This window comes from Shuttleworthella satelles DSM 14600 (assembly GCF_000160115.1).
In the GTDB taxonomy this organism is placed as follows: domain Bacteria; phylum Bacillota; class Clostridia; order Lachnospirales; family Lachnospiraceae; genus Shuttleworthia; species Shuttleworthia satelles.
In genome coordinates, this window is record NZ_GG665866.1 from 461,374 (window position 1) to 519,044 (window position 57,671).

The following is a 57,671-nucleotide window of genomic DNA, read 5'->3' on the forward strand; positions in this document are numbered from 1 at the left end:
GTCGATCGCCTGCGGACCCTTATCGGAGTCCTCAACCTCAAAGTCAACCGTAGCTCCTTCTTTCAGGGTCTTAAATCCCTCCATGTTCAGCTTGGAGAAGTGTACAAATACATCCTTTCCAGCCTCATCAGAGATGAAACCGTACCCCTTACGGTCATCAAACCACTTAACTGTCCCTTTTGCCATTCCTTTATACCTCCATACGAAACTATGTCAGAACAGAACATCTCAACGGGTCAAGGATAACATAAAGCGGAAAAAATAACAAATTTTTTCACACAAGTTCTGACCAATCCAGATGATTTTTTGACAGAAATTCACATACCCAATGATCCCAGACCTGATCGAGACTCTTGTCCATGGAAAATATCCGACAGGAAGTTCCCGTCGTGAGCCGCAGCGATCCATCCCGATAGGTGAGATTCATAGCCAGCGCGTCTACATCCTCTGACCGCATGCCATTTCCCGCTTGATCAAGCAGCTGACTGACCAGGGCCGGCGGAGCCAGAAAGACGAATTTGAAATAGCCCGGCGCCCTCTTTCCGGAAATGGTCTCCAGACAAATTTTGCGCAGGCGGCCATAGGGCAGGCAGCGGTAACCGGCCGCCTCCAGTTTCTCCCATTCTTCCGCGGTGTAGAAGTCGCAAATCAGATGCCCGTCAAGGGTCAGGGAAAAGGACGAGCGTATCTCTGCCTTTGCCAGTGGAAAGGCGTCCCAGGTCTCCTCCAAAAGCAGACTGTGCATAATCCCGGCCTGACTGGAAAAACGCAGAGCCCTCATGCCTGCCTCTCCTCCTGCATTTTGCACGCTCCTATCTCATGAGGATTCTTAACTCCGGACATAGTCACTCCCCTCTGCGTCTTTAACTCCTGCCGCACGGTTCAAGCGGTCATTCTCCCCTTCCCGGACAAGAAACTCGGTCATCTTGTATGGGACCTCCTCCTTATCTTCGCGGGAGGCAATCGCTTTCCTGCTGCCGGCAGGCGGCAGAGCCTTGCTCTCCTGAGGCGCGGCAATGCCCTCGTGGTCAATCCGTTTCCAGCTCCTGACCGGGTGTACCAGGGCAATCACAGAACAGATGCTGTAGAAGAAGAAGAAGACCGGCATAAAGAGCAGGGCAGGCATAAAGGGCCGAAGCTCCTGGTGATAGAAGAAACGGATCATACAGAAGAGGACAACCTCCGTCCCTGCCAGAATCAAGGCGAGACCCAAAAGCGCCAGTCCCGGGAAGTACCAGAGAGTCAGAGGAATCATGACCAGATTGGCGAAGAATGCGACAAAATTGACAGGGCCCAGAAGCAGAAGCATCAGGTTGTCCGTCGTGCGTCTGCGATAGGGATCTTCACTGGAGATCTTAAGGGCGTGCATCCATGCCCCGATATAGCGGCGAAGGATCTGATAGGAGCCCGTACACCAGCGGATCAGCTGGCGAAAGAGCACCCTGACCTCAGAGGGCTGCTCATCAAAGCACACGGCGTCCAGACAGAAGGCAACTCTCCTGCCAGCCAGACACTGCTGGACGGAGAACTCAACATCCTCCGTAATGGACGAGGTCCTCCAGCCCGCGGACAGGACTTCTTTTTTGACGGCAAAACCGGTGCCGGTCAGAAAGGCTGAGAGCCCCATCTTCTGCCTGGGATAGGAAAAGAGGAAGCTGTAGAGCATCCAGTAGATGGCAAACCACTTGGTGACAAAGGTCTTGTAGGGGCCGCCTCCCAGGCGATTCCCCTGCACGATCTCCTCCCCTGACTGCAGCATGTCATTGATATGGATCAGGTAGTCCTCTCGGACAATATTGTCGGCATCGAAAAAGGCAAAGGAATCGATGTCGTCGCCATACTCTTTCATGATGCGGCGGATTCCCCAGGCCAGGACATCTCCCTTGCCCCTGGTGGGCCCTTCATTGCGCTCCATGACAATGACGCGATCAAAGCCTGAGGCTGTCTGAGCCGTGCGATCTGTACAGTGATCCGCGAGAACAAAAATCCTGAGCTTATCCTGAGGATATTTCTGCTGAGAGAGACTGGTCAGAAGCTTGTCTATCACCGCCTCCTCATTGCGGGCGCAGATGACAACGGCAAAGCGATCCTGCCTGTCGGCGTGCGGATATGTCTTCTTCCTGCGGCTCAATCCCCAAATAACCACAAAGGCAAGCCAGATGCTCGGAATGACCGTCAGGATCTGTATCAACAGTGCGATAATTCCTTCTATACGGGGCATACATCTTCCTCACTGAGCAATGATGGAGCTCCCCCCATGCGATTGCGAGAATTTCGAAAATTACTTTCAGACATTATTATAGCGAATCCCTTCTGCCTGCTCTATTAAACTTATCTTAAACTTTTGTAAGACAGCCTCCGGCGGCAGCGATCATCCGCTGTCTGACGGCATTCTATGAACCTTTTACAGGGCAGCCCTGGCGGCGGCGGTCATCCGCTGTCTGACGACATTTTATGAACCTTTTACAGGGCAGTCCTGGCGGCGGCGATTATCCGCTGTCTGACGGCATTTTATGAACCTTTTACAGGGCAGTCCTGGCGCCGGCGGTCATTTGTTGTCTGCGGCATTCCATGAACCTTTTACAGGGCAGATGGGAAAAAGAGAAAAGACCGTCCTTACAGAGAGGGACGGTCCTATGAAACGCGAAATAGAAAGCAGGGCGATAAGCCGGGTTATGTCTTGTGTGATCATCTATCTAGGACGGCTGTTGCCAGCCGCCTCGAGCAACCAACCCGGAGCTGGCGGGCCGCGTCATCGCTCCTGCTCGGTCTTGCTTCGGATGGGGTTTACATGGCTGCGCCTGTTACCAGCCGCACGGTAGTCTCTTACACTGCCTTTCCACCCTTACCGGGTTCCCCCGGCGGTATATTTCTGTTGCACTTTCCTGGGAGTCGCCTCCACCGGCTGTTAGCCGGCATCCTGCCCTGTGAAGCCCGGACTTTCCTCTCCCGTATTCTGAGGTTCGGCAAAGCCTTCCTCTTGGCAAGGTTCTGCGCCGCAAAGCGGCTCCCTTGCATACGGCAGCGATCACATACCCTGCTTTCAAGGCCTTATTATAGCGATTTCAAAGGGGTAAGCGCAAGACCGATGAAGGTCCCGGCCAACAAAGGTCTGCAGAGCAAATCCAACGAAAGCCGGTAGAGCAGAACGCGCAAACTCCTTCTCAAACCTGAAAACAGCTGCCCCCGATAAATTCCCGGATCAGGGAATTGTTGGCAATATCTTCCGTGGGGATGGCCAGAAAGTAATCCAACAGCTTGAGCAGGCGGTGCGCCTCCGCGTATGCCGGATCTTCCTTGTCAATCGCAAAGAGCAGGGGCTCCGCATAGAGCTTGAGCACGCCGATCTCATAGACCAGAGCCGAATTAAACATCTCATCGGCCATCTCCTGAAAGGGGAAAATCCCGCTCTCTTCTCCTCTGCGCACAGAGTCCCACATGCGAATGGTCTCGGCAGCGGAAGTCCCGCGCGTCCGCGCGTCCCGGACAATACGGCGCAGAAGCCTGCCGTCTGTTGTCGACAGGGGATTGTGCTCATCTATCCCCAGCTGAGTCAGGGCGGAGATATAAATCTTGTACTTCATGGAGGCGGGAATGGAATAAGAGAGCTTGTCGTTGAGACCGTGAATCCCCTCGATCACAAGAATATCTCTCTCCCCCAGCTGCATATATCGGTCATGGTACTCCCGCTTGCCTGTCGTAAAATTATACTCGGGAAGAAGAACCCGTTTCCCGGCAAAGAGGTCCGTGACATTCTGGTTGAAGAGCTCTACATCCAGCGCCTCAAGGGCCTCGAAATCCTTGTTTCCCTTCTCATCCAGGGGAACCTGGCTCCTCCCCCTGTAATAGCTGTCCAGGGGAAAGGGATGGGGCGTGAAGCCCCGGGCCATCAGCTGGGTTCCCAGTCGATGGGAAAAAGTCGTCTTTCCGGAAGAAGAGGGCCCGGCAATCATCACGACGCGTCGGCCTCTGTCAATGATCCGGGAGGCCATGCTGCCGATCTGCTCCTCCATCAGAGCCTCCTGGGCCAAAATGATATCCCGGATTCTGCCGGAAGCAATCGCATCGTCCAGCGCTCCCACCGAGGGAATGCTCAGACGGGCAGACCAGTTGCCTGACCTCTCCTGCACCTCAAAAAGCTTCATGGCCGGGTCAAAATCAGCAACCTTCTTCCCCTCCCGATAGGGAAAGAGAAGCATGAATCCATCGGTAAATGTCTGCAGATCAAAATATTTCAGCAGGCCGGTCGACGGAACCATATAGCCGTAGAAGTAGTCGCTGACGCCCTCGAGATCATAGAGGTTGGTGTGAGAATCCATCCGATAGCGCAGAAGGCTCACCTTGTCGACAAGTCCCTCCCTGCGGAAGTAATCCCTGACCTTCTCCGTAGAGACAGATCTCTTGACGATAGGAATATCTTCATCCGCCATTGCCAGCATCTGATCCCTGAGCTGGGCAATCAGCGAGGCCTGCGGATGAGAGAGCAGATGAAAGCCGTCCTTCTCCCTGCTGTATATATGGCAGAAGTAACCCTGACCGAGCGAATGCTCCACCCGGATATCCATCTGTCTGTCCGGATCAAGCCTGGCTGCAGCAGCCTGCATGAGCAGAATCAGACTTCTGCGATAGGCTCTCCGCCCGTTTTTGTCAACACTGGTCAAAAAGCGGATCTTCTCCCCCTCTTCAGCCACATGACCAAGCTCCCGCAGGTGGTGATCAACCTCCGCAAGGACAATATCCTCCGGATAGGCCTGCGGATCCCGCTCTGTGATCTCCTTCGCGATCTCCAAGAGGCTTGTTCCCTCCGCGTATTTATGTGTCTTTCCTTCGATTTCGACTCTGATTGCCACTCTCCGGCTCCCCTCTTCTTGCAGGCTAAACAGTTTCTCTCTTCTTTTATCTTCCCCTCCGCCCCTTCTCCCCGGCAAGAGAGCATGGGACCAAGGCAGACCGTCAGACGATCCAGACCGGTTCTTTCATGGGCTCTGTCAGGACATCGATCTCCGCCAGCTGCGCTCTGAGTGTCATGGCCATATGCTCAATGAAAATATGCTCCACCCCATAGTGGCCCGCGTCAATTACCGCCAGTCCTTGGGCCATGGCATCCAGTCCCGTATGATGATCGATGTCCCCGGAGACATAGGTGTCCGCCCCGGCTGCCAGGGCACAGTCTACCTCTGACTTGCCGGATCCAGGACAAATCGCCACCCGGTGCACCTCGCGCTCGGGATCGCCGAAGACTCTGACATGGGAGAGCCCGAACGCCTCCCTGACCTGCTTCGCGTAGTCCCGCAGGCTGGGCGCAATGGCCTCCCCCATCTCCCCGACCTTGCCGATTCCCATCGAAGAACTGACCCGAATGGGAGGGATGGCGTCTGTCCCGTCTCCCGCCGCATCGACCGGATCAATGTCCCTTCCGTCGTAACTGACATCCAGGGTGATCAGTTCCGTCATTCCCAGGGTATCGGCGGCCAGATCTCCCATCTCACAGACATCGTAATTGGTGTGCATAGCATAATAGGAAATCTCATGGCTGATAAGCCTGATGATGCGCCGACCCACAAAATCATCCGCCCGCACGGACCGGATCGGCGAGAAAATCATGGGATGGTGGGTAATGAGCATATCGGCCTTGGCGCCAATCGCATGGTCGATGACCTGATCGGTGGCATCCAAAGCGACATAGATGCGATGAACCTCCTGGTCGGGATCGCCAACCAAAAGTCCCACATTGTCCCATTCCAGCGCCGCCTGACGGGGAATGCGCTTCTCTATCCTGTCTGTAATTTCTCTGACTCTCATCTTCGCCTCCCGGGGCTGTAAAAAACTGCGTGGTCCATCTGATCCCGCATGCCGGTGCAAATATCCAAGCTGGTCTGACACTGATCTTTTCTGTATTTTACAGGATCCTTACTTCTCCTCAGATATTCTCAAACGGGCTCTTCGATTCTGCTTCAGCCTCTCTAAAATCTCTTCTCTTCGCCTGACCTTCCCCTGAGGAAGCGCTGCAAGAATGCTCTTCAGCATGGCCTCCTCTCTCCGCAGATAAACCTCCAGAAGAGGGTGGCGATTCTCAATCAGAAGCTTTCCGTAGGCCAGCTCCTCCGGAGTCCAGGAACAGTCCCCCCGGCTTCCTTCCTGGTAACGGACCCTGGCGAGGAAGTACCACTTCCCCCCATCCTCCACAAGATCCTGAGCCTGCGTGACAAATCCCCTGTCAAGCAGCCAGGCCCGCAGCATGGGTAAGTCAGACTGTGCCCCCAGAATGATCTGTCCGGCCTCCCTGGCCGAAGGCAGGTCCGCCTCCAGGATATCCCGGATCAGACCGCCTCCCATTCCGCTGATCAGAATGGCTTTTGTCTCCCCCGGACGATAAGACGCAAGACCATTGGAACAGCGGACTTCAATCCGGTCCGCCATTCCCTCCGCCGCAATATGCTCTCTTGCCCTTTTTAAGGGACCCGGCCTGATATCCATGGCCAGAGCCCGCTTCACTCTCCCGGATTCAAGAAGCGCCAGACTCAGATAGGCGTGATCACAGCCAACATCCGCCAGACTCTGACAGGGCTCTACCAGAGCCGCCAGAGCCTGCATCCGCCTCGATAACCTGACAGCCATAATTACTCCAGATAATCCTTGAGCTTACGGCTCCTGGACGGATGGCGCAGCTTGCGCAGGGCCTTGGCCTCGATCTGTCGGATCCGCTCACGGGTCACGTTGAACTCCTTGCCAACCTCCTCTAAGGTCCGCCCTCTGCCATCCTCCAGACCAAAGCGCAGAATCAAAACCTTGCGCTCTCGCTCAGTCAGGGTGTCCAGGACTTCATTCAGCTGTTCCTTGAGCAAAGTGAATGTCGCTGCCTCTGCCGGAACGGGAGCATTTTCATCCTGGATAAAGTCGCCAAGATGAGAGTCCTCCTCCTCCCCGATCGGGGTCTCTAAAGAGACCGGTTCCTGCGAAATCTTTAAAATCTCCCGAACACGGTCGGGCGTCGTCTCCATCTCCCTGGCAATCTCCTCTGGAGAAGGCTCTCTTCCCAGTTCCTGCAGGAGCTGACGGCTGACGCGAATCAGCTTATTGATGGTTTCAACCATGTGCACCGGAATCCGGATGGTTCTGGCCTGATCCGCGATAGCGCGGGTGATCGCCTGACGAATCCACCAGGTAGCGTAGGTTGAGAACTTATAGCCCTTGGTGTAGTCGAACTTCTCAACCGCCTTGATCAGTCCTAGATTTCCCTCCTGGATCAGGTCTAAGAAGAGCATCCCCCGGCCCACATAGCGCTTGGCAATTGATACCACCAGGCGCAGATTCGCCTCGGCGAGCTTCTGCTTGGCCCGCTCGCCGACAGCTGAATCGTTCTTTAAGATCTTGATCTGGGCCTCCAGATTCATCATGTCTTCCTCAGATAAATCGCCGGAACGGATCTCCTCCCGCAGGATCTCAATCTGCTCATCCGCCTTGAGCCCTTTTTCCATCTTCTGAGCCAGATCGACCTCTTCTTCCGCAGTCAGCAGGTGTACCTTGCCGATCTCTTTGAGATACATGCGGACAGGATCATCAATGTTGACCGCGTCGGTACTTGCGGTCAGAGCCGCGATATCAACCTCCGGCTCTTTGTCCTCGTCCTCATCCTCGTCTTCATCCATGAGCAGGTCATCATCTATGTCCAGGTCATCATCATCCATCTTCAGAACATCCACGCCGGACTGTTCCAGGTAATCCTGGATGATATCCATCTTATCTTCGTTCTCCCGAAACTCCGGGAAGGCCTCCTCTAACTCCGCATAGTCCAGGATATTCTTCTTGCTCTTTCCAAGATCGACCAGGTCTCCCAAACGGCTGTACATCTCCGCGGCAGTCACTTCACCTGACTCCTGCTCCCCGGTCTTATCCTCTTCTGCTTTTGGGCTCTCCACTTTTGGAGCCTCTGTTTTTGCGCTCTCTACTTTAGAATTTTTCTTTTTCGGATTGTCCGCCTTGGAATTCTTTGTTTTTGCGTTTTCTGTTTTAGAATCCTTCTTTTTTGAATTTCCCGTCTTGGAATTCTCTATTTTGGCATTTTTCGTTTTCGGATTGTCCGCCTTGGAATTCTTCGTTTCGGGGCTTTCCTTTTGGGGCTTCTCTGTCTTTGGACTCTTCGTTTCCTTTTGAGCAGTCTTCTTCACTGCTTTTGCCTTCTTTTCAGAAGCTGATCCGCCATCCTTCTTGGCATTCGCCTTCTTGACCGGAGACTCCTTCTTTTCAGAAGCTGATCCGCCGGCCTTCTTGGCGCTTGTCTCCGATGATTTCCCAGCTTTTCCAACAGCCTTTTCAGCGGCCTTCTTTCCGCCTGCAGCTGGTCCGCCAGTCTTAGAAGACTTCTGCTCTTTTCCCGCCTTTGCTGTCTTTTTCTCAGCGCCCGGCTTTTCTCTTCCGGTCCCGGATGTCTTTACGATTTCCTCTGTCACTTTTTTGCCTGCCATTTTCTCTCCTCATTCTTATTTTAGGTCAATGCTGATATGTTCCAGTTCCTGCAGTTTCTTCTTATCGCGGATCATCTCAGTCAGAAAATCCGGGTCGACCGCATTGCCCTTCCTGCGCTTTCGCTCCATAGCCGCCCGCTTGATCCGCAAGAGGGTCTCCCGAAGAGCCTTAATCCGATCTGTTCGCTCAGTCAACCTCCCGACTGTGGTATTGAAGATCCTGGCCACTTCACGCTGTACTCCCTCATCTCCCTCCTGGAAATGATCCATAATTCGGGCCGGATTGACTCCACCTTGTTCCGACTGGCTCCAGACCTCCTCTGCCACATCCCGATATACGCCCTCCTCGAAGTCCATCGGCTCAAGATAGGGCTTCACGACCCGGTAGATCTCCGGGTCCTCCGTAATCCATGTCAGCAGTAAGCGCTGGGACTGGCGCATGCCGGTCTCTCTGGGCTGGCTCCTCTGACCCGGCCCCTTGCGCGCGGTTCTCGCTGGTGAGAGGTCCATTCCCGGATCGCTCCCCCGATAGGCGGCCTCCGTCTCGTCCTGGGCGCGGGCATAAGCGTCTGCCATGGCAAACGCGTCCTCGTCCGGATCCCTTTGACTTCGATTCAAAGAAAAGGCTCCTTTGTCCGCCTTGTCCGCAGACTTCCTCCGGGCCAGAATTCCCTCCTGGGAAGCCATGTGCACAACCAGCTGGCGGATCGACTCCGCGCTTCTGTGGTAGCGATCAGCGACAGCCTGGATGTAATTGCCCCGTTCTATCTCCTCCGGAAAACGGCTGATCCGCAGGGCCACCTGGCGAAAGAACTCTGTATTGGACTCCGGGTCATCCATCTGGTAATCCCTCTCCAGCATGCGGATCGTAAACATAAAGGAATTCTCCGCCTCCTTGATCCTCTCTTCATAGGCGTCCGGTCCCAGCTTCTTCATGAACTCATCCGGATCCTTGCAGGGCTGCATATTGATAATCTTACAGCTGATACCCGCGTCCTTGAGAAGAGGGATCGCCCGCAGGGCTGCCCTGATTCCCGCCGGATCCGAGTCATACGAGAGATAGACCTGCCTCGTATAGCGCTTTAACATCTGCGCGTGCCCCTCCGTCAAAGCTGTTCCCAAAGAGGCCACGGTATTGTCAAAGCCATTCTGGTGCATAGAGATCACATCCATATATCCCTCGCAGAGAATCATCTGGGGACGGCGCGTTCTCTTTGCCAGGAAGAGGCCGAAGAGGGTGCGGCTCTTGTTGAAAATCATGGTCTCGGGGGAGTTGAGATACTTGGGTTCCCCCTCTCCCATCACACGACCCCCGAAGGCGATCACCTTACCTCCCGCATCCATAATGGGAAACATGGCCCGGTTCCAGAACTTATCGTGCGCTCCCCTTCTCTCGCTGATCGCAATCAGGCCGGAGTCGACCAGATCGCGGTCCTCGTATCCCTTGCCCTTTAAATAGCGGTAGAGGGCATTGGAGTGACTTCCGGTATAGCCCAGGCCCCATTTCTGCATGGTCTCCTCTGTCAATTGCCGGTCCCTGAAATAGTTCATGGCCGTAGCCCCGTCCTTACCGCGAAGGACGGCAAAATAGAACTTGGCCGCCTCTCTGTTGATCTCTAAAAGCCGGCTCCTCTTATCGGCCCTGGCCCGGTCCTCTTTGCTCATCCTGCGCTCGGGGAGGGCGATTCCGGCCCGGTCGGCCAAGGTCTTGACCGCCTCCGGAAAGGTCATGTTCTCGTAATTCATCAAAAAGGTAAATACATTGCCGCCCGCGCCGCAGCCGAAGCAATGATAGAATTGCTTGCCCCGGTTGACGTGGAAAGAACCCGTCTTCTCGTTGTGAAAGGGGCAAAGCCCCACATAAGCTGATCCGGTCTTCTTTAATCCGACATACTGGCCGATAACATCTACAATATCATTGGCCTCGCGAACCTGATCGATCAGTTCGTCTGAATAATATGGCACGCTGACTCCTCAATATCCGTCTACTTCCCAGGCCTTGGGCAGGAAGAACTCGCTGAATTTGGTCACTGCATACTGATCCGTCATCCCAGAAATATAGTCGCAGATGATCCGCCCCTCATCGTCCCCGGTCTCCTCCGCGATCCTCCGGTACTTCTCGGGGATCTCCTCAAAATGATCCGCATAGTACTCGTAGAGCATTTTCAGCATCCGCTTGGCCTTGACCTCTTCCGACTTGGCCACAGGATTGGTGTAAAGACTTTGAAACATAAACTTGCGCAGGTCCAGTAGAGCCTGCCAGATTTCATCGGACATACAGATCGCGTCCGTGTCACGGCTTGAAATAATCACATTGTGGATCATGGTGTCCAGGCGATCCTTAGCCGTTTGCCCCAGTGTATTGCGCAGCTCCTTTGGAATGTCCTCCTCGCACAGAATCTCCGCCCGAATCGCGTCGTCAATATCGTGGTAGACATAGGCGATCTTATCGCAGAGTCGAACAATCTTCCCCTCCGGCGTATGAGGGGTAAGAGCAGTCTGATGATTGCGGATTCCATCCCTGACCTCCCAGGTCAGATTGAGCCCCTGCCCCTCCTTCTCCAGAAGCTCTACCACCCGCACACTCTGTTCATTGTGGCGGAAGCCCCCGGGATAAATCTCCGTGAGCGCCCTTTCTCCGGCATGACCGAAGGGAGTATGGCCCAGATCATGACCCAAAGCGATAGCCTCTGTCAGATCCTCATTCATGCGCAGAGCCTTGGCGACGGTTCTGGCATTCTGGGACACCTCCAATGTGTGAGACATACGAGTCCTGTAGTGGTCACCCAGAGGGGTTAAAAAGACCTGGGTCTTATTTTTCAGACGTCGAAAAGCCTTGGAATGCAAAATGCGATCACGGTCTCTCTGAAAAAGAGGACGTATGTCACATTGGTCTTCCTCCTTCTTTCGCCCCCTGGAGTCCACATCATGCGTGGCATAGGGACTGAGGAATTCCTCTTCCAAGAGCTCCATCTCCTGGCGAATATTCATCTGAAACTTCCTCCAAAAAACATCCTATTTATTTATTGCGGCCTGGAAACAAATTTCCTTTTTTAAACATCATAAGCAACAGAAAAAGGTCTGACCGATAACATATCGATCAGACCGATTCCCTGCTTATTTCGCAACATCACTGACACGGGACTCTCGAACCAGGTTTACCTTGATCTGTCCGGGGTAGTCCAACTCGCTCTCAATACGCTTGGCGATATTGCGGGCCAGAAGGACCATGTCTGCATCACTGATTTGCTCGGGAACAACACTCACGCGAATCTCGCGGCCTGCCTGAATGGCATAGGCATTGTCAACCCCTTTGAACTCCTTGGTAATATCTTCTAACTGCTGTAAGCGCTCTGTATACGCTTCCAGAGACTCGCGTCTGGCGCCGGGACGGGCTGCGCTGATGGCATCCGCTGCGGCGACAATCCAGGCGACCAGTGATTCCGGTTCCACGTCGCCATGATGCGCTGCGATCGCGTTGACGACAACCGGACTCTCCTTGTACTTCTTGGCAAGTTCCACACCGATCTGCACATGCGTGCCGGTGATTCCCTCCTGATGGTCGATTGCCTTGCCCAAATCGTGCAGAAGACCTGCCCGCTTGGCGACACGGACATCGACACCGACTTCCTGAGCCAGAAGACCGGACAGCTGCGCAACCTCTATGGAATGCTGCAGGGCATTCTGACCGTACGAGGTACGATACTTCATACGGCCTAAGAGCTTGATCAGATCCGGGTGCAGACCATGCGTTCCCACCTCAATGGCGGCGGCCTCGCCAGCCTCCTTCATCGCGTTGTCTACTTCCCGGCTGGCCTTCTCGACCATCTCCTCAATCCTGGCAGGATGAATCCGTCCGTCCACAATCAAGCGCTCGAGCGCAATTCTTGCGATTTCACGGCGTACCGGATCAAATGCGGACAAGACAACCGCCTCCGGCGTATCATCAATAATCAGTTCCACCCCGGTCAATGTCTCAAGGGTACGGATATTGCGGCCCTCACGGCCGATGATCCGCCCTTTCATATCATCATTGGGGAGCTGAACAACAGAAATCGTCGCTTCCGCGACATGGTCTACCGCACACTTCTGAATGGCGGTCACCACGATCTCTCTGACCCGCTTGTTGGCTTCGTCCTTGGCCTGAGCAACGGATTCCTTCACGATCTTCGCAGCATCGATCTTGACATCTTCTTCAACAGTCTTCAGTAGATATTCCTTGGCTTGTTCAGAGGTTAATCCTGAGATTCGCTCGAGTTCCTGCAACCTCCTTGCGTTGAGCTGGGCCACTTCTTCTCTGGCCTTCTCAATGTTCTGCTCACGGTCATGCAGGCTCCGTTCTCTTCTGGCGAGGGCATCGCTTTTCTTGTCGATGTTCTCCTCCCTCTGCAGAATACGATTCTCAGAGCGCTGTACTTCTGCCCTGCGTTCACGAATCTCCTTCTCCAAGTCATTCTTAGTCTTCAGGGAGTCTTCTTTGGCCTCCAGGAGAGCCTCGCGCTTCTTCGCCTGAGCCTCTGTAACAGCCTCATCGATGATTCTGCGCGCCTGTTCCTGGGCGCCGCTGATGGTCTCAGCATCCTGTTTCTTATGAATGGAGTTCGCAATCGCCAGGGTGACCGGAGCTACAACTACTAGGGTAATCACTACCGCAATGATAATTGCAACCACGGGAGCACCTCCTTATGAAATTGTGATTGTATGCTTCAAAATGGACTATCCATAATGTTGTCTACAACACTTAAATATTATAATTTTCGGAAAAATTAGTCAAGATTCATCGGACTTTTGCAGAGCCTTCATAATGGCGGAGGCAGAGAAGCCCCGATAGGCCAGAAAGCGGTAGAGCTTCCCCCTCTCTCTGGGATCGGATACTGTCGGATCATAGCCCTTCTTATGGAGCAGGCTCCGAATCTGATCCTCCTCCGATGCCGTGTATTCTGCATCCAGGGTCTGCTCAATCAAGTCCCTGTCAATCCCCCGTCTCGTCAGGTCGAGGGCAATCCGCCTGCGGCTTTTATTCTCCTGATGAGCGTGCACATAGGCAGCTGCCATGCGACGGTCATCCAGATAATGAAAGCGACTGACGTATTCAATCGCGTAATCGACGGCCTCCTGGGGATAGCCGCTTGTCTCAAGCTTCTGACGAAGTCTCTTCTCCGCGTAATCTCTGACCTCAAGAAGCCGCATCGCCCTCTTGGCGGCCCTGGGAAAGAAAATCTCGCTGAGAAGGATGTGATACTGGTCCTCCGACAGTTCCTCTCCGGCCTTTAGCGCATATTGACTGACTTCCGCCTGATAGAGAAGAAAGTCTGTCCCGTCATCGAGACAGACTCTCTGCCGCTTCCCTTCCGGCTCTATGGATTCAATCAAACGACTCACTCTTCTTTTGCCTCAGGCTCTTCGGCCACTTCTTCTGGCGCATAGTGGTCGCGAATCAGCTGTTCAATCCGCTCCATGAGCTCCGGGTGCTCTTCCAGATACTTCTTGGCATTCTCACGGCCCTGGCCGATCTTCTCCCCCTCATAGGCATACCAGGCTCCGGACTTGTTAATAATATCAATATCAACTGCCAGATCCAGAATATCTCCGGATCTTGAAATCCCCTGTCCGAACATAATATCAAATTCAGCCTGTTTAAAGGGAGGCGCCACCTTATTCTTGACAATCTTGACGCGGGTATGGTTGCCGACCACGTCGCCCCCCTGCTTGATCGCCTCCGTGCGGCGGACATCCAGGCGGACAGAGGCATAGAACTTGAGGGCCCGGCCGCCGGTCGTAGTCTCAGGATTCCCGAACATGACGCCGATCTTCTCTCGCAGCTGATTAATGAAAATGACAATGCAGTTGGTTCGGCTGACAACAGAGGTGAGCTTGCGCAGGGCCTGAGACATCAGTCTGGCCTGCAGACCCACATGGCTGTCTCCCATATCCCCCTCAATCTCCGCCTTCGGCACCAGCGCGGCGACGGAATCGACCACAATAATATCAACCGCTCCGGAGCGAACCATTGTCTCGGCAATCTCCAATGCCTGCTCCCCGTTATCCGGCTGTGAGATATAGAGATTATCAATATCAACGCCAATATTCCTGGCATAGACGGGATCCAGCGCGTGCTCCGCGTCAATAAACCCTGCGATCCCTCCCCTCTTCTGTACCTCAGAGACACAGTGAAGGGCCACCGTCGTCTTACCGGAGGACTCCGGTCCGAAGATCTCAATGATTCTCCCCTTGGGGAGACCTCCAACGCCCAGGGCCAGGTCCAGGCTGATAGAGCCTGTGGAGACCGCCTCAACCTTCATGCGCTGGCTTCCCTCTCCCAGCTTCATGACAGAGCCCCTGCCATACTGCTTCTCAATATGCGTAATCGCGGCTTCCAGAGCCTTCTGCTTCTCCTCTGCCGTCTTCGCTTCTACTGTCTTCGCTTCTACTGTCTTCGCTTCTGCTGCCATCATGCTCTCCTTGTTCGAACGTTTATTCGCGAACAGCTGTTCGCCTTTGTTGATCATCTTAATCCTATTCTACATAGCTGTCAACGACATGATCGGGTTTCTGACCGCAGACATCCGTCTGATCGAATTCACTTCCCCTTGCGCATCCTCATTCTCCCATGCCGGAGGGACTTTGGCAATCACTCCCCGCCCGATTCTCTCTCTTGCACGATTTTTTCCGCCAAACTTCGGCGGATCTGTCATTTGCAGGATTTTCTTCATACGGAAAACAGAAAAGGACAAGGTCTCGCAGAGCCGAAACCTTCAAAGACAAATTTCCAGAGAGTTAGAGCCTTCAAAAACAAATCTCCGGAGAATTGGAGCCTTCAAAAACAAATCTCCGGAGAATTGGAGCCTTCAAAAACAAATCTCCGGAGAGTTAGAGCCTTCAAAAACAAATCTCCGGAGAATTGGAGCCTTCAAAAAATCCCGCCGGGCTCAAGCCCTGCGGGAGCAAAACAATCAATCCTGTGAAAATTCGGCCAGCTCCAGTCCCTCATTGCGCTCCTGCGTCATTCGGATGGACCACTCATTGACCCAGAGCAAAAGGGGCCTGCCCTTTAAATCGGTCACCTTCTTCATATCGGATGTCCCCACAATCGCGTCTACATCCACTCCCTCATTGCTGATCCAGCGAATATACTCATAGGGAAGATTCTCCATCTTGATCTCGACCTTGTACTCATTGTTGAGGCGAAATTTCAAAACGTCAAACTGGAGGACGCCGACCACTCCCACAATGATCTCCTCCATTCCCGTATTGTATTCGCGAAAGATCTGGATGGCGCCCTCCTGGGCAATCTGATTGATCCCCTTCATGAACTGCTTGCGCTTCATGGTGTCCACCTGACAGACACGGGCGAAATGCTCCGGGGCAAAGGTGGGAATACCGTGAAAGCTGAAGTGCTCTTTTCCCGTCAGAATCGTATCCCCAATAGAGAAAATACCCGGATCAAAGACTCCAATGATATCACCCGCATAGGCCTCATCGACAATATGGCGGTCATCCGCCATCATCTGCTGGGGCTGGGAGAGACGGATATTCTTTCCCTCCTGGACATGAAAGACCTCCATGCCGGCTGTGAACTTGCCGGAAGTAATACGCATAAATGCAATGCGGTCTCTGTGACGGGCATTCATATTGGCCTGAATCTTGAAGCAAAAAGCGGAGAAATCCTCTGAGAAGGGATCAATCAGCCCCGCATCGGACTCTCTTGGCAAAGGTGAAGATGTCATATCCAGAAAATGTTTCAGAAAGGTCTCTACGCCGAAGTTGGTCAGGGCGGATCCGAAAAAGACAGGAGAGAGCTGTCCCGCATCCACCTTGCCCTGATCAAAGGCAGCGGCAGCGCCGTCCAAAAGTTCAATCTCCTCCTCCAGAATTCCAAGCGCTTCCTCGCCGATGGCCGCACGAAGTTTGGCGTCTCCGATGTCAAACTCCTCCTCACTTCCCTCCTTGGTCCCCTTCATCGTATCCGCGAAGGTCATAACCCTCTTCGTATCGCGGTCGAAGACTCCCTTGAAATCTTTACCGGAGCCAATGGGCCAGTTGATGGGACAGGTGGCGATCCCCAGCTCATTTTCAATATCATCCAGGAGTTCAAAGGTGTCCATGGCATCCCGATCCATCTTGTTGATAAAGGTGAAAATGGGAATATGACGCATGACGCAGACCTTAAAGAGCTTTCTGGTCTGGGCCTCAACTCCCTTTGATCCGTCGATGACCATGACCGCGGAATCAGCTGCCATCAGAGTCCGGTAGGTATCCTCCGAGAAATCCTGGTGGCCTGGCGTATCCAGAATATTGATGCAGCGTCCGGCATAATTAAACTGGAGAACAGAAGATGTGACAGAGATTCCTCTCTGCTTCTCAATCTCCATCCAGTCAGAGACCGCATGCCGGGCGGTCGCCTTCCCCTTAACAGAACCGGCCGTATTGATTGCGCCCCCGTAGAGCAGGAATTTCTCTGTTAGGGTTGTCTTACCGGCATCCGGGTGAGAAATAATGGCAAATGTTCTCCTCTTCTCGATTTCTTCTCTCAACTTAGACAAGATGCACCTCATATATTCTGCCGGGATCGCCCGGCATTTTTCTGTTTCTATAGGGCAGACACCAGCCTCTCTCGGCCGCGGTTCCGCCAAACTTCTATAGTTTACGGGTGGAAAAATCACTTGTCAATTCCCCGGGGCGCAAACAAAAGCCCCATGTAAGCCACAAAAATGCTTGATCATGAGGTTTATAAATGGTCACAGCGCAGAATAGCATATTCTGTCACATCGCAGATTCCCTGATTATTTATGTCAGCACTTCTTTTGGTTCCTTCTACCCTCATACCGCACTTTTTCATAACGTCTCCTGAATGGGGATTGTTGGTGTCATGTCTGGACTCAATTCTATTGCATCCAACCTCGTTAAAAAAGAAATCAATAATTGCACTAAGTGCCTCTGTCATTATTCCTTGATGCCACCATGCACGTCCGATGCAATAACCTATATGCACCATGTCTATCTCGTCCTTTTTCCCAACTACAGAAATAGTACCTATTACCTCCCCTATGGATTTCAATTCGATGCCCCATTGATAACAGTCTTCTTTCCTATAGTCCTTTGACCACAAGGAAAGAAGTTTCTTCGTAGTTTCAATACTCTCATGAGGAGGCCAAGTCAAATATTTAGTAACCTCCGAATCTGATGCCCAATTTTTATACATGGCTTCAGCATCATTAACACTTAGCTTTCGAAGGCACAGTCTGTCTGTTTCTATAGTTTTTGTACCAAGGTGTGTCATTTTTATTCTCAATTCTGAAAAATATATTTTAAATTCTATCCAAAATATCGTGGTGTCCAACATCAAGAAGAAGGATAAGTTGATCATCCTCATAGTACCAGATAATCCTTATATCCATATTGACGCTACACTCAAAAAGATCATCCGTCCCCTGAATCCTTTTTGTCCTAAGAGACGGATGAAGTGGATTTTTCGAAAGCGTCTCTACTTTCGATTTAATCTGCTTCTTTTCGGTCGCAGCCATTTTCTTGTAGTGCTTCTGAAATCGCTTTGTGTATGTAATCTTATATGCCATACTACTTCTCCAGCGATTCGAAGAGAGCATCTACAGTATCAAATACTGGCTGCTCACCACAAGCAATCTTCGCTTTGATATCGCTTACCTCTTTTTTCAGATCGTCTATGTACTTCGTCGGATAAACAGCCATAGGAAAGAGCATGATTGTTCCATCCTTTTCCATGACATCGAGCTGGTCGCCTTCGGAAAGACCCAGCTTAGTAACAATCTCACTTGGCAAAGTTATCTGCGATCTTTTTCTTATGGTTGCAATCATGTCGTCACCTCCATATTTTCTGAAATTCTGATTTTCTGATTAAAATGTAACACATGTTGCAATAAGAGAAAAGTGCTTTTTGATCTCACTTATCAATTCCCCGGAGCGCAGACAAAAGCCCCCGAGGATAACCTCGGGGGCTGATCGTTCACTCATCAGTTGAACTTGCGCTTACGTGCGGCCTCAGATTTCTTCTTGCGGCGAACGCTGGGCTTCTCGTAGTGCTCGCGCTTGCGGATCTCCTGCTGGATACCAGCCTTAGCTACGCTGCGCTTAAAGCGACGCAGTGCGCTGTCAAGAGACTCATTCTCTTTTATGATAATGCTTGACATACTCTTCTCGACCTCCCTCCAGTCGTGGATTTGTGTTTTGAATCCGCGAAACTGCATATTCACGGGAAGTCGCAACACCAATGTGTATTATACTTGCCCGACCTCTTTCTTGTCAAACACAAGCAGAAGCTCTTCTAAACCATCGCAAGTCCTTCAGGCTGTGATTGAATTTCATCAAATTCTATCATCAAGATTTTTTTCATGTCCTATGTGCGTAAAAAGTCCCCCCTTTCCAATCTACCAATATCTGCTTCAAACTTCTTCTGTACCTATTTTGGGAATGATATGTAAAATATGGCATGTCGTTAGAAACATACGAATAATTCTTCGCCAATCTCCTCGAAAATATCACTTGAGGGATCAACATACTCTTCGGCTTTATATAAGGGCATTAATCCGGTGGGATCCAGCTGCTTGTCTTCAATCATGTTCCACTCACCATTGATGCCCTTTTCAAAGACAAATTCATGTCTTGCATCATATCCGGTTTCTACACCTGTTTCTGCTATTGTTAAATATGTCTCCTCCTTTACACTGACTGATACCCTTGAATCAGAATCCTTTTTTACTTCATTGATATCTATTATGGTTCTTGCTTTGGAATATGTCTCACCCACAGATTCTAATTTTTTTCTAAATTCAGCTATTTCAACTCTTTGTCTTTGCTCTATCATAAAATTTCTCTGTGATCGAAAGACATTTTTACATGAGATATTCTCATCAGACAGCATGACAGAAGCTCTTTCTCTTAAGAGATTGTCTATTTTTTCACGAATTTCCATCTCATCTGGCTTCCCAGGTCCCATATTGGAGCTGGCATAGATTGTATTAGAGAAACTCGAGAAAAACATGATAGCAACAAGTGCAAATGACAAAATCTTTTTTATATTTTTCATATATACACCCTTTCTGTGCTATTCCATTCTTAATAGTTACGTAAGAATATCCGTATTCCACAATAAGATCCTGCCTATCGCCACTTAACGGAAGCAGACTTTATTTCAATGCTTTTTCTCGTTTCCCTCCTCTCTCCATTTATATAGATAGATTCTATTAGTCTATGATTCCCTTATGTGAAGTCTACTTTTCTTCCTATAATGAGTTATAACATGCGTAACTTTATAATGCTATTAGCAAAACCCAACGAATACGAAATCCTCTTTTTGTGAAGCTCTTATACTTTTCACTTGTTTGCGGAACTATTTTTACCTCACTATAGAGAGAACGACAGAAAGAATCTCTTAAAGAAAATCGGACCCAGGAAGATCCCATCTGATGAAATCATCCTGAGTCCTAAACTCTTTAAGTATACGCATGTCTGTCAGAGCATCCGGCACAAGAAGCAATCCGGCAAATACTTCCTAGGACAACTGTTCCTCAAGAACTCGCTCAGCCTCAGCCAGAGCCGCAGGAATCCCCGCCGGATTCTTGCCGCCGGCCTGCGCCATGTTGGGGCGGCCTCCGCCGCCTCCGCCTACGAGTCCCGCAATGCCCTTGATCAGGTTGCCGGCATGAGCACCCGCCTTCTGAGCGCCTTCTGTTGCGGTCGCCATGAGAACAACCTTACCGTCATTTGCGGAGGCGAGGAGGACAATGCCCTCTCCCAGTTTGGCCTTGAGCTGATCGCCCAGGTCGCGCAGGCCATTCATATCAACGCCCTCCAGGGCTTTTGCCAGGAACTTGACCCCCTTGATCTCCTTGACAGCATCCTCGACATTGCCAAGGGCCTCTTTTGCGGCGGCCGCCTTCATAGACTCCAGCTCCGCCTCCAGACCCTTGATCTCCTCCTGCATGTGCCCGATCTTCTCTACCAGGTCAGAAGGCTTGGTCTTCGCCGCTGTGGCCGCTTCATTGAGTTCTCTCTCGATATCCTCATAATAGGCAAAGACAGCTGGTCCGGTCAGAGCCTCAATCCGGCGGACGCCTGCGGAAGAACCCACCTCAGATATGACTTTAAAGGCCTGTATCTTACCGGTACGCCCGACATGGGTTCCACCGCAGAGCTCAGTAGAGTAATCACCCATCTCAACCACGCGGACTTCATCGCCGTACTTCTCCCCAAAGAGAGCCATCGCTCCGGTCTTCTTGGCATCCTCCTGGCTCATGATCTCTGTCACGACAGGAATATCAGCCGCGATGCGCTCATTGACCAGATCTTCAACCTTCCTGATCTCCTCCGTGGACATGGCGGAGAAATGGACGAAATCAAAGCGGAGCTTCTTGTCGTCAACATAGGAGCCCTTCTGCTGAACATGATCTCCCAGTACCTCGCGCAGGGCCCTGTGAAGAAGATGGGTCGCCGAGTGATTCCTTGCGATATTGGCCCGGCGGTCGGCATCCACCTGAAGCGTCACCCGGTCGCCCACCTTGAGCATGCCGGAAATCATCTGTCCCACATGGCCGATGCGGCCGCCCAGCAAATGGATGGTCTCATCCACGCGAAAGGTCCCCTCTGCCGTCTCAATCAGACCGGAATCGCCCAGCTGACCGCCCATGGTGCCATAAAAGGGAGTCTCGTCCACAATCACGGTTCCCCTGCTGCCGTCGGTCAGAGCGTCAACCAATTCGCCGTACTTGTCCTCTGCCGGATTGACCTCCGTGGTCAGGACGCTGATTTTAGAGCTTGCCTCCAGCTTGTCATAGCCGACGAAAGAAGAGCTGATGGAATTATCGATATCGTCGTAGACCGTTGCTTCCTTCCCCATATAATTGGAGGCCTTGCGGGCGCCGCGGGCCTTGGCTCTCTGCTCCTCCATGGCCGCCGCAAAGCCCTCCCTGTCATAGGTCATCCCCTTCTCTTCCAGGATCTCCGCCGTCAGGTCAACCGGGAATCCATAGGTGTCATAGAGGCGGAAGGCGTCTGCGCCGGAGAGAACTCTCTCTCCCCTAGCTGAAAGCTGATCCTCCAGCTGAGCCAGCATGGCCAGTCCCTGGTCGATGGTGGCGTTGAATTTTCTCTCTTCTTCCGTCAGGACACGGCGGATAAACTCCTGTTTCTCGGCGAGTTCTGGATAACCGTCCCTGGACTCACGAATTACAACATCCGCAAGTCTGGCCATAAACTCGCCGGAAATCCCCAGCATGCGTCCATGTCTGGACGCGCGGCGGATCAGACGGCGAAGGACATAGCCGCGTCCCTCGTTGGAGGGCATGATGCCATCGGAGATCATAAATGTGGTGGATCGGATGTGGTCCGTGATCAGGCGAATCGAAATATCGTCCGAAGCATTTGCCTCATAGGTCTTGCCCGACAGGGCGCAGACCTCATCCCGGATGGCCTTCATGGTGTCGATCTCGAAGACAGTCTCTACATCCTGCATGACAACCGCAAGACGCTCCAGTCCCATGCCGGTGTCAATATTCTTCTGGGCAAGCTCTGTATAATTGCCGTGGCCGTCATTATTGAACTGGGTAAAGACATTGTTCCAGATCTCCATGAAGCGGTCGCCCTCGCCGCCCATAACATCATCAGGGCCATTGCCGTACTTTTCTCCCCGGTCATAATAGATTTCAGAACAGGGTCCGCAGGGACCGGAGCCGTGCTCCCAGAAATTGTCCGAGGCGCCGGTCTCGGGATCCTTGCCAAAGCGATAGACGTGATCAGGGGCGACCCCGACCTCCCGGGTCCAGATCTCATAGGCCTCGTCATCATCGATGAAAATGGTGGGATAGAGCCGGTCCGGCTCAAGCTTCAGCACCCTGGTTAAAAACTCCCAGGACCAGTGAATCGCCTCCCTCTTGAAGTAATCGCCGAAGGAAAAATTGCCCAGCATCTCAAAAAAGGTCAGATGACGGGCTGTCTTGCCGACATTCTCTATATCGCCGGTGCGGACGCACTTCTGGCAGGTGGTGACGCGGCGGCGGGGAGGAATCTCCTGACCCGTGAAGTAGGGCTTTAAGGGCGCCATGCCCGCATTGATCAGCAGGAGGCTGTCGTCGTTGTGGGGTACCAGCGAGAAGCTCTTCATCACCAGATGTCCCTTGCTCTCAAAGAAGTCCAGATACATTCTTCGCAGCTGGTTTACACCGAATTTTTCCATGAAATACATCTCCTTATGCACCGTTCCTGGAAAACACTCCGCAGACCGGCTTATCTCTAATCCAATTGAGCGGGCAAATGCACGCATAACAATACAGCGGCTATCGTATGCGCGCGCCGCAGACATTCCATCGTCATGAATTATAGTGAATCGAATCCTTCAATTCAACTCCACGTCATCGCACAAATTCTCTCCGTCCGCGGCACTTGTGGCCAGAAAATCACAGCGCTCATTATAGGTCTGTCCGGCGTGTCCCTTGACCCAGTGGAAGGTCACCTGATGCGGGGACATAAGCTCTAGAAGCTTCTTCCAGAGATCTATATTTTTCACTGCTTTCTTCCCTGCGGTCTTCCAGCCGTTCTTCTGCCACTTGTCAATCCAGTGCTCCTCAAAGGCTTTGACCACGTACTGAGAATCCGACCACAGGTCCACCTGACAGGGGCATTTTAAAGCCTCCAGAGCCCGAATCACTCCCATGAGCTCCATGCGGTTATTCGTGGTCTTCTTATAGCCGCAGGAGAGCTCCTTGATGTGCTCCTGTCCCCTGGCATCCACATAGGATATGACCGCTCCGTAGCCGCCCGGCCCGTCCGGATTGCCCCGGGCCGCCCCGTCAGTGTAAATTGTCACTCGCATGAATCACTCCTCGATCTCAAAGATCATATTCTCCTGGGTCAGGTCTACAATCTTGTCTTTGAAATTTGCAGCCTGCGGCAGGCGCTTATACCTGTCAATCAGGTCGTAGTCTCTCCACAGATGACAGGGGAAGACCAGATCGCAGTCTATGTGCTCCAGAAAATAGTCCATGCCATAGGAGAAGCCCTCCTTCATGCGGGGATCCAGCACGACAAACGCGAGGTCGATATGCTTGCCCGCCAGCCGGTTGACCTCGTGCTTATAGGCCCGGCCGATGGTCTCACAGTAGAGTTCCCCCCGCTCGCCCCAGTTCCACCAGTGCAGATCACCGGCGTGGTAGATATGAAGGCCTTCCGCTTCAATATAAAAGGCCACTCCCTCGTCTGTAGAGCGCAGGGTCTGAATCACAAGATCGTCGATGCGGTAAACAGAGACCGGAGAGACCCTGTGAATGCGTTTCTTAAACTCCCTGTCCCCTCTGTGTCCAAGCCGGGTTAAGAGATCCCTCGGGATATGGATATCATCGCTTAAAATATAGCTGATATCCGGGTGACGGGTTTTCTGCCAGGCCAGAACCTCCGGCGTCCAGTGATCCCTGTGCCGGTGACTGGCGAATACATAGAGCTTCTTGTCCTGGGGGAAGGCAGGAATCTTCCCTCCGAAAACCATGCGGTCAGACAGGGCATCCGGGGGGAAATAGTCAAAGAGAAGGAGGGTATGATCCAGCTCCACAAGATAGGAGCTGTGCTGAATATAAGTCACCTTGATCATTGGCCAAACCCCGCCTCACGATTGATTCTCTGGATGATCTCGTTGGCTCTGGCATAGATATCCCCCGGATCAAAACCGATATGGAAGCTCCCGTTTTCGTAGAGAATCCTTCCGTCGACCATGGTCATCTTCACATTCTGTTTGCTCCCGGAATAGACCAGGTTCTTTAAGATGTCATTCTCCGGCTGCATATTGGGCTGTTTGAGATCAATCATAATCAAGTCGGCCTTCTTGCCCTCAGCCAGTCGATCGCAGTCCGTCAGTCCCATCGCTTTCGCCCCGCCGGCTGTCGCCATGTAGAGAACGTCCTCGGCCGGAACAGCGGAGGCATCCCCCTCCCGCACCTTGGCAAGGGCCGTTGTCAGATACATCTCCCGAAACATATCCAGGGCATTGTTGGATGAGGCTCCGTCGGTGCCGATCGCCAGAGAAATGCCCTCGTCAAGGAAGCGGCTGATCGGGGCGATCCCGGAGGCCAGCTTGAGGTTGGAGGCCGGATTGGTGACGGCAGTCAGCCCTCTCCTCTTATAGATCTCAAAATCCTCATCAGAGAACCAGATGCAGTGGTAACCGCCGCCGCCGTACTCATACATTCCCAGAGAATCTGTCAGCTGGGTCGGGGTCTTGCCCCAGCGATCGATACACTCCTTTACCTCCCTCTCTGTCTCAGAATTATGGAGAAAGACGGGACTTTTGTATTTCGACGCCAATTTGGCCACATCTTCCATCCGCTCCATGGATGTCGTATATTCCGCATGGAATCCCACCACCATGGAGACGAGCTCCCCCATCTCATTCACCCGGCACATATTCTCCTCGACAGTCTCAATCGGCGCGCCGAAGTTATTAAAGCCGGGCACCAAAACCGTGCGAAATCCCGTGTCAACAGAGGCGCTTGCATTCATGGGCGGATAGAAGTACATATCGAAGTTGGACGTGATCCCGGACGTCAGATACTCCATGATACCGAGAATATCCAGCCAGTAGATATCCTCCTCCCTAAGACAGCCCTCTCTGGGAAAAATCTGTTTGGTCAGCCAATCCTGCAGAGGCAGATCATCCGCAACTGTGCGGACAAAAGTCATGGCCGTGTGGGTGTGCGCATTCTTAAATCCCGGCATCAGCAGATTGCCCTGGCAGTTCTCCTGCCGCTCCCAGACCAGGGGACTTTTCTCTGAGGCGACCTCCTGGGCCCGGCGGTCACGACCGTCCCCGATATAGACAATCTGATTTCCCTGTACCCAGAGCTCCCCCTCGGTCAGGGCAGGCCTTTCCCTCTCATCCAGGGTCATGAGCCTGGCATTATAAAATCGGATATTCATCTCGCCTCTCTCTTTCCCTTTGACATTTTCCCAATGGAGCCCTTCACAAGTCTGGTGAATTTCTCCGCCACGATCCTGCCGGCCTCGATAACCTCCTCCTCCGACAGAGGCTTAGGGCTGATCCCGGCCGCCAGGTTGGAAATGCAGGAGACGCCGACCACACGCATTCCCATGTGTCTGGCCGCAACCGCCTCACAGGCAGTGGACATGCCGACGGCATCCGCCCCCATAGCACTGGCCGCGCGGATCTCCGCCGGCGACTCATACTGAGGCCCTCTTGTCTGCAGATAGACCCCTTCCTTAAGGTGGATTCCCTCCTCCCCCGCCGTATCCCTGATCAGATCGGACAGGTCGGGATCATAGATATGGCTCATGTCCGGGAATCGGATTCCCAGCTGAGAAATATTTGCTCCGCGCAGGGGAGAAGGCAGGAGGAAGGAAATCTGGTCGCGAATCAGCATGAGGTCTCCCGCAGCAAGGCCCCGGCGAATGCCCCCGGAGGCATTGGTCAGAAAGAGGATCTTAGCTCCCATCAGCTTCATCAGACGGATCGGCATAACCACCTCTTCCATCTCATAGCCCTCATAGTAATGAATCCTTCCCTGCATGACGACGGTCGGCGTCCCGGCCACATAGCCGATCACATAGCGTCCCACATGTCCCGGCGCCGTCGACTGTGGAAATCCCGCAATCTCCTGATAGGGAATCAAACCCTCCAGCTGCATGCTGTCAGCGAAATCACCCAAACCGGACCCCAGAACCAGAGCCACCCTGGGTGTGAAGGGAATGCGATCCCGTATGCTCTCATAGGCCCTCAGCACTTGTTCAAAAGTCGAATCCATATAACCTCCTCTCCTGTCTTTTACAGGCCCGGCCCCTGAGACCGGGCCGCAAAAAAGTCTGACCAGACAAAGTATTATATAAAAATCCGCAGCTTTCCCGGCAGACAGGTGATTCTGATCTTTCGATGCATGCCAAGATCCTCCCCGTCTGAGTGAACCGGCAGGGCTTCTTCCATATGAATCTGCAGACTCTTCGTCTCTATCTGATGCACGCCGGGCAGGATTTTGTGCATTCGAAAGAGAAAGCCGGGCAGCATGATCAGGGCGAGCAGGCGGGGCACAGAATCCGCCAGACAGATACCGAACTTCCCGTCGAAGGCATTTGCTCCGGGATACATGGGGACGCCTCCTCCTTCAGCCGCCTGATTCATAGCAGCCACGAAGATCATGTTCTCAACTTCAAGACAGCTGCGGCCTTTTTCTTTCCGATAGAAAACCCTCCCCCGGTAGAGGGGCATGGAGAGAATGGTCTGCAGGGTCTTGGTAAGATAGGACAGCCGCCCCAAATGAAGCTTATTCAAGATCCCCTTCATATACATGTGGTCTACTCCCCTGCAGACAGCGGCATCAAAGCCCATGCCGCAGGAAATGGCGAAGAGACGGCTGTTCCCGTCGTCCAGCTCCACCCGCCCCAGATCCATCCTGCGAACCCGGCTCTCAGACTCTGCTGCCCTTTCTCTGTCGTGACAATCGGTCAGAATGTCCTCCAGCCTCGCCAGCGGATCCTTATTGGTAATTCCAAGTCCCCGCCCCAGGTCATTGCCGCTGCCCAGAGGAATCATTGCCAGATTCACCTTATCGAAGTCATGCATACCATTGATCACCTCGTTAAAGGTGCCGTCTCCCCCGACCGCGACAATGGTCGATCGCAGGCCACAGCGATCAAAATCAGCGGCCGCCTGGTCTGAAAGCTGATCCGCCAGCTGCACGGCATGGCCCGCGAACCGGGTCATATGGATTTGGGCAGAGACCTCTCTCTCGTTCAGCCGATGACTGATTTTCTCCCAGGCCTTCATGCTCTGCCCGCTTCTGGAATGTATGTTGGCAATGAAGTAAAACATATTAGCGTCCTCTCCCCTGCCCGTAATAAGAGCCGGAATATCCTCCTCTTCCTCTGGACTCGTCGCTGATATTCTCCCTCTCAGACCGCCCGTTATTGATATTGGGCATGGGGCGGGGCCCCTGGTCCCTGCGCCTTCTTCCGCGGCCGCTCCCGGAAGCGCCGCCCGCCTTTTGCCTGCGGTCTGCGTGTCCCTGGCGGTTCCTGCTGCCGGTCTTGTGACCGCTCTTTCCGGCATTTTTCTGGCCTCCTGACCGATATCCGCTCCGACCATGTCTTGTGCGCCCTCCCTTTCCCTTTCTGGCCTTTCTCTCCAGAGGAAGGGACCATTGCGTCTGAAGCTCCGGAATGGGCTTCTCTAAAAGCTCCTCTACCTCACGCAGGGCGTCCAGCTCCGCCTCACAACAGAGGGTAATGGCGATACCGCTCTCCCCCGCGCGACCGGTACGACCGATGCGGTGGATGTAGGCGCCGGCCTCCTCCGGCACATCATAGTTGAAGACATGGGACAGCTTGGGGATATCCAGGCCTCTTGCAGCCACGTCCGTAGCCACCATAACCCTGACCTTGCCGGACTTAAAGCGATTCAGGGCATCCTGCCTCTGCCCCTGGGTCTTATCCCCGTGAATCGCCACAGACTCGATTCCCCGACGCTTTAATTCCCTGGACAGCTTATCGGCCCCGTGCTTGGTTCTGGTAAAGACAATCGCGCTCTCCACCGCCTCGTCTGTCAGCAGGGAGGCAATGATCTCCCTCTTGTCCTCTCGGCTGCTGAAAATGAGCTTCTGCTCGACCGTATCGGCCGCCTCATTCTCCGGAGTCACCTGAACCTGGACCGGATCCTTCAGCATCCGATCCGCCAGCTGGCGAACCTCCTTCTCCATGGTGGCCGAGAACATAAGCGTCTGCCGCTTAGAGGGCGTACTCTCAACAATGCGGCTGACATCCGGGAGAAATCCCATATCCAGCATCCGGTCCGCCTCATCCAAGACCAGGATTTCCACAGAGCTCAGGTCCACCAGGTCCTGGCCCATGAAGTCCAGCAGCCGTCCCGGTGTGGCGACCAGGATATCCGCCCCCCTGCGCAGAGCTCCGATCTGAGGTCCCCTCTTTGCTCCCCCGTAGAGACAAACCGTCCTCAGATGCAGATATCTCCCGTATTTTTTAAAATTATCAAAGATCTGAATGGCCAATTCACGCGTGGGGGTAAGCACCAGGGCTCTGACCCTGGGTCTCTTTAAAAGCGTGAGCTTGTGTAAAACAGGCAGGGCGAAGGCCGCCGTTTTCCCGGTGCCGGTCTGCGCGCAGCCGATCATATCCCGTCCCTCTAAGATGACAGGGATGGACTCTTCCTGTACAGGCGTCGGCTCCTCATAGCCCGCCTTTCGAATCGCGCTGAGCAGGTCTTTTTTTAGTCCAAATTCACTGAATTTCAAGTTTACTCCTCTTCTGAACCCCTGATCGGGCTCTTGATCTCTTTGAGAATCCCGAGAAGAACCCTTCCAAAGAAGTCGTTTCGAATCCCAAAAAAGACACTGACCGGGGCCTCCCGAATCAGTGTCTGCACAAAAATTCCGCCGACTTGTTTCTTGCTCTCGAGAATATACTTGCATAATCATAGTGTTTTTTTCTCGAATGTGCAAGATTCTGCCATCTCAGACGCGATCCGCCATTTCGCCATCCGAAATCTCCCCGGACATATCGGTCTGCGTGCCAGGTATACCGGTCCCGGCCCTCTTACGAATAAAATCCCTGTGAATCAACTTCCTCCATAAAATAGAGTCTGCAGGCAAAATCGGGCAGATAGCGAACCCGCTCATCAAATCCGGTCCCCACGAAGTTCTGCCCGCATGCCAGCCCGGCCATCAGGGCATCCCCGTAAGCTGTGAGATCCTCTGTCTCCCCCTTAAGCTGAACGAATCCGGCGATCACATTGTGGAGAAGCCCCCCCTCTCTCACATGTACGGGGGTCTGCTGATTGATCAAAGATCCCATAGCCCTCACATCCACCTTCTGGGGCCGGTTGAAAAAATGATATCTTCGCGCGGGATCCAGCCCCCTCGGATAGAAGAAGGAGAGATCTTCTCCCGCCCGGTTCACGGTTCTGCTGTAAAAACCGACCGCCCGACTTCTGTCGGCAGAGACGATCGTCCAGTCCGTCTCATTATCTCCTCTTCCCCGGTAGAACTGTCCTGACTGGAGAATATGACGGTACTTCTTGTAGAGGCTGATCTGTGATCGGATCTTCTCCTTCTCTTCCCTGGGCAGATCCCTCAAATTGAGCTCGTAGCCCAGATTCCCGAAGGCTGCCACGGCAAAGCGGGTATCCAGAGACGTTCTCCGCAGGGTCTGATGATTCGGGCTGGCGGAGACATGCGATCCGAAGCAGATCTGGGGATAGCCGTAAGAGTATCCCCTCTGTATGTCGATTCGGGCCACCGGATCCGTATCATCAGAGCCCCAGATCTGCGGGAAATAAGAGAGGATCCCCAGGTCGAAGCGATTGCCCCCGGCGGCGCAGCCCTCAAAGAGAATTTCCGGGAAGCTCTCTGTCAGCTCCTTCATCATGCGATAGAGACCGAGAACATAGCGGTGGCCTGTCTCCTGCTGCCGCGCGAAGGGCAAGGCCGGAGAATAGACATCTGAGAAGATCCGGTTCATGTCCCACTTGACGTAGTTGATTTCAGCGGAAGAAAAAAGCTCCTTCAACCGACGGATCATTTCATCCACGACCTGCGGATTGGCCAGATCAAGGATTCTCTGATTCCGTCCCTCCGCCTGACTCTCTCTCTTCCAGGGCAATTCCATGGTCCAGTCAGGATGCTGTCGATAGAAGTCGGAGTCTGTATTGACCATCTCCGGCTCCACCCAGATCCCGAAATTAAGGCCCAGACCATGGATCTGGTCTGCCAGAGATTTCAGACCTCCCGGCAGCTTCTTTGGATCAGGCGTCCAGTCTCCCAGGGATCGATGATCATCTGTCCGCTCTCCAAACCAGCCGTCGTCCATGACCAGAAGCTCTATCCCCAGACGGGCCGCCTCCCTGCCGAGGCTGAGCAGTTTTTTTTCTGAGATATCAAAGTAGTTAGACTCCCAGCTGTTGAGGAGGATGGGCCTGTCCCTCTTAGCCCAGACTCCCCTGAGGATATGCTCCCTCACAAAGCTGTGCATATTGGCGCTGATCCCGTTGAATCCGCGATCGCTATAGGTCAGAACCCCCTCCGGACTCTCGAAGGAATCGCCGGGGGAGAGCTGCCAGGAGAAGTCTTCGGGACTAATACCTGCCAGCACACGCACAAGCCCGGCTGCCGTCCGCTCAACAGCAGCATAGTGGTTCCCGGAGTAGATCAGATTAAAGGCATAGGCCTCCCCTCGATCCTCCCCGCAATCCGGGCTTAAGAGCATAAAGAAGGGATTGCAGCGGCTGGAGGAGGTCCCGGCACGGCTGGTCATGGACCATTTCCCCACGGTCAGGGGCTGACGCTTCTGATTCATCTCGTGGGCCCAGCCGCCGTCAAAGGCGATGACATCCAGAGCGCGCGGTCTCAGATCCAGCCCGTAACTCATCAGACGGCGGATCACAAGCTCCTCCCCGCTCTCATTGGTCAGAAGAGCCCTTCGGGTGATGACATCCTTTTCAGGAAAAAGAGCATAGTAGAGATCCAGCCGATTTTTGCTCAACCGGTCCCGCAGAGTGATCCTGACCTCCTCAACCCCGTCCGACTCCTTACTCTTTCGGCTTTCATCTCCGGCATCATCTAATGAATCCCCGGGCGCGTCCGACTGCCCGGCTTTTGCCCAGGCGGACGGCATGGTCGCCATCGCGCTCTTTCCCTTTTGAAGCTCGCAGGACTCATAGACCCAGTCCGCGCTGCGGTTTCCCCTGGCGTCCACGAGCTCAATCATGGGTTCCCTGAGGTCCCCCTTTCCGGGCGACGTCCACTCCAGACAAGTACTCTCCAGAGAGAAATCCGGCCGCGTATTGTCATATAATATCGTATTCCCCGGCGCGAATGCCCGCTTGGGAATCAGGGAGTCAAGATCAGACTCCCTTTCCACCCGCAGTTTCCCGCCATAATAGAGATGCTCTAAATGTCCCGTCACAAGCACCCGAAAGATATAGGCGCTTTGCCTGCCCTCTAAGATAAAAACGGGCCGATCTCTTCCAATGATACGAATCATGACCGCTCCTTCTCTCTCAGCTGCTCACTGATCTCCTCCAACCTGGCATCCGTCAGGACATACTTTTTGCGGAACCAGAAAAAGGCAATCATCAGACCCGCGATGGGAATCAGGGTCATCACCATGCGAAGTCCCATCTTGGATGCCATGGAGACACCGGCCGAGAAATCCACACTCTGATCTGCGCTTCTGGTGGCTGTGGAGCTTAGGCGGAAGGCCTGGAGGGCCAGGGACGCGACCAAAGCGGCCAGGCCCGAGGCCAGCTTCACAACAAAGGTCTGCATGGAAAAGATGACTGACTCATCTCTTCTTCCCCTGATCAGCTGACCGTAATCGACGGTATTGGCCAGAAAAATCGTAGTCAGGACATTGTTCATGCCGCTCGCCGCCATGATCAGGACGCCCGGGATCAGCAGAAGGACCAGATGATTCTGCCCCAGGCTCGCGATCGCAAAGAGAATGATGTATCCCAGCATGGACATGGCAAGACTGATGTAGAAGATTCGGATGGAACTGACAAAGCGGCGAAGCAGAGGATAGAGAACCATCATAGCCAGAATCTGCGCCGCGCCCGCGACCATATTAAAGCCCGTGTAGGACTGGTACCAGGCAGTTCCTCCAAAATCATACTTGAAGAAATAAAGGACAAGATTCGATGTGATATAGAGGGCGGAGTTCACCAGGACAATGGTGACAACCACACACATGGCCTGATCATTGGAGATCAAAGCCCGAAACATCTGTCCCAGGCTTGCGGTTTCCATATCAACAGTAGACTTCTCTTTGATCGCCAGGCAGGTAATGGCAATAAAGATCACAAATAAAACCGCGACAATCAGGGCGAAGATCTGAAAACCGACTCGCTCCACCTCCTGCGAACCGGATCCATGTCCGAAAGCGTCTCCCAGGGCATGCACTAAAATCATGGTGAAAATCGTAACCAGAGCGCTCCCCACGCCGGAGCAGGACCGGGCCAGAGTTGTCAGCCCCTCCCTCTCTTTGCCCCCCTCGGTGAAGGCTGGGATCATAGACCAGAAGGGGATATCCATCATCGTATAGGTCACGCCCCAGAGAACATAGCTGATGGCCGCATAGGCAATCATCCCTCCTGTATCCAGGCTTGGCGGCGCGGAAAACATCAGATATAAGACGATGGCATTGGTCAGTGTTCCAAAAAACATCCAGGGCCGAAACCTGCCCCAGCGGGTTCTGGTTTTCGCCACAATGACCCCCATGATCGGATCATTGAAGGCGTCGAAGACACGGGCCGCCAGCAGGATAATCCCCATAGCAGCCGCGGAAACTCCCATAATATCCTGAAAATAGTAGAGAATATAAGAGGCAGACAGCATATAGACCATATCCTTGCCGACCGCGCCCAGACCATAAGAGGCCTTCTCCCGTCCAGTCAGTTGCTTTTCGTTTTCCATCATGATTTCTCCCTCAAATGCATGGCCAGTTCAACCGCCCGATAAGCTCCGTTGTACAGACCGCTGTCCTTATTCCTCTGTATATTCTCGCACATGCGGATCAATTCCCGGTTCTCTCCCAAAAAGAGGTCAGTCATTTGCAAAATATGGGGAATATCCCGGCACTCCAGGCTCCCGTCCCCCATCTCCGCGGAGTGAATCGCCCCCCACATCTCATGCTTTCCCACCCGGCGGATAAAAAGCTTGGGCACCGGATAGAAGGCCAGCTCGGACGGCTTGGTCACCAGCAGGTCACAGGACCGCATGAGCAGATTAGTGATATAGACCGCCTCGAAAATATTTCTGTGATAGAAGGCGTGAACCCCCTCGACGGAGTCGGTCAGGGCTCCATCCGCAAACGCCGCGGCCTCCTCAAAATTCAAAAAGCGCTCTGTCGCGCACCTGCCCAATTCCGGAATGTCCGCGAGCAGCTCCTCCCAGACATTGCGATAATCTCCGACATTCACATAGAGGGCGGCCCGCTTATTTCGAACGGCCGGAAGCAGATGGCGGATAATAGCGCTAAAAAGATCTCTCTGAGCTCCCGCTCCGCCGATAGTCAGAAGAAAGCGCATGGGCTCCCCTCTCTTCTTTCTCTCAATCCTCGCCTGGCAGTCCGTCTGCACATTGGCGACAATTTCATGATCCACATAGTGTCCCGTATAAATGAGCTGGTCCGGCGGAATGGACCTTAAGACCTTCTTCTTGGCGAAGCCATAAAGGGTGCGGTAGCCCTGATAGGCGTAGTTGCACTGAACCGTGTGAAGGCTCCCCTCCGCCAGGTGCAGAGCCATGGGCCAGTTGTCAGGAATGGCATTGACCACATACCGCATTCCCCCGTGCAGGGCAGCCTGAGCCGGCCACACATGGGTAGCGAGAAGAGGAATGTCCTTGGGAATCTCCCGAAAGAGGGGGGCCATCAGTTCCGCCTTCTTCTGATCGGAGGCGTTGTAGGTCAGGGCCCGAAAGCCCTCGTAATTCATGGACTCCCAGACCAGCTTGTTAAAAAGCCTGAAACGGGACAGACGAGAGCCCAGAGAATAGAGGTCATTCTGGGCGCTGATCAGCTTGGTCGCTGTCGTCTGCGGATAAGAATTCAAGTCCATCCAGTATGGGGTGTAGCCAAGCGCATGAGCCGCGGACGCCATCGCCATGGAGATGCGGTAATGGCCGAATCCCATGCGGATATTCCCCACGATCAATCCCTTCCTGTGATCGAAGTCCGCGGGCCTGATCTGTTCTCCGGACCGAAGGGCCTGTCCCAGTCGAATATCCTTTACGCCCAGCCGGTCCCCAATGACCGGATTATCCTCAATTTCCACCGGATAGAGCTCTCTGCTGTCATCACCGAACTTTCTCGCATATTTCTCCTTGGAATGTACAGCCCTCTGATAATCTCTCCTGGAAATGGCATTGCCAAAAATCTCCCTGGATCTCTCTGTCATATCCTTCTCCCGCTTCCTTCTACCGACTGATTTTCTCAGCTTCTGGCTCTTCTTCTCAGTTCCTAATCCCATCAATGATCAGGTTTGCGACCTCTTCAAGAGCCTCATTATAGTCCAGCTCCATCTCAGCCGCCCTGTCCCCATAGAGCAGGCGCTCGATTGTGGACTCATAAATCACCTTGATTACACTGGGATTCACGGGCCGAAGCTGCCTCTCTTCTATCCCCCTTTGGATCAGCTCAAAGGTGGGCTCCCAGTTGCTCTCTATGCGGCTTTCCATGCGCTGATATGGCCTCGGATACTTTTCCCGGAAGCGAAAGAGTTCCGCAAAGTTAATCCCCCTGGCCTCAACCGGCAGCACACAGAGAATTCCTCTGAGCTTGTCCACAACAGACAGATCCCTGTCATCTAAAATAATCTTCTGATCCTTGGCGACCTGGTCAAAGACATTATCGACCAGGTCCGTCAGTATGGCCTCCTTATCCGAGAAGACCTTATAAATGGTCTTCTTGCTCATAGACAGGCACCTGGCCAGATCATCCATGGTAAATCTGGCTCCTTTTTCCTTGAGTACTTTCAAACTTCCTGTCAGAATTTTACTTCTTACCGCTTTCCTATCCATTTTTCCCTCATCCAGAAACATTATCTCAAATATTCGTTTCCTACATTGTACCATCCGAAGATCTGACTGCCCTCTGCATTTTTTGACAAAAAAAATGACAGCCGATTGTGAAATCTGCTGTCGAAAAGGGGGGTATTCAAAATTGGTTGCGGAAGAAATCTCTATGAAAAGGGGGTATTGTCATGAAAGAAAGGGGAACTGCCACAACCGGGGATATTGCTTCTTTCTGTCCCGTCTTGTTCTCCGGAACAATAGTATCTTACATCTTGGCTTATGCATTGTCAACAGTTTTTATTCGCATTTTTTATGCATAACATCTAAAAATCTTCTCTTTCTATGTTTGCTTTGCCTCCCCATTTCTCTTCCGCGCAAAATAATATACAATTTCTCCCTGTCTAAATTGTCTAATATATCCAGTTCCCTCTGATTTTCATCCTTTTTCTGAGGGATAGGCCCATAACAGAACGCAGGCTCTGTGAGGATTAGTAGTCATATCCTTCTCCCATTCTCTCTCTTTTGCTAAAAATAGTACACAGTTTTTGGTCTTCCAAATTGTATAGCATTTCCGGCTCGTGGGTCAGAATGCCGCGTATGTGAATCCAGGCTTGGCCAGACCGCTGCTGAGAATCAACAAAAGATACAGCACAATCATCAGGGCCAGATAGCTTCCTGTGTACTTCCAGAATTTACGGTCCGTCAATATCTTCTTAATTTTTATAAAAATCATAGATTGCCTCATTGATATATACCCATCCAAGAGACCAGGGGTGATAGGCATCTGCCAGGAAATAGGGCGTGTACTCATGCTTGCTCAAGTCTACACACCTGACTCCATAAGCAGCTGCGCTCTTTGCAATTGCCTGATAGGCAGATTCCCGGTTGGCTTGCGGCATCCCGGTCGCGTCATACCAATAACCGCTGATGGGCAGAATGATCACCTGCGTTTGAATCCCCAGCTCCTTTGCCACCTGCAGGAAAAGTTCCAAATCCCCCTTCTCCTTGGCCGAGGTCCACTGTTCACCCTTATGGATCTGAGTTCCCGCCTGATAGCTCTTCTGATACAGGTTCTTCCAGGACTCATTCTTCACATAGAGGGGATTATCCGATTGAGATGCGGTTTCACTGATTGCATCCGCCTTCATCTTCTCCCAATCGACACTGCCATCCTCTGACTGATAGGAATGAACGGTCGCCTCTGTCGGCTCAATATTTTTGGCCACCTTATTCGCATTCTTCAGCTTCAGTACCGCTGCGGCAAAATTCTCCCGGTCTCCCCGGTTCGCTGCCAGCAGATCTGCTGTCAACCGCTCCGTGGCAGATGCATCCTCCGTGGCATAAGCCCGCTGATAGGCCTTGATCCGGTTTGAGAAAGCGATGTCCGAAGATGCCAGCACCATAACCCGGTTGATGATCTTCTGCCTGGTTTCGGCGGAAAGGCGGTCATTCTTCAACATGGCCAGATAGGCCGTGTCGGAAAAATGCTGCTTAAAGGCCGTTGAAGCGACCCCATCTCCGTAGAACCAGGTTGGAGAAGCCAAAAGCGTGACCTTTTTGGGGGATCTGCTCCCATCAATGGCCGCCAGGCTGATCGCATCCTGCAAAGACTGCACCATCGGATGTCCAACTGTCATGGAATCCACCTGCTGTCTGGCAAACATATGGCTGATATGATAAGGCTCCTCGATCCAGGTTCCCAGTTCGGAAGAACCGAAGATGGGCATGGTATCCTCATCCATATTATCTGTCAGAGCGGCCAGCGACTTATTGCGCAAATCGCTGTAGAAAAAGCGAAACCCATCGCCTCCCCGCAGGCTGATCCGGCTCATCGTCAGATGAAAGCCGGCCAGAAAGAAGACAAAGAGGATCAGCGCCATCAAAAATGCCTGGATTCGTCTCATGCCTGCTCCATCTTTGATTTAACGACAGCGATAATCTTGGCCGGGGTGTCCATCTCCTCTCTGCTGTACTCCGCAGGAGCGATGACCACACCGAAGGCCTCTTCGATTTCCACCAGAAGTTCCATGTAGCCCAGGGAGTCGATCAGTCCCTCTTCATCAAGATTGATATCCGGGTCTTCCATGACCACCTCGTCCTCACAGATCTCTGCCAGAATCTCCAGTAATTTTTCTTCCATTTCTTACCTGCTTTCTATTCCCCGTAACTTCTGTCTTTGGAGTGCTCTCCCATACAGACACTCCTCATACGGCCAAACCCAATGATGGAATACACGCACCGTCAAAGTCTTTCCATGCAGTCCTCCATCTCAAATCCTATTTTAACTTAATCAAGTCCATAAATCTCCCCGAGAAGATGAAGAAGCCGAAGAAGACCAGGTGAAAAGTAATCCCCCAGGAGAGAAATTTGAACCATTTTTCTTTCCTGTGCTTCTTGTAGAACTTAGACTTCTTATGGAAAACTTCCGTCAGCGTCAGGAGCAAACCATGATAGAGACCATAGATCAGATACTGAGGACTTGTCCCGTGCCAGACCCCCATGATCCCCATATTGATGAAAAAGGCAATGCCTGCCACAGTCAGGCGATTCTTGAATTTCTTTGTCTTCATCAGACCCATGGAGATACGGGAGAAGACAAAATCTCGAAACCAGTGCGAAAGACTGATGTGCCAGCGATCCCAGAACTCAATAATATCAAGGCTTCGGAAGGGAGCTTTAAAATTCTCCGGGGTCTCTATACCAAAGAGGTAGGAGGCTCCCACCGCCATGAGAGAGTAGCCTGCGAAATCAAAGAAGAGATAGAAGCCGTAACCATAGAAGTAGACCAGGATATGCTTGGGATCCGTCTTCATTCCGAAATTGGTATAGAGATGATAGAAAGCGGCTCCCAGGGCAAATTTATAGATTGCTCCCAGAAGGATCTTCTGCAGACCTCTCCCCGCCAGATCCATATAATCCTCTCTCGGAAGAACCCGGTGCATATCTCCGCTAAAACGCTGACTCCGATCAATGGGACCCGAAGTCAACACCGGAAAGAAGAGGTTCATATAGAGGAAGTCCCATAAGCTCACCCGATCAATCGAACCGTCATAGGTCTGAATGATGATCTGTGTCGATTTAAAAGTCATATAGGACAGGCCCAGGAAGCCAAAGAGGTGTAGCTGCCAGTTGACCGCCAGAGAGAACTTATAGAGTGCCAAAGGCAGAATCGAAGCAAAAAGGAAGATACGATACAGCCAGGTCTTTCTTCCCCAGCGCATACGCACAGCCAGATATCCCCGATCCAGTGCATAACCGATGGCCAGAAAAAGGGCCAGAAATGCCAGAGCTCCCGGTTTTTTGCCCATGGCCAGATAGACGTAGATCAGGGAGACCAGACTCCCATATGGGGCGATTGGTTTTTCCAGATAGCCCAGGATCAATGCCGGCAGGGACAGGGCAATCAGGGAGAGGAAGAAACTTTGATCAACGAATAATGACATCAGATCAGCTCCTCCAGCGCTTTTTTATCCAGTTTACCGTTCATGGTCATCGGGAAAGAATTCACCAGGACCACCTTCTTGGGGACCATATAAGAGGGGATCCGCTCTCCCAGGCTCTGACGAATATACTTGCGTCTGGCATAGGAGCTGTCCCAGCCCTCCTTCTGAAGAACAAGTGCCGCCAGACTGTGGACCACCCCATCTCTCATCTTTGGCAATACCACAGCCCCATCTACCCCGTCCAGGGTCAAGAGATTCTTCTCGATATCGCCAAGCTCAATCCGATAGCCATGCAGCTTCACCTGTCCGTCGGCGCGGCCGGAGCAATAGACCATACCGTCTTCTCTCACATAGCCCATGTCTCCGGTCCGATAGGAAGCAATCCCCTTTTCGTCCAAAAAGAAATGATCCCTGGTCTGTTTCTCATTCCGATAGTAACCGGCAGCGACGGTATCACCATTGATGATCAGTTCTCCGACCTGCCCCTCGGGCAGGCGCTTTCCCTCCGTATCTACGGCATAAATCTCTGTTTTGTCTTTAGCATATCCGACAGGAAGCAGACTTTCTGTCTTTAAGATGTCATCCGTAATCTCCGTCGCCGTCACACAGACCGTGGTCTCCGTCGGCCCATAGGTATTGATGATATGGGCATCCGGAAAGCGTTCGCGCAAGCTGCAAACGGTTCGCGGTGTCAGGGGCTCTCCGCAGAAGAGGAAATGACTGATTCCGGAAAGATGTTTTGCGTCAAAGCAGGGTTCTCCCATAGCCAAATCCGCGAAGGAAGGCGTTGACACCCAGTAATTCACTCCATTTTTTCGAATGAACTCCACAGCTGCAGTCACATCTCTGATCAGATCCCGATCCAGGCAGGCAATGGTGGAACCGGTTGCCAACCCAGTGTATGTGTCCATCACCGACAAGTCAAAGGAGAAGGGAGCCTGGTTCAGAAAAATCCCCCGTCTGCCCTCCACCAGACCGGGCGACCAGCTCAGGTAAGCATTCAGATTGGCATGCGTCACCTTGACGCCCTTGGGCTTTCCCGTCGATCCGGAAGTAAAAATCATATAGTGAATGTCGTCATCTGCCAGGCCCGGCAAAAATTCGGTCTCCTCCGCCGACACAGCCTCCTTAAGACAGATCTCTTCCAGCATGCGCCGGTCCATCTGATGAACCCCTCTGAACTCTGCCAGTTCTTCTGCCGCAAGGACAAGGGGGCTTGCCACGGCATGTATGATATCGGCGATGCGGCCGTCCGGCATATTCACGTCCATCGGCACATAGGTATGACCGGACAGGGAGCAGGCCAAAAAGCAGACCGGCATCCAGGCACTCTTATGCCCATAGACCGGGATCGGCTGCTTGGGATCCAGTTCCTCCCCGATAAGGCGAAGGGCAAGGCGACAGCCTCTCTCCCAGAGTTCTCCGTAACTGATCTGTTCTCTTCGGAAGACAAAAGCGGGGCGGCCGGGATCCTCTTTGGCAATTGTTTTGATTTCAGTAATTATATCCATAAATAGCACCTGTTTCCTAAGATATAAGCTTACAGGTTTTGTCCGAAAAGATACAGAGCTATTTTCGAAACTTTTCCTAAAAAAGGCCATACCCTTCCGAGGAAAGGTATGACCCCATGAAAATCCATTATACTCTTACGCGCGGCTCAGCAGACCGACGATCGGCTCAATCCTTCAGAGCGGCCTGTGCTGCTGCCAGACGGGCGATGGGCACACGGAAAGGTGAGCAAGACACATAGTCAAGACCGATCCTGTGGCAGAACTCGATGGATGAGGGATCACCGCCGTGCTCGCCGCAGATACCCGCATGGAGCTGAGGTCTGGACTTCTTGCCGAGATCGACAGCCATCTCCATCAGCTTGCCGACGCCGACCTGATCCAGCTTGGCAAAGGGATCAGACTCGAAGATCTTGTTGCTGTAATAGGAATCCAGGAACTTGCCGGCATCATCACGGGAGAAACCGTAGGTCATCTGGGTCAGGTCATTGGTTCCGAAGCAGAAGAACTCCGCCTGGTTGGCAATCTTGTCTGCTGTCAGAGCAGCTCTGGGGATCTCAATCATGGTGCCGACTTCATACTTGAGGTCAGCTCCTGCGGCCGCGATCTCCTTGTCAGCGGTCTCTACAACGATGTTGCGGACAAATGCCAGCTCCTTCTCATCGCAAGAGAGGGGAATCATGATCTCAGGTACAAGATTCCAGTCGGGATGCGCCTTGGCTACCTTGATGGCCGCACGGATAACGGCAGTCGTCTGCATGCGGGCAATCTCGGGATAGGTAATGGCCAGACGAAGTCCTCTGTGACCCATCATGGGGTTGAATTCCTTGAGACCGGCAATGATATCCTTGATCTGCTGTACGCTCTTGCCCTGGGTATCAGCCAGCTTCTTGATCTCTTCCTCGGTGTTGGGCACGAACTCATGAAGAGGGGGATCCAGGAAACGGATGGTCACCGGATTGCCCTCCATAGCCTCATAGAGCTTCTCGAAATCGCCCTGCTGGTAAGGCTCGATCTTCTCAAGAGCCTTCTCTCTCTCCTCAACGGTGTCGGAGCAGATCATCTCGCGGAAGGCAGCGATCCTGTCCTCAGCGAAGAACATGTGCTCGGTACGGCAGAGGCCGATACCCTCGGCACCCAGCTCACGGGCCTTGGCCGCATCTGCGGGCGTATCGGCATTGGTGCGAACCTTCAGCTTGCGGTACTTGTCAGCCCAGGCCATCACGCGGCCGAAGTCTCCGCCGATCTCAGCCTCCTTGGTAGCGATATCACCCTTGTAGATCTTACCGGTTGTACCATCGAGAGAAATGTAATCTCCCTCATGGAAGGTCTCTCCGCCCAAGGTGAATACCTTGGCCTCCTCATCGATGACAATATCACCGCAGCCGGATACACAGCAGGTGCCCATTCCGCGGGCAACGACAGCTGCATGTGAGGTCATACCGCCACGAACCGTCAGGATACCCTGAGCGGCATGCATTCCCTCGATATCCTCAGGAGAAGTCTCAAGACGAACCAGGATGACTCTCTCACCTGCGCCGCCGATTCCCTGTGCCTTGGCCTCGTCCGCGTCGAAGACAACCTTACCTGCGGCAGCACCGGGAGAAGCGGGAAGAGCTGTACCAATCACCTGTCCTGCCTTCAGAGCCTCCGCATCGAAAGAGGGATGCAGGAGCTGATCCAGGGACTTGGCGTCAATGCGCTTTACTGCGGTCTGCTCGTCAATCTGTCCCTCGTCAACCAGATCACAGGCGATCTTGATGGCTGCGGGAGCTGTTCTCTTGCCGTCACGGGTCTGAAGGAAGTAGAGCTTGCCCTCCTCGATGGTGAACTCCATATCCTGCATATCATGGAAGTGGTTCTCCAGCTTGGTTGCCAGCTCCATGAACTGCTTATAGACTGCGGGCATGGCGTTCTCAAGTGTGGAGATGGGCTGGGGTGTACGAACACCTGCAACGACGTCCTCACCCTGGGCATTGAGCAGGTACTCGCCGAAAATGCCCTTGGCGCCGGTAGAGGGATTGCGGGTGAAGGCAACGCCGGTACCGGAGGTCTCACCCTTGTTACCGAATACCATGGTCTGCACATTCACGGCAGTACCCCAGGAACCGGGGATATCGTTCATGCGGCGGTATACGATGGCACGGGGGTTATCCCAAGAACGGAATACGGCTAAAACCGCGCCGATCAGCTGCTTTTTGGCCTCCTGGGGGAAGTCCTCTCCCAGCGCATTCTTGTAAATGCCCTTGAAGCGGCGAACCAATTCCTTCAGATCATCGACATCCATCTCAACATCATAGGTGATGCCCTTCTTGGCCTTGACGTCATCAATCTCCTTCTCAAAAAGGGACTTGGAGACCTCCATAACGACATCAGAATACATCTGGATGAAACGGCGATAGGAATCATAGGCGAAGCGCTCATTGTTAGTCTTCTTGGCGAATCCCTCGACAGCGATGTCATTTAAGCCCAGGTTCAGAATCGTGTCCATCATACCGGGCATGGACGCGCGGGCACCGGAGCGGACAGATACCAGAAGGGGATCGTTGGGATCACCGAACTTCTTGCCGTTAATCTCCTCCAGCCAGGCGATGTTCTCATCGATCTGATCCAGGACCTCCTGGGGAAGGCCCTTGCCGTTGTCATAGTAAGCGGTGCAAGCCTCGGTGGTGATGGTGAATCCCTGAGGGATGGGCATGCCCATGTAAGTCATCTCAGCCAGATTACAGCCCTTACCGCCCAAGAGGTTGCGCATGGACGCGCGGCCCTCGGTAAACTTGTAGACCCATTTGTTTGCCATTGAATTTTCCTCCTACAAATCAACTGCTGAAGTGCCCTCTTCACAATCCTCCGAGCGCCACTTCCATGTTCCAGAGGTTTCCCCTCTGAGCACTGGTAAAATAATAACATACTGACCCGAAAGGTCAATTGTCTGTACCCTGATCTGTACAAAATGAGGGCAAAAAGGGAGTTATTTCTCCCATTTTTGCCCTCGCTGCCAATCTTGTACCTGTAAAAATACAATTTCCTTATTTTGCCCGATAGTCATGGCTCCCCTTGGGAAGGATCAGCATCTCGCAGTCCGGGCAGTAGTAGCCCCTGCATTTTTCCTTATCTCCAAGCGGATAATCCACATCCCCATATACATGAAGCCGTACAGTCTCTGTACTCCTCTCCTTCTGCCACCAGACACTACCTAAACACCATGCGCCTGTATAGTTCATGGTTCCGGATTCCATCTCCTTGCCACATGCAGGACATTTCATAGAATCACCTCAATAGATAAAAAAGTGCTCATAACTGACCACTTAACGATAGCCCCCAGTGTCTTTTTAACGTGTCCTCCCTCCAGACAGTCTCTATATCGCCCAAGAACTTATTGATCCTGTTTGATATAACTTTCAACACGTTTCATAATAACCTGCACAACACTTCTTTTTCTTTAATCAGCTATGTGGATTATAACATATAAATTGTATTTTTTTAAGAACATATTTCAAAGATATTGACAATCAAAAACTTCCGAAACTTCTTTCCGCAATCGATCCAAATAATCATGTCCTGTCTATGGTAGTTTTTCGTATTCAACCATGTTGGAAGGGCACGTTGAATGGTTACATCAAGCGCTGCAGTCACGCCCGCCAGTAGAACTCCGCCTGGCGGGCATAACCGCCAAATCAATCATAGAAGAGGGAGTCAAGTGCCTCTTTAAAGTGTTCGTGGTTTCGAAGCATCTTTCGAAAGAGAACAAGAATCACAAGGGTCAATACCGCTCCGGAAGTATTCAGGAAAAAATCATCAATATCAGCTGTTCTGGCCGGAAAGCCGCTTACGACATTAAGTAAGAGCTGAAGAGCTTCAATCATAACAGACACGAATGCGAGCAAAGCTATCTTCTTGCCTGTTTTCCATTTTCTCCGCGTAAAAATTTCAGTATAGACAGAGAGAGGCGATAAGAGCAGAAAATTTCCAATCAGCTGAACCAAAGCCCCCTCGTGCAGATAATTTCGTATGGACGCAAGAGGCATCAGCTGGTAGAAAGCAAAATAGGAATCAACCCCCTCCTTCATCTGGCGCAAGTCCTCATCACGGAAGAAATAAACAGGAAACAAAGTAATTTTTGCCAGGCAAATCACATACACAAGAAAACTTAGAATAACCCAGAATCTTGTCTGTAATTGCAGTCTCTTTTTCAGAAAACAACTCGGCAGAAGACCAAGGATAAATATAAGAACAAATAACTCTTTCGTAATATCAATGATCATGGTCCACCAACTCACTGTAAAATTCCCAGTCCATCTCTTTTCTGTCCAGTTTCTGAAATAAATGCCATTCATGTTTTGGGCGGTGTGTAATATGTAATTTTCCCGTTTTGTTTAATTAACGTGTGAAGCGAATCTCAAGGATATAAAAAGCCCTGCAGGTACACATCCTACAGAGCTCATATATCATGCACTTCAGAAAGCCATTTTCTCTTCCAGATACTTCTCAAGTTCTTCGATGGGCAGACGAACCTGCTCCATGCTGTCGCGGTCACGGACAGTGACAGCCCCGTCCGTCTCAGAATCGAAGTCATAGGTGACGCAGAAGGGGGTTCCGATCTCATCCTGGCGACGGTAGCGCTTGCCGATATTACCCCTGTCGTCATACTCACAGTTGAACTTCTTAGACAGGCGCTCATAGATCTTTGTCGCGCCCTCCGCAAGCTTCTTGGACAGGGGCAGGACGCCGACCTTGACGGGAGCCAGTGCCGGATGGAAGTGGAGGACCGTGCGCATATCGGGCTTGTCCTCGGTCCCGATGTTCTCCTCGTCATAGGCCTCACAGAGAAAGGCCAGAACCACACGGTCTGCGCCCAGAGAGGGCTCAATGACATAGGGGATATACTTCTCATTCTTAGCGTCGTCGAAGTAGGACATATCGGCGCCGGAGACCTCCTGGTGCCGGGTCAGATCGTAGTCTGTCCGATCTGCAATTCCCCAGAGCTCTCCCCAGCCAAAGGGGAAGGTGTACTCAATATCCGTGGTCCCCTTGGAGTAGAAGGACAGCTCCTCTTTATCATGGTCGCGAAGACGGATATGGTCTTTATTCATACCAAGAGACAAGAGCCAGTCTCTGCAGAAGCCTCTCCAGTAGTGGAACCACTCCATATCCGTGCCGGGCTCGCAGAAGAACTCCAGCTCCATCTGCTCAAACTCCCGGGTGCGGAAGGTGAAGTTGCCGGGCGTGATCTCATTGCGGAAGGACTTGCCGATCTGTCCGATTCCAAAGGGGATCTTCTTTCGGGAGGTTCGCTGTACGTTCTTGAAATTGACAAAAATGCCCTGTGCCGTCTCCGGGCGCAGATAGACGGTGTTCTTGGCATCCTCGGTAACCCCCTGGAAGGTCTTGAACATGAGGTTGAACTGGCGGATCTCCGTGAAGTTGTGCTTGCCGCAGGAGGGACAGGGAACATTGTGCTCCTGAATCCAGTCCTCCATCTCTTTGTTGGACCAGCCGTCAACGGAAGAGGGCAGGACGATCTGATGCTCCTGGGCGAAATCCTCGATGATCTTGTCCGCCCGGAAGCGCTCATGGCACTCCTTGCAGTCCATCAGAGGGTCGGAGAAGGAACCCAGATGACCGGAGGCAACCCAGGTCTGCGGATTCATGAGGATGGCGCCGTCAATGCCGACGTTCTGCGGACTCTCCTGGATGAACTTCTGCCACCAGGCCCGCTTGACATTATTCTTGAGCTCAACGCCCAGGTTCCCATAATCCCAGGTATTGGCTAAACCGCCGTAAATCTCGGAGCCCGGGTAGACGAAACCTCTCGCCTTGGCCAAAGCAACAATCTTCTCCATTGTCTTTTCCATACTAGATACCTCTTACTCTTTTGCCGGGCAGCCAGGCCTGGCAGACCTGTCTTCTTCCTTCACACAATCTCTGTCATTATAAGGACAAGCCCCTTTTATTGCAAGAAAAGGGGCGATCCGACCGCCATCCGTCTCCATGCCGTCTTCCATTCACCTCCATGCCGTCTTCCATTCGCCTCCATGCAGTCTTCCATTTACCTCCATGCCGTCTTCCATTCGCCTTCATTGATCTTTTGGAGGGAAAATAAGTCCCTTGATTGCGGAAAAAGGGGGCTTACATCTCAGCCCTTCCCTGGGGATGATAGAAAGGCCTCCGCCTTGAAGCTGTGTTCCAAGTATCTCCCCTGATACTCCCGCAAAAGCTGCCAGACCTCCTCTTCCACCGGATCCGTCAGGCGAAAGGAGAAGAGCTTCTTCATGGGGGCGCTCAGGATGAACTGAAAGGCATAGAGGGCCGACGCAGAAATGGGCCGTCCTCCTTCCACAGGCTGGCAGTCGCTGCAGATAACCGCCCTCCTTCCCATGTGAAAATAGGCGAGCCCCTCCTTCCTGCCGCAGGCTGCGCAGGAGAAGACATCCGGATATTCCCCGTTGATCCCCATCGTCCGGATCTCGTAGATGATCCGAAGAAGGCGGGGTGAGAATTTATCGCTAGCAAGGGCTCTTAAGGTCTGATAGAGCAAAAGAAGCCGCTGGGACTCATCGCTGTTCTCTATCCCGTAGTACTCAGCCATCTCCAGAAAATAGGCGGCCAGACATACCTTGTCATAATCTTCGGCAATCTCCAGAAAATAGGCCTCAATACTGGCCCTGGCCAGAGTATAGGAATTGAGTCCCTCATACAGTTCAAAGGTTCCGAAGGCCATGGGGCCTGTTGCCGCAAGCAATTGGCTGCGCGGCCGCCTGGCTCCCCGGGCAAAGGCGGAAATCTCCCCCAGCTCCCGGGTCAGGAGCACCACTCTCTTGTCAAATTCCCCGATGGGCATAGTGGACAGCACCATCCCCGTCACAATCAAACTCTGACTCATTGCTCATCTTCTCTGCGATAGCCGAAGTTCCTGATGAGGAAGTCGCTGTCTCTCCAGTTCTCCTTGACCTTGACAAAGAGGCGGAGATTGACCTTGGAAGAAAGCATCCGCTCCAGCTCATAGCGGGCATCCGATCCGATCCGTTTTAACATGGCCCCTCTCTTGCCAATGATGATTCCCTTGTGGGATTCTCTCTCACAGATGATGGTCGCCTCGATATCCCACAGCTCCCTGCCGGGACGTCTCTTCATGACATCCATGGCGACGGCGATCCCGTGGGGCACCTCCTTGTCCAGCGCGTAGAGGGCCTTCTCCCGGATGATCTCCGCCGCGATCTGCCGCATGGGCTGATCCGTCACGGTATCCTCGTCGTAAAACATGGGTCCCTGGGGCAGTCGCGAGAAAATGCTCTCGATCAGATCTTTGCATCCATCACCGCTTCTGGCACAGACGGGAAGGATCTCATCGAAATCATACTCCCCCCGATAGGTATCGATCACCGCAAGAATTTTCTCCTTCTTCACCATGTCGATCTTGTTGATGACCAGAAAAACCGGGATCTGAATCTGCTCAAGCTCCTTTAGAATATGGCGGTCGCCCCCGCCCACCCTGGTATCGGGCTCAATCAGCCAAAGGATCAGATCCACATCCTTCATACTGCGCTCAGCCACGCCAACCATGTACTGACCCAGCTTATTTTTGGCCTGGTGGATTCCGGGGGTGTCCAAAAATACAATCTGCCCCCGATCGGGATCCGTGTAAACGGTCTGAATGCGGTTTCGCGTGGTCTGGGGCTTGTTGGATGTAATGGCGATCTTCTGCCCGATCAGCTGATTCATCAGGGTGGACTTGCCCACATTGGGGCGGCCGATCATAGCGACAAAGCCGCTTTTTGTCACAGGATTTTTCATGCTGTCTCTCTTTTCCATTGATACTCTGCTCCAGGCGAAAACACTGCTGTGAGCCGATCAGGATATTCCCTTCCTGCCCTTCTCACAGAAGGGACTCTACCCTGGAAAAGAGCTCCCTCTTCGCCTCAATCGCATCCTCATTGCCGACGACGCAGATATAACCCTGGCGTAAAGCCGCCTCAACGGGTTCCGCCAGCCTGCGAATATCCTCCGCCCCGGCATGAATGATCTGGTCTCTTTCCTTCTGCAGCACGCGGTCCGTAAGGCCGCTCATATAGGCGGCCAATCCCCGGCTGCCTCGCATGGAGGGCGTCAGCGGAGTATCCATCCCTGACAGGGTTCCTATGATAAACCTGGTCATGTCCCGCTCATTTGCGTCAAAAGCGCGCAGGAAATCAGGCGTTTGATCGAAGACCTCCTTGGTCTCCTGCAGCCTGGGATCCCGATAGGACATGAAGACCAGCTGGGCATTTCTGCTGAAGGAGGACATGCAGCCATAGGCCCCGCCCTTGACCCGGATATTGTTCCAGAAATAGTCGTAGCCCAGGATCGTATCCAGGATACGCATCGCTCCCTGATAGGCAAAGCCCTCCCTGCCAAAATCGCCGCATCTGGCTACATAGTTGACCTGAGAGGCGGACTTGAAGGCCTCGTTGGGATCCGAAGTCACGATTTTTTCCGCCTTCGGCAAAGAGTAATGGTCGCGGTAGAGTCTCTCTTCTATCTGGGGCAGACAACCCTCCGCCTGCCTGATTCCCTCCTGATCGGATGTAGAGGACACCAGCATGTTTTCCGGACGGAAAATGGCATGCTTGAGATTGACCAGCTTGTCCTTTACCAGACCTGCCTTTTCATCAAAGTCCTCCGCCGTCTCCTTTAGGAAACGGTAATAGCCGATCCCGCCGATCTCGTCAGACACCTTGCCCGCGGTGGAAAAGTAAGATCCCGCCCGATTGGCCGCAACCGTATGGCCCGAGCTCATGAGTCTGGCCTCCATACGCAGGATCTCCTCGTCAAGAAGCTCCTTCAATCGCCTGCTGTCAGCGAAGGAGCTGGTCAACATCAGCTCCTCCATCAGCCGGACGACAGGATCCATATCGGAGTAGAAGAATTTGGCATGGACCTCAACAGCCAGCTGATAGCTTCCGTCTCTCCCCGGATAGTTCTCAATACTGGTGCTGATCCCCCCGCTCGTCAGATTGATGGCATTGGTCAGATCGGTATAGCGATACCGCTCCGTGTCCACCTGTCCTAAAACCCTGGTCAAAAAGGACAGAAAGCCCAGATCCTCCTGGGCAATGTGATTGGCGGCAAAGACCAGCGTCAGATAGTGAATGCCGTTGGTCTCCACATTGTGGTGCAGGACTGTGAAATTGCCGCTCTTTTTCACCTGGCAGTCGATCGGATCTATCTCGCGGCGCAGGTCCTCTCTTTTGAGCATGGGAATCTTCGCGAGCTCCTCCGGCGAATCCTCCCTCTCCTGATACTCCTGCAAATGCCTGGTCTGCTCGACCAGCGCTTCGATTTCCTCCGCAGAAAGGCCTGCCTTATAAGCGGCCATCTTCCCGGCAAGCGCCTGATTCCTGCGGCTTGCCAGCCCTCTCTCCGGGACGAGCTTTACCAGAGAGGCGTGGGTATTCTCAAGCAGATACTGCCGGATCAGCTGCTCGAAATAACCCTGACTGACCCTCTCGCGAAGCTCCTCCAGAACCCCGCTGACATGCAGGTGCAAAAAGGGCTGACGCTCATCATAGAGCCAGGAGTCCAGCAGCTGAAGCCCCCAGATCAGGCCCTTGGGATAACGGCCATAATCAGCCTCCCGAAAATGAAACTGAGCCATATTGATGGCTGCGTAGAGAGCCCTGGAGTCAATTCCTCCCTCTGCCTGATCCGTCAGAGTCTTGCGGATGATCTCCAGAAATGCTTTCTCGTCCCCCGGATTCGCTCCCCTGGCTGTAATGGAAAAGACCGGCTGCAGGGTTCCCGAATCATAGCCCCCGTAGATATCCTTTCCGATGCCCGCGTCGATCAACGCCTTCTTGACTGGCGCGCCCGGGGAGTTCAAAAGGGCATAGTCCAGAATTTTAAAGGCCTGGTAGAGCATCGGATCCAGGGCCGTAGCAACTGCCAGATTGTAGGAGAGATAGCTGGCGCCCTCCTCATCCTCCTCCGCGGAAATCGGATAGGTTTTCTCCAGACGGCTCATTTGCTCAAAGGGTCTCTGAAGGGGAATCCTGCTGTCAAGCTCGATCGCCTCATAATGACTCAGATAGACACGATCCAGATAGTCCAGCTTGTCCTCCGCGTCGAAATTACCGTAGAGATAGATATAGGCGTTGCAGGGATGGTAATATCTCCTGTGAAAATCAAGGAAGTCCTCATAGGTCAGATCCGGGATACAGGCGGGATCTCCGCCGGATTCAACTCCGTAAGGGGTGTCCGGGAAAAGGGAGTTCATGACCTGCCGCTCTAAGACGTCATCCGGAGATGAAAAGGCGCCCTTCATCTCATTGTAAACGACGCCATTGATCTCGATGGGGTCCTCTCTGTTCTCTAATTCATAGTGCCAGCCCTCCTGCATGAAGATCTCCGGCCGGCTGTATATGCGCGGATGGAAAACCGCGTCCATGTAGACATCGATCAGGTTGTCGAAGTCCTTGTCATTGCAGGAGGCCACGGGATAGACCGTCTTATCCGGATAGGTCATGGCATTGAGAAAGGTATTCAAAGAGCCCTTGACCAGCTCCACAAAGGGATCCTTGACCGGATACCGATCCGACCCGCAGAGAACCGAGTGCTCGATAATATGGGCGACGCCCGTAGAGTCGGCCGGGGGCGTCCGGAAGCCGATGTAGAAGACCTTGTTGTCATCGTCATTCTGCAGCAGAACCAGAGTCGCGCCGGACTTCTTATGGCGCAAGAGCAGCCCTTCTGAGCCGATGTCCCCCAGTTCTTCCTTCTCTAAAAGCTCATAAGCATCATTGATTTTCGTCATAAAAGTCTCTGCTTTCTCCCTCTTGCCACAGCCTGGCCGACGACTGAGATTGCATCTCCGACAGCAAATTTCTCTGCCGACAGCTGAGATTGCATCTCCGGCAGCAAGTCCCTCCGCCGACAGCTGAGATTGCATCTCCGGCAGCAAATTCTTCCGCCGACAGCTGAGATTGCATCTCCGGCAGCAAATTCTTCCGCCGACAGCTGAGATTGCATCTCCGGCAGCAAATCCCTCCGCCGACAGCTGAGATTGCATCTCCGGCAGCAAATCCCTCCGCCGGTGACTGAAATCTGAATCTCCGGCAATTTCCATCTGGGCGATTGCGAAGTTTATTGGGATCAGGTCCGATCCATATGGATATCCATCTGCCGGAAGGGAATGCGGATCCCCTCGGCGTCAAAGGTCAGTTTGATCTTCTCCAGCATGGCCCAGTGAACATTCCAGTACTCATCTGTGGGAACCCAGAAGCGGGCGCCCAGCTTCACGGAGGAATCGGACAGTTCCGATACAAAAACCCGATAGGGTTCCGTGTCCAGAGCTCTCGGCTCCTCCTTGATCAGGCGCATGAGCAGGTCCTTGGCCCTCTTGATGTCGTCCTCATAGGAAATACCTACGACCAGGTTGATCATCCGCTTATCGGCATGGGTCACGTTAGTAAGAGAGGTATTGGCCAGCGTTCCGTTGGGAATCACAATGATCTTATTGTCAAAGGACTTGAGCTTGGTGTAGAAGACCGTGATCTCGATGACGGTTCCCTCATTTGCGTGCGTATCCTCAATAATATAGTCTCCCACCCGAAAGGGATGGAGGAGCAGGATCAAGACCCCGCCCGCAAAATTCGACAGAGACCCCTGCAGGGCCAGGCCCGCCGTCACGCCCAAGGAGGCAATCGCTGCGGCCGCGGAAGCCGTCTGCACGCCAAAGACCCTGAGGACAACCAGTGCCAGGCCCAGGTAGACCAGCCACTTGAGAAGGGAGTCGATAAACTGAATCGCCCCCGTATCAATATTCTGCCGCTTCATGGTCTTGCGGATCAAGCTGCGGATCAGACCGGACAGCTTAACTCCCAGTCCCCAGACAATCAGGGCGATTACAACGGACCAGAAGAAGGTCAAAATGCCCGGAATCTGCCCGCTGATCCACTTCTGAGGGCTGACATTTCCGGCAAAGAGCTCGCTGATATTCATGCCTTATCCTTCTCCCACATCTGCAGAATCAACTCACCGATAAAGACGACAAGCACCATGACAAGGCTTGCTGCCAGAGTTAATTTTTGTTTTTTGTTTTTCATATCCACCTCCAGAGAGCGGAAAACACACAGATTAAGTATAAAGAAAGCGATTGCTTTTCGCCAGTGCCTGAAAAAATGTGAACGGAAAAATGTAAATGCCAAAAAGCGAAGGAAAAACGAGGAGCCGAAGAAAAGTAAACGCCAAAAAGCGCTCATAAGGACTGCCTCTGACACATCCCTTATGAGCACTCATTTTTCCGCGCGGGTGAAGCTTTCGATCTACTTGACCACCCTCACCTTGATCACGGACTCCAGCGCGTCAATTTTTGCGACCAGGTCCTTTGGCAGGGCGGAATCCAGATCCATCAGGGTGTAGGCATAGACATCCCTGGACTTATTGGTCATATCGGCCACGTTGACATCCGCGTCGCCAACAATGCTCGTGATGGCCGCCAGAGTTCCCTTGGAGTTCTTGTGCAGGACGGCCAGACGGCTTTCTGCCGAGCATTCACCCATGTCGCAGCGAGGGAAGTTCACCGAATTGATGATATTTCCGTTCTCAATATAGTTGCGAATCTCCTCGACAGCCATGATGGCGCAGTTGTCCTCTGCCTCCGCAGTGGACGCGCCCAGATGGGGGGTTACAATCACGCCCTGGGCGCCGGCGACAGTCGGATTGGCGAAGTCAGTCACATAAGCCCTGATTCTCCCGGCGTCAATCCCGTTTAAAAGGGCTTCCTCATTGACCAGCAGGTCTCTGGCGAAATTTAGGATAACCGCCCCCTCCTTCATCTGCTGAACAGCGGCCTTGGAGATCATCCCTTTGGTAGAGTCCAAAGCGGGCACGTGCAGGGTGATATAATCGCAGTTTCTGTAGATTTCCTCCACATTGGAGACGTGCTGCACATTTCTGGACAGATTCCAGGCAGCGCCGACAGAGATATAAGGATCATAGCCTAGTACATTCATGCCCAAATGCAGAGCCGTATTGGCCACTCTCTGCCCGATTGCTCCCAGACCGATGACGCCCAGCTTCTTGCCTGTCAGCTCCCGACCGGCAAACTGCTTCTTGACCTTCTCCGCCGCCTTACCGATATCCGGATCAGCGGCATTGGCCTTGACCCAGTCGATCCCTCCGACGATGTCACGGGATGCCAGAAGCATGCCTGCAATCACCAGCTCCTTGACCGCGTTGGCATTGGCGCCGGGAGTATTGAATACGACAATTCCCTCTTGGGCGCAGCGATCCAGGGGAATATTGTTGACTCCGGCACCGGCCCTGGCGATGGCCAGAAGCTGGTCGGAAAAGGCCATCTCATGCATCTTGGAAGATCGAACCAAAATTGCATCCGCTCTCTCAACCTCCTCAACGCGCCGGTAATCCGTGCTGAAGAGGTCTGTCCCGATCTTTGCAATATGATCCAGGGTTGCGTAATTATACATAGGATTCTCCCTTTCCTGATATAGGCAATTCTTACTCAGCGATTTTTCTTCTCGAAATCTTCCATGAAATCGACCAGCTTCTCAACGCCTGCCTTCGGCATGGCGTTATAGATGGATGCTCTCATACCGCCGACGGTCCTGTGTCCCTTGAGATTCTCCAGACCCGCCCCTTTGGCCTCGGCGACAAATTTCGCATCCAGATCTTTATCTCCTGTCACAAAGGGGACATTCATCATCGACCGATCCCTCCTGGCGACCGTCCCGCGAAAGAGCTCCGACCGGTCCAGGAAATCGTAGAGAACCGCGGCTTTTTCCTCATTTCTCTGCTTCATGACAGCAAGGCCGCCCATGTTCTTAAGCCACTTGAAAACCTTGCCGCAGATGTAGATGGCCCAGCAGTTTGGAGTATTATAGAGAGATCCGGCAGCTGCCTGGGTGGCAAAACGGAGCATGGTCGGAACATCCTCGTCCAGGTCCTCGCGGATCAGGTCCTCACGGATCACATCAATGACAAGACCGGCCGGACCTACGTTTTTCTGCACGCCCCCGTACATGATGGCATAGTTTGAAATATCCACAGGTTCAGACAGGAACATGGAGGAGACGTCACTGACCAGGTCACGCCCCTTGGTATCAGGCAGTTCCGAATAACGGGTCCCGTAAATGGTGTTGTTCTGGCAGATATAGACATAGTCCATATCCTCTGTGATGGGGAGCCGGGAGAGATCGGGAATATAGGAGAAGGTCTTGTCTGCGGAAGAGGCGAGCTCGACAACCTGACCGTACTTCCTGGCCTCGGCAGCCGCCTTTTTGGCCCACTGTCCGGTGATAATATAGCCTGCCTTCTTATGCCGCATCAGATTCATGGGGATGGCTGCAAACTGCTGAGAAGCGCCCCCCTGCAGGAAAAGAACCTTGTAGTGATCCGGGACTCCCAGCAGTGAGCGAAAATCCGCCTCCGCCTCGTCGATGATCTGCTGAAACATCGACGAGCGGTGTGACATCTCCATGACAGACATGCCGCAGCCGCGGTAATCCATCATCTCTTCCTGCGCCTCCCGTAAGACTTCCTCCGGCAGAACCGCCGGACCAGCGGAAAAGTTATAGACTCTGCTCATTCTGATTTCCTTTCTCTGGATCGGTATATTAAAACAATCCCTCATTTGATCTCAAATCCCTCGTCCAGGTCCTTCTTGTCGAATGCCTGTGAGATCGACTTCCCGGGCGCAACCATGGGCCATACCTTGAAATCGGAGTTGATATGGGCGTCGATGAGGACCGGACCCTTAGCCGCCAGGGCCGCATCGAGCGCGACATCAAACTCTTCTTTCGTAGAGGCCGCATAGGCTGTCGCCCCCATGGCCTCCGCCAGCTTGACATAATCAATATTGTCAGAAAGGATGGTCTGGGAGTAGCGTTTCCCGTAAAAGAGATCCTGCCACTGTCGAACCATGCCCAGAACGCGGTTGTCAACAATGACCTCGATCAGGGGCAGATGTTCCCGCACAGCCGTCGCGATCTCATTCATGTTCATGCGGAAGCAGCCGTCGCCGGCAATGTTGATTACCTGCTTGTCAGGGCAGCCGATCTGCGCTCCGATAGCCGCTCCCAGGCCGTAACCCATCGTTCCCAGTCCGCCGGAAGTCAGAAACTGGCGCGGGCGATGAAAGCGGTAATACTGGGCCGCCCACATCTGGTGCTGTCCCACTTCCGTCACAATAATAGCGTCTCCCTTCGTCTTCTCACAGATCTTCTCGACCAGATAGGGGCCGGAGAGCTCGGACCGGTCATAGGTCAGAGGAAAGCGCTCTTTGGCCTCTTCCACTTCCCTCTTCCAGTCCGTGTGCTCACATGGCTCCAGGAGACGATTCAATGCCATAAGAACTTCTCTGACATCCCCAATGACATCCGCATTGACCACAATATTCTTGTTGATCTCGGCGGGATCGATATCGATGTGGAGAATTTTAGCGTCTCTGGCAAAGGCCTTGGGATTTCCGATCACACGATCAGAGAAACGGGTCCCGATCGCGATTAAGAGGTCGCACCGACTGACGCCGAAGTTGGATGCCTTGGTTCCATGCATGCCCAGCATGCCGGAGTAGGCGGGATCATCTCCGTCAAATGCCCCCTTACCCATCAGAGAGTCACAGACCGGGGCGTCCACCAGTCCGGCAAATGTCGCCAGTTCCTCCGCCGCTCCCGAGATCACAGCTCCTCCGCCGACAAAGATATAGGGACGCTTGGAGGCCCGAATCATGCGGGCGGCCTTTTCCAGGCTCTCCTGACTGATCTTCTCTTTCTTTTTGGGCAGCGGAGTCAATGGCCTGTTCTCAAAGGCCGCTGTGGCCGCAGTCACATCCTTGGGGATATCCACCAGAACAGGACCGGGACGTCCGCTCTTTGCAATTGCAAAGGCTCTGCGCAGGGTGTCGGCCAGCCGGTGCACGTCCTTGACGATAAAATTGTGCTTGGTGATGGGCATGGTAATCCCGGCAATATCCACCTCCTGGAAGGAATCCTTGCCCAAAAGAGAAACTCCGACATTGCAGGTGATAGCGACCAGGGGCACGGAGTCCATATAAGCGGTCGCGATTCCCGTGACCAGGTTGGTCGCGCCCGGCCCGGACGTGGCCAGGCAGACTCCCACACTGCCGGTTGCCCGCGCGTAGCCGTCTGCGGCGTGTGAAGCTCCCTGTTCATGGCTGGTCAGAACATGTCGGATCTCACCCCTGTGGCGATAGAGCTCATCATAGACATTTAAAATCGCCCCGCCCGGGTATCCGAAGACGGTATCGACCCCCTGCTCTTTCAGGCACTCGATCAATATCTGTGATCCTGTCATTTGCATCATCCTGTCTCCTCCTGTCCTCACTCCCGCCCGGGAATCTCGAGAACGGCGCCGCGGTTTCCTGAAGTCACCATGGCGGCGTAGCGAGCCAGGTAGCCGGTTGTAACAGAGGGCTTTCTCGGCTTCCAGTTGGCCTTTCGGTCCGCCATCTCCTGCTCAGAGACTCTGACGTTCAGACGCATGGCGGGAATATCAATTTCAATGATATCTCCCTCCTCAATCAGAGCAATCGGGCCGCCGACAGCCGCCTCGGGAGAGACGTGACCGATAGAAGCCCCTCTGGAGGCCCCGGAGAAACGGCCGTCAGTGATCAGGGCGACCGACTCACCCAGACCCATGCCCGCAATGGCGGAGGTTGGATTTAACATTTCCCGCATTCCCGGCCCCCCCTTTGGGCCCTCGTAGCGGATCACCACGACGTCTCCCGATACAATCTTTCCTCCCTTAATGGCCTTGATCGCGTCCTCCTCACAGTCGAAGACACGGGCCGGCCCCTCGTGACGCATCATCTGTGGGGCAACGGCGGATCTCTTGACCACAGAGCCGTCCGGGGCCATATTCCCGGTCAAAACCGCAAGCCCCCCCTTCTCGGAATACGGATTCTCGACAGGGCGGATCACCTCAGGATTTAAGTTGACAGCGCCCGCAATTGCCTGGCCGATCGTCTTGCCGGACACGGTCAGACAGTCCTCATGGATCAGACCCTTTTTGGCCAGTTCATGCATGACGGCATAGACACCGCCGGCCTCGTTGAGCTCTTCAATATAGTGATGTCCCGCCGGGGCAAGATGGCAGAGATTGGGAGTTTGCTCGGAGATGGGATTGGCAAAGGCGATATCAAAATCAAAGCCGATCTCATGGGCAATCGCCGGCAGATGAAGCATGGAGTTGGTAGAGCAGCCCAGAGCCATATCGACAGTCAGGGCATTTAAAATGGAATCTCTGGTCATAATATCTCTGGGGCGAACATCCTTTCTGACCAGATCCATAACGGTATAGCCGGCTCTCTTTGCCAGCTTGCGGCGCTCGGAATAAACAGCGGGAATGGTTCCGTTGCCCCGCAGTCCCATGCCCAGAGCCTCGGTCAGACAATTCATGGAGTTGGCCGTGTACATACCGGAGCAGGAGCCGCAAGTGGGGCAGGCCCCGTTTTCAAAGCAGTCCAGGGTCTCATCATCCATCTTTCCCGCCGCGTTGGCTCCGACCGCCTCGAACATAGAGGATAATGAAGTCTTCTCCCCCCTCACATGTCCGGCCAGCATGGGGCCTCCGGATACGACAACCGTAGGGATATTGATGCGGGCGGCCGCCATCAGCATCCCCGGAACGGTCTTGTCGCAGTTTGGAATCATCACCAGCCCGTCAAACTGGTGGGCGATGGCCATCGCCTCG

46 protein-coding genes and 1 other RNA gene (2 of these 47 only partly in view) are annotated in these 57,671 nt (G+C 53.1%); all 47 read right to left on the minus strand.

The annotated features are described in order from the left end of the window. Nucleotides 1-186: the 5' portion of a cold-shock protein gene (locus GCWU000342_RS02085; RefSeq protein ID WP_006905550.1), read on the minus strand. The gene continues 18 nt to the left of window position 1, outside the view; only the first 186 of its 204 coding nucleotides appear in the window; its start codon is at nucleotides 184-186; the stop codon falls past the left edge of the window. A gap of 88 nt (nucleotides 187-274) precedes the next feature. After that, nucleotides 275-781, minus strand: coding sequence for a DUF5721 family protein (locus GCWU000342_RS02090; protein ID WP_006905551.1), 507 nt, complete (start codon nucleotides 779-781; stop codon nucleotides 275-277). A gap of 48 nt (nucleotides 782-829) precedes the next feature. Continuing rightward, the gene (locus GCWU000342_RS02095) at nucleotides 830-2,221 is read right to left on the minus strand and encodes a glycosyltransferase family 2 protein (protein ID WP_006905552.1); all 1,392 of its coding nucleotides are present in this window, start codon (nucleotides 2,219-2,221) and stop codon (nucleotides 830-832) included. A 427-nt stretch (nucleotides 2,222-2,648) separates the two neighbouring features. Further along, nucleotides 2,649-3,044: RNase P RNA component class A (gene rnpB / locus GCWU000342_RS09980), an RNA gene on the minus strand. 120 nt (nucleotides 3,045-3,164) lie between these two features. Then, nucleotides 3,165-4,850 (minus strand): nucleoside kinase, encoded by a 1,686-nt coding sequence (locus tag GCWU000342_RS02100; protein WP_242649965.1) that lies wholly within the window; start codon nucleotides 4,848-4,850, stop codon nucleotides 3,165-3,167. Nucleotides 4,851-4,953: 103 nt separating this feature from the next. After that, nucleotides 4,954-5,802 carry a Nif3-like dinuclear metal center hexameric protein gene (locus GCWU000342_RS02105; RefSeq protein WP_006905554.1) on the minus strand — a complete coding sequence of 283 codons (849 nt, stop codon included), beginning with the start codon at nucleotides 5,800-5,802 and terminating at the stop codon, nucleotides 4,954-4,956. Between the two features lie 108 nt (nucleotides 5,803-5,910). Then, the gene (locus GCWU000342_RS02110; RefSeq protein WP_045000142.1) at nucleotides 5,911-6,618 is read right to left on the minus strand and encodes a tRNA (adenine(22)-N(1))-methyltransferase; all 708 of its coding nucleotides are present in this window, start codon (nucleotides 6,616-6,618) and stop codon (nucleotides 5,911-5,913) included. Nucleotides 6,619-6,620: 2 nt separating this feature from the next. Further along, complete coding sequence (gene rpoD / locus GCWU000342_RS02115) at nucleotides 6,621-7,919, minus strand: RNA polymerase sigma factor RpoD (RefSeq protein WP_408640209.1); 1,299 nt, start codon at nucleotides 7,917-7,919, stop codon at nucleotides 6,621-6,623. Nucleotides 7,920-8,480: 561 nt separating this feature from the next. Then, on the minus strand, nucleotides 8,481-10,430 hold the full coding sequence (gene dnaG / locus GCWU000342_RS02120; RefSeq protein WP_006905557.1) for a DNA primase: 1,950 nt from the start codon (nucleotides 10,428-10,430) through the stop codon (nucleotides 8,481-8,483). Nucleotides 10,431-10,439: 9 nt separating this feature from the next. After that, nucleotides 10,440-11,456, minus strand: coding sequence for a deoxyguanosinetriphosphate triphosphohydrolase (locus GCWU000342_RS02125; RefSeq protein WP_006905558.1), 1,017 nt, complete (start codon nucleotides 11,454-11,456; stop codon nucleotides 10,440-10,442). Nucleotides 11,457-11,582: 126 nt separating this feature from the next. Beyond that, a complete protein-coding gene (rny, locus tag GCWU000342_RS02130) occupies nucleotides 11,583-13,136 on the minus strand; it encodes a ribonuclease Y (protein WP_006905559.1) in 1,554 nt (517 codons plus the stop codon). A gap of 99 nt (nucleotides 13,137-13,235) precedes the next feature. Beyond that, entirely contained in the window at nucleotides 13,236-13,838 is a 603-nt protein-coding gene (locus tag GCWU000342_RS02135) for a regulatory protein RecX (RefSeq protein ID WP_045000144.1), read from the minus strand. A 5-nt stretch (nucleotides 13,839-13,843) separates the two neighbouring features. Further along, nucleotides 13,844-14,917: a recombinase RecA gene (recA, locus tag GCWU000342_RS02140; protein ID WP_045000146.1), complete on the minus strand. Its 1,074-nt coding sequence runs from the start codon at nucleotides 14,915-14,917 to the stop codon at nucleotides 13,844-13,846. Between the two features lie 501 nt (nucleotides 14,918-15,418). Next, nucleotides 15,419-17,020 (minus strand): peptide chain release factor 3, encoded by a 1,602-nt coding sequence (locus GCWU000342_RS02145; protein ID WP_006905563.1) that lies wholly within the window; start codon nucleotides 17,018-17,020, stop codon nucleotides 15,419-15,421. 173 nt (nucleotides 17,021-17,193) lie between these two features. Then, entirely contained in the window at nucleotides 17,194-17,745 is a 552-nt protein-coding gene (locus GCWU000342_RS02150; protein WP_006905564.1) for a GNAT family N-acetyltransferase, read from the minus strand. Nucleotides 17,746-17,773: 28 nt separating this feature from the next. After that, complete coding sequence (locus GCWU000342_RS02155; protein WP_330360262.1) at nucleotides 17,774-18,070, minus strand: type II toxin-antitoxin system RelE/ParE family toxin; 297 nt, start codon at nucleotides 18,068-18,070, stop codon at nucleotides 17,774-17,776. Further along, a complete protein-coding gene (locus GCWU000342_RS02160) occupies nucleotides 18,042-18,299 on the minus strand; it encodes an AbrB/MazE/SpoVT family DNA-binding domain-containing protein (protein WP_006905566.1) in 258 nt (85 codons plus the stop codon). The genes GCWU000342_RS02155 and GCWU000342_RS02160 overlap by 29 nt, the downstream gene beginning before the upstream one ends. Before the next feature lie 155 nt (nucleotides 18,300-18,454). Further along, nucleotides 18,455-18,631 carry a 30S ribosomal protein S21 gene (gene rpsU / locus GCWU000342_RS02165; protein ID WP_045000562.1) on the minus strand — a complete coding sequence of 59 codons (177 nt, stop codon included), beginning with the start codon at nucleotides 18,629-18,631 and terminating at the stop codon, nucleotides 18,455-18,457. Nucleotides 18,632-18,936: 305 nt separating this feature from the next. Then, the gene (locus GCWU000342_RS02170; RefSeq protein WP_006905568.1) at nucleotides 18,937-19,527 is read right to left on the minus strand and encodes a hypothetical protein; all 591 of its coding nucleotides are present in this window, start codon (nucleotides 19,525-19,527) and stop codon (nucleotides 18,937-18,939) included. Between the two features lie 465 nt (nucleotides 19,528-19,992). Next, on the minus strand, nucleotides 19,993-22,671 hold the full coding sequence (gene alaS / locus GCWU000342_RS02175) for an alanine--tRNA ligase (RefSeq protein ID WP_045000148.1): 2,679 nt from the start codon (nucleotides 22,669-22,671) through the stop codon (nucleotides 19,993-19,995). A 159-nt stretch (nucleotides 22,672-22,830) separates the two neighbouring features. Then, a complete protein-coding gene (gene rnhA / locus GCWU000342_RS02180) occupies nucleotides 22,831-23,307 on the minus strand; it encodes a ribonuclease HI (protein WP_006905570.1) in 477 nt (158 codons plus the stop codon). Nucleotides 23,308-23,310: 3 nt separating this feature from the next. Next, nucleotides 23,311-24,078 (minus strand): MBL fold metallo-hydrolase, encoded by a 768-nt coding sequence (locus tag GCWU000342_RS02185; protein WP_006905571.1) that lies wholly within the window; start codon nucleotides 24,076-24,078, stop codon nucleotides 23,311-23,313. Next, nucleotides 24,075-25,400 (minus strand): amidohydrolase family protein, encoded by a 1,326-nt coding sequence (locus tag GCWU000342_RS02190; protein WP_006905572.1) that lies wholly within the window; start codon nucleotides 25,398-25,400, stop codon nucleotides 24,075-24,077. The genes GCWU000342_RS02185 and GCWU000342_RS02190 overlap by 4 nt, the downstream gene beginning before the upstream one ends. Then, on the minus strand, nucleotides 25,397-26,242 hold the full coding sequence (locus tag GCWU000342_RS02195) for a purine-nucleoside phosphorylase (protein ID WP_006905573.1): 846 nt from the start codon (nucleotides 26,240-26,242) through the stop codon (nucleotides 25,397-25,399). The genes GCWU000342_RS02190 and GCWU000342_RS02195 overlap by 4 nt, the downstream gene beginning before the upstream one ends. Before the next feature lie 74 nt (nucleotides 26,243-26,316). Next, nucleotides 26,317-27,303 (minus strand): diacylglycerol/lipid kinase family protein, encoded by a 987-nt coding sequence (locus tag GCWU000342_RS02200; RefSeq protein ID WP_006905574.1) that lies wholly within the window; start codon nucleotides 27,301-27,303, stop codon nucleotides 26,317-26,319. A gap of 1 nt (nucleotide 27,304) precedes the next feature. After that, a complete protein-coding gene (locus GCWU000342_RS02205; protein ID WP_156784471.1) occupies nucleotides 27,305-28,738 on the minus strand; it encodes a DEAD/DEAH box helicase in 1,434 nt (477 codons plus the stop codon). 301 nt (nucleotides 28,739-29,039) lie between these two features. Further along, on the minus strand, nucleotides 29,040-31,484 hold the full coding sequence (locus GCWU000342_RS02210) for an alpha-galactosidase (RefSeq protein WP_006905576.1): 2,445 nt from the start codon (nucleotides 31,482-31,484) through the stop codon (nucleotides 29,040-29,042). Next, nucleotides 31,481-32,917, minus strand: a complete 1,437-nt coding sequence (locus GCWU000342_RS02215) for a glycoside-pentoside-hexuronide (GPH):cation symporter (RefSeq protein ID WP_006905577.1) — start codon at nucleotides 32,915-32,917, stop codon at nucleotides 31,481-31,483. The genes GCWU000342_RS02210 and GCWU000342_RS02215 overlap by 4 nt, the downstream gene beginning before the upstream one ends. Then, nucleotides 32,914-34,398, minus strand: a complete 1,485-nt coding sequence (locus GCWU000342_RS02220; RefSeq protein WP_045000569.1) for a DUF6937 domain-containing protein — start codon at nucleotides 34,396-34,398, stop codon at nucleotides 32,914-32,916. Before GCWU000342_RS02220 ends, GCWU000342_RS02215 begins: the two co-directional genes overlap by 4 nt. 55 nt (nucleotides 34,399-34,453) lie before the next feature. Next, a complete protein-coding gene (locus tag GCWU000342_RS02225; RefSeq protein ID WP_045000571.1) occupies nucleotides 34,454-35,020 on the minus strand; it encodes a TetR/AcrR family transcriptional regulator in 567 nt (188 codons plus the stop codon). A gap of 577 nt (nucleotides 35,021-35,597) precedes the next feature. After that, nucleotides 35,598-35,747 carry a hypothetical protein gene (locus tag GCWU000342_RS10410; RefSeq protein WP_006905582.1) on the minus strand — a complete coding sequence of 50 codons (150 nt, stop codon included), beginning with the start codon at nucleotides 35,745-35,747 and terminating at the stop codon, nucleotides 35,598-35,600. After that, complete coding sequence (gene dltD / locus GCWU000342_RS02230) at nucleotides 35,728-36,918, minus strand: D-alanyl-lipoteichoic acid biosynthesis protein DltD (protein WP_006905583.1); 1,191 nt, start codon at nucleotides 36,916-36,918, stop codon at nucleotides 35,728-35,730. Before dltD ends, GCWU000342_RS10410 begins: the two co-directional genes overlap by 20 nt. After that, the gene (gene dltC, locus GCWU000342_RS02235) at nucleotides 36,915-37,154 is read right to left on the minus strand and encodes a D-alanine--poly(phosphoribitol) ligase subunit 2 (protein WP_006905584.1); all 240 of its coding nucleotides are present in this window, start codon (nucleotides 37,152-37,154) and stop codon (nucleotides 36,915-36,917) included. Before dltC ends, dltD begins: the two co-directional genes overlap by 4 nt. Nucleotides 37,155-37,290: 136 nt before the next feature. Then, nucleotides 37,291-38,457: a D-alanyl-lipoteichoic acid biosynthesis protein DltB gene (gene dltB / locus GCWU000342_RS02240; RefSeq protein WP_006905585.1), complete on the minus strand. Its 1,167-nt coding sequence runs from the start codon at nucleotides 38,455-38,457 to the stop codon at nucleotides 37,291-37,293. Further along, on the minus strand, nucleotides 38,457-39,968 hold the full coding sequence (dltA, locus tag GCWU000342_RS02245; RefSeq protein WP_045000151.1) for a D-alanine--poly(phosphoribitol) ligase subunit DltA: 1,512 nt from the start codon (nucleotides 39,966-39,968) through the stop codon (nucleotides 38,457-38,459). The genes dltB and dltA overlap by 1 nt, the downstream gene beginning before the upstream one ends. 166 nt (nucleotides 39,969-40,134) lie before the next feature. Next, nucleotides 40,135-42,765, minus strand: a complete 2,631-nt coding sequence (ppdK, locus tag GCWU000342_RS02250; RefSeq protein WP_006905587.1) for a pyruvate, phosphate dikinase — start codon at nucleotides 42,763-42,765, stop codon at nucleotides 40,135-40,137. A 229-nt stretch (nucleotides 42,766-42,994) separates the two neighbouring features. Then, the gene (locus GCWU000342_RS02255) at nucleotides 42,995-43,231 is read right to left on the minus strand and encodes a PF20097 family protein (RefSeq protein ID WP_045000153.1); all 237 of its coding nucleotides are present in this window, start codon (nucleotides 43,229-43,231) and stop codon (nucleotides 42,995-42,997) included. Nucleotides 43,232-43,642: 411 nt separating this feature from the next. Further along, nucleotides 43,643-44,302, minus strand: coding sequence for a VanZ family protein (locus GCWU000342_RS02260; RefSeq protein WP_006905589.1), 660 nt, complete (start codon nucleotides 44,300-44,302; stop codon nucleotides 43,643-43,645). Nucleotides 44,303-44,422: 120 nt separating this feature from the next. After that, nucleotides 44,423-45,820, minus strand: a complete 1,398-nt coding sequence (locus GCWU000342_RS02265; protein WP_006905590.1) for a glycine--tRNA ligase — start codon at nucleotides 45,818-45,820, stop codon at nucleotides 44,423-44,425. Between the two features lie 281 nt (nucleotides 45,821-46,101). Next, a complete protein-coding gene (gene recO / locus GCWU000342_RS02270) occupies nucleotides 46,102-46,848 on the minus strand; it encodes a DNA repair protein RecO (protein ID WP_006905591.1) in 747 nt (248 codons plus the stop codon). After that, on the minus strand, nucleotides 46,845-47,777 hold the full coding sequence (era, locus tag GCWU000342_RS02275; RefSeq protein WP_006905592.1) for a GTPase Era: 933 nt from the start codon (nucleotides 47,775-47,777) through the stop codon (nucleotides 46,845-46,847). Before era ends, recO begins: the two co-directional genes overlap by 4 nt. Before the next feature lie 64 nt (nucleotides 47,778-47,841). Further along, nucleotides 47,842-50,754 carry an insulinase family protein gene (locus GCWU000342_RS02280; RefSeq protein ID WP_045000572.1) on the minus strand — a complete coding sequence of 971 codons (2,913 nt, stop codon included), beginning with the start codon at nucleotides 50,752-50,754 and terminating at the stop codon, nucleotides 47,842-47,844. Between the two features lie 338 nt (nucleotides 50,755-51,092). Continuing rightward, nucleotides 51,093-51,941, minus strand: a complete 849-nt coding sequence (locus GCWU000342_RS02285; protein ID WP_006905594.1) for a mechanosensitive ion channel family protein — start codon at nucleotides 51,939-51,941, stop codon at nucleotides 51,093-51,095. A gap of 323 nt (nucleotides 51,942-52,264) precedes the next feature. Beyond that, nucleotides 52,265-53,428: a 3-phosphoglycerate dehydrogenase family protein gene (locus tag GCWU000342_RS02295; protein WP_006905596.1), complete on the minus strand. Its 1,164-nt coding sequence runs from the start codon at nucleotides 53,426-53,428 to the stop codon at nucleotides 52,265-52,267. A gap of 35 nt (nucleotides 53,429-53,463) precedes the next feature. After that, complete coding sequence (gene serC, locus GCWU000342_RS02300) at nucleotides 53,464-54,546, minus strand: 3-phosphoserine/phosphohydroxythreonine transaminase (protein WP_045000162.1); 1,083 nt, start codon at nucleotides 54,544-54,546, stop codon at nucleotides 53,464-53,466. Between the two features lie 41 nt (nucleotides 54,547-54,587). Next, nucleotides 54,588-56,279 carry a biosynthetic-type acetolactate synthase large subunit gene (ilvB, locus tag GCWU000342_RS02305; RefSeq protein ID WP_045000574.1) on the minus strand — a complete coding sequence of 564 codons (1,692 nt, stop codon included), beginning with the start codon at nucleotides 56,277-56,279 and terminating at the stop codon, nucleotides 54,588-54,590. Between the two features lie 20 nt (nucleotides 56,280-56,299). After that, nucleotides 56,300-57,671: the 3' portion of a dihydroxy-acid dehydratase gene (gene ilvD / locus GCWU000342_RS02310; RefSeq protein WP_006905599.1), read on the minus strand. 302 nt of this gene lie beyond the right edge of the window; 1,372 of the gene's 1,674 nt are visible here — the last part of the coding sequence; its start codon lies beyond the right edge, outside the window; the stop codon is at nucleotides 56,300-56,302.

Bases quoted from the DNA above. Each gene is read 5' to 3' on its own strand.
- serC (WP_045000162.1), bottom strand. From the start codon at position 54,546: ATGAGCAGAGTCTATAACTTTTCCGCTGGTCCGGCGGTTCTGCCGGAG.
- GCWU000342_RS02160 (WP_006905566.1), bottom strand. From the start codon at position 18,299: ATGATTGCAACCATAAGAAAAAGATCGCAGATAACTTTGCCAAGTGAG.
- GCWU000342_RS02185 (WP_006905571.1), bottom strand. From the start codon at position 24,078: ATGATCAAGGTGACTTATATTCAGCACAGCTCCTATCTTGTGGAGCTG.
- GCWU000342_RS02090 (WP_006905551.1), bottom strand. From the start codon at position 781: ATGAGGGCTCTGCGTTTTTCCAGTCAGGCCGGGATTATGCACAGTCTG.
- GCWU000342_RS02225 (WP_045000571.1), bottom strand. From the start codon at position 35,020: ATGGATAGGAAAGCGGTAAGAAGTAAAATTCTGACAGGAAGTTTGAAA.
- GCWU000342_RS02280 (WP_045000572.1), bottom strand. From the start codon at position 50,754: ATGACGAAAATCAATGATGCTTATGAGCTTTTAGAGAAGGAAGAACTG.
- GCWU000342_RS02145 (WP_006905563.1), bottom strand. From the start codon at position 17,020: ATGAGGTGCATCTTGTCTAAGTTGAGAGAAGAAATCGAGAAGAGGAGA.
- GCWU000342_RS02190 (WP_006905572.1), bottom strand. From the start codon at position 25,400: ATGAATATCCGATTTTATAATGCCAGGCTCATGACCCTGGATGAGAGG.
- GCWU000342_RS02105 (WP_006905554.1), bottom strand. From the start codon at position 5,802: ATGAGAGTCAGAGAAATTACAGACAGGATAGAGAAGCGCATTCCCCGT.
- GCWU000342_RS02255 (WP_045000153.1), bottom strand. From the start codon at position 43,231: ATGAAATGTCCTGCATGTGGCAAGGAGATGGAATCCGGAACCATGAAC.
- era (WP_006905592.1), bottom strand. From the start codon at position 47,777: ATGGAAAAGAGAGACAGCATGAAAAATCCTGTGACAAAAAGCGGCTTT.
- GCWU000342_RS02285 (WP_006905594.1), bottom strand. From the start codon at position 51,941: ATGAATATCAGCGAGCTCTTTGCCGGAAATGTCAGCCCTCAGAAGTGG.
- dltD (WP_006905583.1), bottom strand. From the start codon at position 36,918: ATGAGACGAATCCAGGCATTTTTGATGGCGCTGATCCTCTTTGTCTTC.
- rpsU (WP_045000562.1), bottom strand. From the start codon at position 18,631: ATGTCAAGCATTATCATAAAAGAGAATGAGTCTCTTGACAGCGCACTG.
- GCWU000342_RS02295 (WP_006905596.1), bottom strand. From the start codon at position 53,428: ATGTATAATTACGCAACCCTGGATCATATTGCAAAGATCGGGACAGAC.
- GCWU000342_RS10410 (WP_006905582.1), bottom strand. From the start codon at position 35,747: ATGATTTTTATAAAAATTAAGAAGATATTGACGGACCGTAAATTCTGG.
- GCWU000342_RS02265 (WP_006905590.1), bottom strand. From the start codon at position 45,820: ATGGAAAAGACAATGGAGAAGATTGTTGCTTTGGCCAAGGCGAGAGGT.
- GCWU000342_RS02200 (WP_006905574.1), bottom strand. From the start codon at position 27,303: ATGTTTTACTTCATTGCCAACATACATTCCAGAAGCGGGCAGAGCATG.
- dltB (WP_006905585.1), bottom strand. From the start codon at position 38,457: ATGTCATTATTCGTTGATCAAAGTTTCTTCCTCTCCCTGATTGCCCTG.
- ilvB (WP_045000574.1), bottom strand. From the start codon at position 56,279: ATGCAAATGACAGGATCACAGATATTGATCGAGTGCCTGAAAGAGCAG.
- GCWU000342_RS02125 (WP_006905558.1), bottom strand. From the start codon at position 11,456: ATGAATATTCGCCAGGAGATGGAGCTCTTGGAAGAGGAATTCCTCAGT.
- GCWU000342_RS02215 (WP_006905577.1), bottom strand. From the start codon at position 32,917: ATGATGGAAAACGAAAAGCAACTGACTGGACGGGAGAAGGCCTCTTAT.
- GCWU000342_RS02150 (WP_006905564.1), bottom strand. From the start codon at position 17,745: ATGACACACCTTGGTACAAAAACTATAGAAACAGACAGACTGTGCCTT.
- GCWU000342_RS02170 (WP_006905568.1), bottom strand. From the start codon at position 19,527: ATGAAAAATATAAAAAAGATTTTGTCATTTGCACTTGTTGCTATCATG.
- rnhA (WP_006905570.1), bottom strand. From the start codon at position 23,307: ATGCGAGTGACAATTTACACTGACGGGGCGGCCCGGGGCAATCCGGAC.
- ppdK (WP_006905587.1), bottom strand. From the start codon at position 42,765: ATGGCAAACAAATGGGTCTACAAGTTTACCGAGGGCCGCGCGTCCATG.
- GCWU000342_RS02195 (WP_006905573.1), bottom strand. From the start codon at position 26,242: ATGGATTCGACTTTTGAACAAGTGCTGAGGGCCTATGAGAGCATACGG.
- GCWU000342_RS02210 (WP_006905576.1), bottom strand. From the start codon at position 31,484: ATGATTCGTATCATTGGAAGAGATCGGCCCGTTTTTATCTTAGAGGGC.
- GCWU000342_RS02155 (WP_330360262.1), bottom strand. From the start codon at position 18,070: ATGCTCTCTTCGAATCGCTGGAGAAGTAGTATGGCATATAAGATTACA.
- GCWU000342_RS02220 (WP_045000569.1), bottom strand. From the start codon at position 34,398: ATGACAGAGAGATCCAGGGAGATTTTTGGCAATGCCATTTCCAGGAGA.
- recO (WP_006905591.1), bottom strand. From the start codon at position 46,848: ATGAGTCAGAGTTTGATTGTGACGGGGATGGTGCTGTCCACTATGCCC.
- dltC (WP_006905584.1), bottom strand. From the start codon at position 37,154: ATGGAAGAAAAATTACTGGAGATTCTGGCAGAGATCTGTGAGGACGAG.
- recA (WP_045000146.1), bottom strand. From the start codon at position 14,917: ATGGCAGCAGAAGCGAAGACAGTAGAAGCGAAGACAGTAGAAGCGAAG.
- GCWU000342_RS02260 (WP_006905589.1), bottom strand. From the start codon at position 44,302: ATGAATGGCATTTATTTCAGAAACTGGACAGAAAAGAGATGGACTGGG.
- alaS (WP_045000148.1), bottom strand. From the start codon at position 22,671: ATGGAAAAATTCGGTGTAAACCAGCTGCGAAGAATGTATCTGGACTTC.
- dltA (WP_045000151.1), bottom strand. From the start codon at position 39,968: ATGGATATAATTACTGAAATCAAAACAATTGCCAAAGAGGATCCCGGC.
- GCWU000342_RS02110 (WP_045000142.1), bottom strand. From the start codon at position 6,618: ATGGCTGTCAGGTTATCGAGGCGGATGCAGGCTCTGGCGGCTCTGGTA.
- GCWU000342_RS02095 (WP_006905552.1), bottom strand. From the start codon at position 2,221: ATGCCCCGTATAGAAGGAATTATCGCACTGTTGATACAGATCCTGACG.